The 57,671-nt window shown below is 44.8% G+C and carries 56 protein-coding genes, 1 pseudogene and 3 riboswitches (1 of these 60 running past the window's edge); of the genes and pseudogenes, 19 read left to right on the plus strand and 38 right to left on the minus strand.

The features are described from left to right. Positions 1-93: 93 nt before the first annotated feature. A complete protein-coding gene (locus tag NST22_RS20320) occupies positions 94-600 on the minus strand; it encodes a YbhB/YbcL family Raf kinase inhibitor-like protein (protein WP_009968379.1) in 507 nt (168 codons plus the stop codon). Between the two features lie 129 nt (positions 601-729). Here NST22_RS20320 and NST22_RS20325 point away from each other — a divergent pair, with 129 nt between their 5' ends. The 10 genes from NST22_RS20325 to NST22_RS20370 all read left to right on the plus strand — a co-directional run bounded on the left by NST22_RS20325 (position 730) and on the right by NST22_RS20370 (position 9,498). Continuing rightward, a complete protein-coding gene (locus NST22_RS20325; protein ID WP_003242654.1) occupies positions 730-1,605 on the plus strand; it encodes a LysR family transcriptional regulator in 876 nt (291 codons plus the stop codon). A gap of 77 nt (positions 1,606-1,682) precedes the next feature. Continuing rightward, a complete protein-coding gene (locus NST22_RS20330; protein WP_003243313.1) occupies positions 1,683-2,156 on the plus strand; it encodes a DUF1453 family protein in 474 nt (157 codons plus the stop codon). A 17-nt stretch (positions 2,157-2,173) separates the two neighbouring features. Further along, a complete protein-coding gene (yxjM, locus tag NST22_RS20335) occupies positions 2,174-3,394 on the plus strand; it encodes a two-component system sensor histidine kinase YxjM (protein ID WP_003244524.1) in 1,221 nt (406 codons plus the stop codon). Continuing rightward, entirely contained in the window at positions 3,381-4,037 is a 657-nt protein-coding gene (gene yxjL / locus NST22_RS20340; RefSeq protein ID WP_003243101.1) for a two-component system response regulator YxJL, read from the plus strand. Before yxjM ends, yxjL begins: the two co-directional genes overlap by 14 nt. A 49-nt stretch (positions 4,038-4,086) precedes the next feature. Next, the gene (gene pepT, locus NST22_RS20345; RefSeq protein WP_003244314.1) at positions 4,087-5,319 is read left to right on the plus strand and encodes a peptidase T; all 1,233 of its coding nucleotides are present in this window, start codon (positions 4,087-4,089) and stop codon (positions 5,317-5,319) included. 104 nt (positions 5,320-5,423) lie between these two features. Next, entirely contained in the window at positions 5,424-5,552 is a 129-nt protein-coding gene (locus NST22_RS20350; protein WP_003243341.1) for a hypothetical protein, read from the plus strand. A 288-nt stretch (positions 5,553-5,840) separates the two neighbouring features. Beyond that, the gene (locus NST22_RS20355) at positions 5,841-6,104 is read left to right on the plus strand and encodes a hypothetical protein (RefSeq protein ID WP_010886640.1); all 264 of its coding nucleotides are present in this window, start codon (positions 5,841-5,843) and stop codon (positions 6,102-6,104) included. A 128-nt stretch (positions 6,105-6,232) separates the two neighbouring features. Further along, positions 6,233-6,721, plus strand: coding sequence for an LURP-one-related/scramblase family protein (locus tag NST22_RS20360; RefSeq protein WP_003242923.1), 489 nt, complete (start codon positions 6,233-6,235; stop codon positions 6,719-6,721). Between the two features lie 65 nt (positions 6,722-6,786). Then, positions 6,787-6,893: riboswitch (SAM riboswitch) on the plus strand. Positions 6,894-6,975: 82 nt separating this feature from the next. Then, the gene (locus tag NST22_RS20365; protein WP_003244296.1) at positions 6,976-8,109 is read left to right on the plus strand and encodes a 5-methyltetrahydropteroyltriglutamate--homocysteine S-methyltransferase; all 1,134 of its coding nucleotides are present in this window, start codon (positions 6,976-6,978) and stop codon (positions 8,107-8,109) included. 68 nt (positions 8,110-8,177) lie between these two features. Further along, a riboswitch (SAM riboswitch) is annotated at positions 8,178-8,284 on the plus strand. Between the two features lie 77 nt (positions 8,285-8,361). Beyond that, positions 8,362-9,498, plus strand: a complete 1,137-nt coding sequence (locus NST22_RS20370) for a 5-methyltetrahydropteroyltriglutamate--homocysteine S-methyltransferase (RefSeq protein WP_003244221.1) — start codon at positions 8,362-8,364, stop codon at positions 9,496-9,498. Positions 9,499-9,550: 52 nt separating this feature from the next. On the opposite strand, the gene NST22_RS20375 is transcribed toward NST22_RS20370, so the two are convergent. The 5 genes from NST22_RS20375 to NST22_RS20395 form a co-directional block, all read right to left on the minus strand. Next, positions 9,551-10,324 (minus strand): 3-hydroxybutyrate dehydrogenase, encoded by a 774-nt coding sequence (locus tag NST22_RS20375; RefSeq protein ID WP_003244042.1) that lies wholly within the window; start codon positions 10,322-10,324, stop codon positions 9,551-9,553. Positions 10,325-10,340: 16 nt separating this feature from the next. Further along, entirely contained in the window at positions 10,341-10,991 is a 651-nt protein-coding gene (locus tag NST22_RS20380; protein WP_003243049.1) for a succinyl-CoA--3-ketoacid CoA transferase subunit B, read from the minus strand. After that, positions 10,988-11,704 carry a succinyl-CoA--3-ketoacid CoA transferase subunit A gene (locus NST22_RS20385; protein ID WP_003244373.1) on the minus strand — a complete coding sequence of 239 codons (717 nt, stop codon included), beginning with the start codon at positions 11,702-11,704 and terminating at the stop codon, positions 10,988-10,990. The genes NST22_RS20380 and NST22_RS20385 overlap by 4 nt, the downstream gene beginning before the upstream one ends. Before the next feature lie 23 nt (positions 11,705-11,727). Continuing rightward, positions 11,728-13,146: a GntP family permease gene (locus tag NST22_RS20390; RefSeq protein WP_003243205.1), complete on the minus strand. Its 1,419-nt coding sequence runs from the start codon at positions 13,144-13,146 to the stop codon at positions 11,728-11,730. Positions 13,147-13,299: 153 nt separating this feature from the next. Further along, positions 13,300-14,148 (minus strand): methyltransferase domain-containing protein, encoded by an 849-nt coding sequence (locus NST22_RS20395; protein WP_003243947.1) that lies wholly within the window; start codon positions 14,146-14,148, stop codon positions 13,300-13,302. A gap of 386 nt (positions 14,149-14,534) precedes the next feature. Beyond that, positions 14,535-14,636: riboswitch (purine riboswitch) on the plus strand. 127 nt (positions 14,637-14,763) lie between these two features. Between NST22_RS20395 and NST22_RS20400 the strand changes: the two genes are divergently transcribed. Next, on the plus strand, positions 14,764-15,957 hold the full coding sequence (locus NST22_RS20400) for a NupC/NupG family nucleoside CNT transporter (protein ID WP_003227216.1): 1,194 nt from the start codon (positions 14,764-14,766) through the stop codon (positions 15,955-15,957). Between the two features lie 41 nt (positions 15,958-15,998). Here the strand turns inward: NST22_RS20400 and NST22_RS20405 are convergent, their stop codons facing one another. The 5 genes and pseudogenes from NST22_RS20405 to NST22_RS20425 form a co-directional block, all read right to left on the minus strand. After that, entirely contained in the window at positions 15,999-16,247 is a 249-nt protein-coding gene (locus tag NST22_RS20405; RefSeq protein WP_009968386.1) for an RsiV family protein, read from the minus strand. Positions 16,248-16,301: 54 nt separating this feature from the next. Beyond that, positions 16,302-16,403 (minus strand): annotated as a pseudogene (locus NST22_RS20410) (DUF3298/DUF4163 domain-containing protein); the annotation flags it as partial. A 24-nt stretch (positions 16,404-16,427) separates the two neighbouring features. Continuing rightward, the gene (locus tag NST22_RS20415; protein WP_003243694.1) at positions 16,428-16,670 is read right to left on the minus strand and encodes a hypothetical protein; all 243 of its coding nucleotides are present in this window, start codon (positions 16,668-16,670) and stop codon (positions 16,428-16,430) included. Between the two features lie 144 nt (positions 16,671-16,814). Then, positions 16,815-17,105 (minus strand): hypothetical protein, encoded by a 291-nt coding sequence (locus tag NST22_RS20420; protein ID WP_003242704.1) that lies wholly within the window; start codon positions 17,103-17,105, stop codon positions 16,815-16,817. A 49-nt stretch (positions 17,106-17,154) separates the two neighbouring features. Next, positions 17,155-19,215, minus strand: a complete 2,061-nt coding sequence (locus NST22_RS20425; protein WP_003243331.1) for a catalase — start codon at positions 19,213-19,215, stop codon at positions 17,155-17,157. A gap of 200 nt (positions 19,216-19,415) precedes the next feature. On the opposite strand from NST22_RS20425, the gene citH reads away from it, so the two are divergent. Next, positions 19,416-20,696, plus strand: a complete 1,281-nt coding sequence (citH, locus tag NST22_RS20430; protein WP_003227205.1) for a citrate transporter CitH — start codon at positions 19,416-19,418, stop codon at positions 20,694-20,696. Positions 20,697-20,853: 157 nt separating this feature from the next. On the opposite strand, the gene bglS is transcribed toward citH, so the two are convergent. The 3 genes from bglS to NST22_RS20445 all read right to left on the minus strand — a co-directional run bounded on the left by bglS (position 20,854) and on the right by NST22_RS20445 (position 23,487). Continuing rightward, positions 20,854-21,582: a beta-glucanase gene (gene bglS / locus NST22_RS20435; RefSeq protein WP_003244531.1), complete on the minus strand. Its 729-nt coding sequence runs from the start codon at positions 21,580-21,582 to the stop codon at positions 20,854-20,856. A 295-nt stretch (positions 21,583-21,877) separates the two neighbouring features. Continuing rightward, entirely contained in the window at positions 21,878-22,711 is an 834-nt protein-coding gene (licT, locus tag NST22_RS20440) for a transcriptional antiterminator LicT (protein ID WP_003242598.1), read from the minus strand. Between the two features lie 95 nt (positions 22,712-22,806). Beyond that, positions 22,807-23,487 carry a hypothetical protein gene (locus NST22_RS20445; RefSeq protein WP_010886641.1) on the minus strand — a complete coding sequence of 227 codons (681 nt, stop codon included), beginning with the start codon at positions 23,485-23,487 and terminating at the stop codon, positions 22,807-22,809. Between the two features lie 206 nt (positions 23,488-23,693). Here NST22_RS20445 and NST22_RS20450 point away from each other — a divergent pair, with 206 nt between their 5' ends. Further along, positions 23,694-24,980 (plus strand): MFS transporter, encoded by a 1,287-nt coding sequence (locus tag NST22_RS20450; RefSeq protein ID WP_009968391.1) that lies wholly within the window; start codon positions 23,694-23,696, stop codon positions 24,978-24,980. An 18-nt stretch (positions 24,981-24,998) separates the two neighbouring features. Here NST22_RS20450 and dbpA read toward each other — a convergent pair whose 3' ends face one another. The 24 genes from dbpA to NST22_RS20570 all read right to left on the minus strand — a co-directional run bounded on the left by dbpA (position 24,999) and on the right by NST22_RS20570 (position 50,185). Beyond that, complete coding sequence (dbpA, locus tag NST22_RS20455) at positions 24,999-26,438, minus strand: ATP-dependent RNA helicase DbpA (protein ID WP_003243023.1); 1,440 nt, start codon at positions 26,436-26,438, stop codon at positions 24,999-25,001. Between the two features lie 81 nt (positions 26,439-26,519). Further along, positions 26,520-27,668: a GDSL-type esterase/lipase family protein gene (locus tag NST22_RS20460; protein ID WP_003242617.1), complete on the minus strand. Its 1,149-nt coding sequence runs from the start codon at positions 27,666-27,668 to the stop codon at positions 26,520-26,522. Between the two features lie 348 nt (positions 27,669-28,016). Then, a complete protein-coding gene (locus tag NST22_RS20465; protein ID WP_003227186.1) occupies positions 28,017-28,148 on the minus strand; it encodes a hypothetical protein in 132 nt (43 codons plus the stop codon). Positions 28,149-28,159: 11 nt separating this feature from the next. Next, positions 28,160-28,621 carry a hypothetical protein gene (locus NST22_RS20470; RefSeq protein ID WP_003243382.1) on the minus strand — a complete coding sequence of 154 codons (462 nt, stop codon included), beginning with the start codon at positions 28,619-28,621 and terminating at the stop codon, positions 28,160-28,162. 15 nt (positions 28,622-28,636) lie between these two features. Next, entirely contained in the window at positions 28,637-28,933 is a 297-nt protein-coding gene (locus NST22_RS20475; protein WP_003227182.1) for a YxiJ family protein, read from the minus strand. A 27-nt stretch (positions 28,934-28,960) separates the two neighbouring features. Then, on the minus strand, positions 28,961-29,449 hold the full coding sequence (locus NST22_RS20480; protein ID WP_010886642.1) for a DUF2716 domain-containing protein: 489 nt from the start codon (positions 29,447-29,449) through the stop codon (positions 28,961-28,963). Positions 29,450-29,466: 17 nt separating this feature from the next. Continuing rightward, positions 29,467-29,919, minus strand: a complete 453-nt coding sequence (locus tag NST22_RS20485) for a hypothetical protein (RefSeq protein ID WP_003227178.1) — start codon at positions 29,917-29,919, stop codon at positions 29,467-29,469. Between the two features lie 69 nt (positions 29,920-29,988). Further along, positions 29,989-30,318, minus strand: a complete 330-nt coding sequence (locus NST22_RS20490; protein WP_003227176.1) for a hypothetical protein — start codon at positions 30,316-30,318, stop codon at positions 29,989-29,991. A gap of 122 nt (positions 30,319-30,440) precedes the next feature. Continuing rightward, the gene (locus NST22_RS20495) at positions 30,441-30,857 is read right to left on the minus strand and encodes a hypothetical protein (protein WP_003227174.1); all 417 of its coding nucleotides are present in this window, start codon (positions 30,855-30,857) and stop codon (positions 30,441-30,443) included. Positions 30,858-30,907: 50 nt separating this feature from the next. Next, positions 30,908-31,276: a hypothetical protein gene (locus tag NST22_RS20500; protein ID WP_009968394.1), complete on the minus strand. Its 369-nt coding sequence runs from the start codon at positions 31,274-31,276 to the stop codon at positions 30,908-30,910. Next, positions 31,270-31,740 (minus strand): hypothetical protein, encoded by a 471-nt coding sequence (locus tag NST22_RS20505; RefSeq protein ID WP_003243092.1) that lies wholly within the window; start codon positions 31,738-31,740, stop codon positions 31,270-31,272. Before NST22_RS20505 ends, NST22_RS20500 begins: the two co-directional genes overlap by 7 nt. A 325-nt stretch (positions 31,741-32,065) precedes the next feature. Further along, positions 32,066-32,494, minus strand: a complete 429-nt coding sequence (wapI, locus tag NST22_RS20510; protein WP_003227169.1) for an immunity protein WapI — start codon at positions 32,492-32,494, stop codon at positions 32,066-32,068. A gap of 61 nt (positions 32,495-32,555) precedes the next feature. After that, positions 32,556-39,560, minus strand: coding sequence for a tRNA nuclease WapA (gene wapA / locus NST22_RS20515; protein ID WP_003243665.1), 7,005 nt, complete (start codon positions 39,558-39,560; stop codon positions 32,556-32,558). A gap of 161 nt (positions 39,561-39,721) precedes the next feature. After that, complete coding sequence (locus tag NST22_RS20520) at positions 39,722-40,657, minus strand: DMT family transporter (RefSeq protein WP_003227165.1); 936 nt, start codon at positions 40,655-40,657, stop codon at positions 39,722-39,724. Positions 40,658-40,808: 151 nt separating this feature from the next. Further along, positions 40,809-41,255 (minus strand): universal stress protein, encoded by a 447-nt coding sequence (locus tag NST22_RS20525; RefSeq protein WP_003227162.1) that lies wholly within the window; start codon positions 41,253-41,255, stop codon positions 40,809-40,811. Positions 41,256-41,357: 102 nt separating this feature from the next. Next, positions 41,358-42,767, minus strand: a complete 1,410-nt coding sequence (gene bglH, locus NST22_RS20530) for an aryl-phospho-beta-d-glucosidase (RefSeq protein ID WP_026009858.1) — start codon at positions 42,765-42,767, stop codon at positions 41,358-41,360. A gap of 22 nt (positions 42,768-42,789) precedes the next feature. Further along, the gene (bglP, locus tag NST22_RS20535; RefSeq protein WP_003242943.1) at positions 42,790-44,619 is read right to left on the minus strand and encodes a PTS beta-glucoside transporter subunit IIABC; all 1,830 of its coding nucleotides are present in this window, start codon (positions 44,617-44,619) and stop codon (positions 42,790-42,792) included. 382 nt (positions 44,620-45,001) lie between these two features. Continuing rightward, positions 45,002-45,310 carry a contact-dependent growth inhibition system immunity protein gene (locus NST22_RS20540; protein ID WP_003242733.1) on the minus strand — a complete coding sequence of 103 codons (309 nt, stop codon included), beginning with the start codon at positions 45,308-45,310 and terminating at the stop codon, positions 45,002-45,004. Positions 45,311-45,355: 45 nt separating this feature from the next. Next, complete coding sequence (gene yxxD, locus NST22_RS20545) at positions 45,356-45,799, minus strand: type II toxin-antitoxin system antitoxin YxxD (protein WP_003244256.1); 444 nt, start codon at positions 45,797-45,799, stop codon at positions 45,356-45,358. Next, entirely contained in the window at positions 45,796-47,505 is a 1,710-nt protein-coding gene (gene yxiD / locus NST22_RS20550) for an LXG family T7SS effector ribonuclease toxin YxiD (protein WP_003244234.1), read from the minus strand. The genes yxxD and yxiD overlap by 4 nt, the downstream gene beginning before the upstream one ends. Positions 47,506-47,524: 19 nt before the next feature. Then, complete coding sequence (locus NST22_RS20555; protein WP_003244193.1) at positions 47,525-47,794, minus strand: YwqI/YxiC family protein; 270 nt, start codon at positions 47,792-47,794, stop codon at positions 47,525-47,527. An 11-nt stretch (positions 47,795-47,805) separates the two neighbouring features. After that, the gene (locus NST22_RS20560; protein ID WP_009968400.1) at positions 47,806-48,171 is read right to left on the minus strand and encodes a DUF5082 family protein; all 366 of its coding nucleotides are present in this window, start codon (positions 48,169-48,171) and stop codon (positions 47,806-47,808) included. A 306-nt stretch (positions 48,172-48,477) separates the two neighbouring features. Beyond that, positions 48,478-49,887, minus strand: a complete 1,410-nt coding sequence (gene abnB, locus NST22_RS20565) for an arabinan endo-1,5-alpha-L-arabinosidase AbnB (RefSeq protein ID WP_003244268.1) — start codon at positions 49,885-49,887, stop codon at positions 48,478-48,480. Positions 49,888-50,020: 133 nt separating this feature from the next. Further along, positions 50,021-50,185 carry a hypothetical protein gene (locus NST22_RS20570; RefSeq protein WP_009969160.1) on the minus strand — a complete coding sequence of 55 codons (165 nt, stop codon included), beginning with the start codon at positions 50,183-50,185 and terminating at the stop codon, positions 50,021-50,023. Positions 50,186-50,502: 317 nt separating this feature from the next. On the opposite strand from NST22_RS20570, the gene hutP reads away from it, so the two are divergent. From hutP to NST22_RS20600, 6 genes are all read left to right on the plus strand, one after another. Further along, positions 50,503-50,949, plus strand: a complete 447-nt coding sequence (hutP, locus tag NST22_RS20575; protein WP_003243875.1) for a hut operon transcriptional regulator HutP — start codon at positions 50,503-50,505, stop codon at positions 50,947-50,949. Between the two features lie 112 nt (positions 50,950-51,061). Then, a complete protein-coding gene (gene hutH / locus NST22_RS20580; RefSeq protein ID WP_003243255.1) occupies positions 51,062-52,588 on the plus strand; it encodes a histidine ammonia-lyase in 1,527 nt (508 codons plus the stop codon). Further along, a complete protein-coding gene (hutU, locus tag NST22_RS20585; protein ID WP_003243634.1) occupies positions 52,585-54,243 on the plus strand; it encodes a urocanate hydratase in 1,659 nt (552 codons plus the stop codon). Before hutH ends, hutU begins: the two co-directional genes overlap by 4 nt. A gap of 12 nt (positions 54,244-54,255) precedes the next feature. Continuing rightward, on the plus strand, positions 54,256-55,521 hold the full coding sequence (gene hutI / locus NST22_RS20590) for an imidazolonepropionase (RefSeq protein ID WP_003244327.1): 1,266 nt from the start codon (positions 54,256-54,258) through the stop codon (positions 55,519-55,521). Further along, positions 55,514-56,473 (plus strand): formimidoylglutamase, encoded by a 960-nt coding sequence (hutG, locus tag NST22_RS20595; RefSeq protein WP_003227136.1) that lies wholly within the window; start codon positions 55,514-55,516, stop codon positions 56,471-56,473. Before hutI ends, hutG begins: the two co-directional genes overlap by 8 nt. Positions 56,474-56,548: 75 nt before the next feature. Then, positions 56,549-57,671, plus strand: the 5' portion of a protein-coding gene (locus tag NST22_RS20600; protein WP_019712856.1) for an amino acid permease. 305 nt of this gene lie beyond the right edge of the window; only the first 1,123 of its 1,428 coding nucleotides appear in the window; it begins with the start codon at positions 56,549-56,551; the stop codon falls past the right edge of the window.

A 57,671-nucleotide genomic window follows, 5' to 3' on the forward strand; every position in this document is an offset into this window, starting at 1 on the left:
TGACCTGTTTTCATTATATAGTGTTTAGAACCGGTCCACATCCATTTTTAAGAAGTTTAATCGTTTATTAATAGTTTTTTCATATTTTTTAGCTTAAACCCTTGCCAGCAATTCGATAGAGGTTTCAGCAAGAATGTGCTCTTTCATTTCTTGATAGAGCTCATTCAAGTAAAAGCCCGGCTGAAGATTCAGCTCAGCATCTAAAGCATAGACCGTCAATGTATACGCATGATCCTTGTCAGGCGGTGTCGGCCCGCAATACTGGTGAATCACCTTTGGATCGTTGCTTCCCGCAAGCGGTGAAGCAAAGCTGTTTTGCCCTTGTATCATCAAGTCCTGTCTTTCCTCACTCGCATGTTCAGGAAGCTCTCCGATGTAAGCCGGAATATTAGCCGCTGTCCAGTGAATCCAGCTGAATCCGCATACGGGAATGGCGTCATGATCGATGAAAGTAAGTGCGAGCGTCTTTGCTCCGGACGGGATGTCATCAAAATGAATTGGAAAGGATACAAATGGGTTTCCTTCTCTCTTATATTTTTCATCCGCGTATTTTGAATACTTGTCATGTAAATATGGATTTGCTTCTACGTATATGTTCATATGAATCCCTCTCTCTATTTTCTCGTTCTATAGGTATACTAAACGAATCGATGTATAATCAGTGATAAACAAATACGCATGTAAACGTAACAATTTGTTATGGATAACTTGCAGTGAAGGAGATATTTCATGGATTTAAAATGGCTGCAAACCTTTATTGCCGCAGCGGAATCAGAGAGCTTCAGGGAGGCGGCTGAGCATCTGTATCTCACACAGCCTGCCGTTTCTCAGCATATGAGGAAATTGGAAGATGAACTGGACATGAGGTTGTTTTTGCATAGCGGAAGACGAGTCGTACTGACTGACGAAGGCAGGCTCTTTTTGCCTTATGCCAAAGAAATGATCCATGTTTACCAAGCTGGAAAGCAGAAAGTCAGTCAATGGAAACAGGGGTACAGCCGATCACTCACGCTGGCCGTACACCCCTACATTGCGTCCTATATCTTGCCTCGCTTTCTGCCAGCCTATATCCAAAAACATCCGCATGTCGAGCTTTCAACTCATGTGGCTGGATCTGACGCTATTAAACAAGCGGTGGAACACAATGAAGCTGATATTGGTTTGTCGCGGAAAGACCCGAACACCAACACTCTTTATTATCAGCATATATGCGAAGGTACGCTTTGTCTGGCGGCTCCTTTCCAAGAAAGCAGACCGGATGCTGCATCCGTCTTAACCCGCTATCGGCTGCTAACGCATGATCATCCGTCATATGGGGATGCCTTTTTAGATAACATCCGATCACATTACCCGTATCTTCAAATGATGGCTGTCGGGCAGACGGATACGGCTGTCCACATGATGAAAGCGGGAATGGGGGCATCTTTCCTCCCTACCTACATTATCAAACAGGAAGAAGCCGAAAAAAAGCTGATGGCTGTCAGCACGCCTGCACATCTAGAATTGCCTGCGTCCCAAACGTTTATGATGTGGAAAAGAAACAGCGAAGACATTCAGCATTTTCACGCCATGTTACATGACTTTATGCAGCGCGAACAAGTATAGAGCTGAAAAATCAATCTGCCGGTTGACGTTTTTCTTTCCTATTTTCGCTATGCTTAATGCAGAAAGGATTTGATGACATGGCGATGAGCCCTTATATTTTTATTGTATTGATTCTTATTATTTTATCGATGTATCGAGAAAGAACGGTAAAGCCCGGGAAGTTGCTGATCATTCCACTGTTGCTCTTATGGGGCGTATCTGCATCGTTTCAGCCGGCGTATTTTCATTCCGTATTACATGTGGCGATCAGCGGCATTTTATTACTGATCGGGCTGGCCTGCGGGTTTGGCATTGGGAAGATGGTAAATGTACGGATTCACCCGGAAACCGGAAAGGTCACTTCACGCGGCTCACTTGGGAGTGTTATCCTCATTCTAGTGATACTTTCTTTGCGCATGGCCGCGAGAACATGGCTGCCTGAGAGCAACGAGATGTTTATTGCCATTATTCATTCTATGTTCTTCGTTCCCCTCGGCACCATCACAGCCCGCAACATCATGCTTTACAAAGCATACAGACGACTGACCGCTGGCAAAGTATCCATTCAATAACCGAAAGAAGGACCAGCATGAACGGACAAACTCCGGCTCGGCACTACTACAAGAAGCTTGTGCCGAGCCTTATTCTCATTTTGAATTGCATACAATTTTTATCTCATCCAACTAAGGCTGATCCCATTTTGTTAGCATTTGTATTTGCGGTATACTTAGCATTCATTTGGATCATTCCCTATGTGGCATCCACTGCTGTTAGTTTGAGCATATTCATCGGACTCTGGCTCCTGACCGATTTCTTTTGGGCTGTTTCCGGCCAAGAGCAGGGTGCCGCCTATTTTTTGATTGTATTTTTAATGATATATGCCGCCTTTAGACTCCCTTCACGGCTATCCTTGATCTTCACAGCATGTTTAATTGGAGGCAACATATTACTCCTATCCTCACAAGGGGGAAGCTTGAATACCATCATCAGCAACATCTCGATCATGCTCGGTCTGTACGTCCTCTTCTCCTCCATGCGTTTCAGACGAGAAGCGAGAAGGGAGGCTGAACGGAATCATGCTGAATTGGCAAAAATGCATGTGCAGCTGGAGCATGCTCATAAAGAACTCCAGAAAGCGCATGCAGAGCTGCAGGAGGCTTCTGTTCTTTCATTAAGGTACGCGGTCCTTGAGGAACGTACAAGAATTGCCCGCGACATTCATGACAGCATCGGTCACGAGCTGACTTCTGTGATTGTTCAGCTTCAATCCCTTCCCTATATCCTTAAAAGCAGCAAGGAGGATTCAGAAAAAGTCATTCAAAATGTACTGAGTGTCGCCAGGGAGTGTCTTCAAGAAGTGCGGTCTGTTGTTCACCAAATGGGCCGTAGTGAATCGATGGTGGGGCTTACCGCTTTGCGGGGGCTCATTCATCAAGTGGAGGAACGGAGCGGCTTGCACGTTTCTTTAGATACTGCCGGACTGTCAGAAGAGTCTTGGCCTCCAAACGTGAGCGAAACGATCTACCGCATCTTGCAGGAAGCGCTGACCAATATCATTCGTCACGCTGACGCTTCTCATGCGGCGGCCGTCATTTCTAATGACAAGTCCCATCTCTATGTCACAATCACCGACGACGGACAATTCACCGGCAGCCTTACTTATGGATTTGGCCTGACAGGAATGAAAGAGCGCGCAGAAAAAGCAGGCGGTTCCCTTACTTTCAGTGCCGTACAGCCGAGCGGCCTGAAAATTGAGCTGTCATTGCCGCTCATGACAACGAATAAGGAGCAAAAAGATGAACAAAGATAAAATACGCGTAGCGCTTGCCGATGATCAGCCGCTTGTGCGTGAAGGCTTCCGCTACGTCATCAACGCACAGACGGATATGACGGTTTCTGGCGAGGCCGGCGACGGTCACGATATTATAGCACTCGCAAAACAAACAAAACCCGATGTCATCCTCATGGATGTCCAGATGCCGCGTTGCTCAGGCATCGAAGCGGCGAAAGACATTATGTCCGCACTTCCAAATACAAAGATAGTCATTTTAACCACCTTTGACACGGAAGAATACGTATTTGAAGGCATCCGTGCGGGCGCAGTCGGCTATCTGCTGAAGGATACACTTCCTGAGGAGTTGATAGATGCGATTCGCGCTGCGGCCAGAGGCGAGGCGATTTTCCGTACAGTCACAGCTGCTAAAATCATCAGTGAGACATTTCGGGCGAAACAGCAAACTCATGCCGAAGAACTGGCAGAGCCGTTCACCAAAAGAGAGCTTGAGGTTCTTCAGCAAATGGCCTACGGACTGAGAAATGAGGATATTGCTGAAAAGCTTTTCGTCAGTGAAAGCACTGTGAAAACCCACGTGCACCGCATCCTGCAAAAATGCAATGCCCAAGACCGGACACAGGCAGTCGTTTTTGCCATTCGAAACGGTATTGTGCAATAGAAATCTCTCATCCCGCCATGCTAAAATAAGACAAAGGAGATGATTGGAAATGAAAGAAGAAATCATTGAACGGTTTACTACATATGTAAAAGTCGATACACAGTCCGATGAATCCGTTGACACTTGTCCTTCCACACCCGGCCAATTGACATTAGGAAACATGCTAGTTGATGAATTGAAGTCCATCGGCATGCAGGATGCAGCCATTGATGAAAACGGCTATGTCATGGCAACTCTTCCCTCCAATACTGAAAAAGACGTGCCGACAATCGGCTTTCTCGCTCACGTCGACACCGCTACAGACTTTACCGGCAAAAATGTGAATCCGCAAATCATCGAAAGCTATGATGGAAAAGACATCGTTCTTAACGAACAGCTGCAGGTCACCCTGTCACCTGATCAATTCCCTGAGCTGTCCGGCTATAAGGGCCATACACTCATCACCACAGACGGCACCACCCTTCTCGGCGCAGACAATAAGGCCGGTATCGCTGAAATCATGACAGCCATGGATTACCTCATCAAACACCCTGAAATCAAGCACGGCACAATCAGAGTCGCCTTTACGCCTGATGAAGAAATCGGAAGAGGGCCGCACAAATTTGATGTGAAACGGTTCAATGCATCCTTTGCCTACACGGTTGACGGCGGGCCGCTCGGCGAGCTTGAATATGAAAGCTTCAATGCCGCTGCCGCAAAAATTACGATTAAAGGCAACAACGTACATCCCGGAACAGCTAAAGGAAAAATGATCAACTCTGCGAAAATCGCGATGAAGCTGAACAGCCTGCTGCCGGCAGACGAAGCGCCTGAATATACGGAAGGTTATGAAGGCTTCTACCACCTGCTGTCGATTCAAGGAGACGTAGAGGAAACAAAGCTCCACTACATTATCAGAGACTTTGACAAAGAGAATTTCCAAAACAGAAAAGAAACAATGAAGCGTGCCGTTGAAGAACTTCAAAACGAATACGGGCAAGACCGGATTCTGCTGGATATGAACGACCAATACTACAACATGAGAGAGAAAATTGAACCTGTCATCGAAATCGTCAACATTGCCAAGCAAGCGATGGAAAACCTCGGCATCGAACCGAAGATTTCCCCCATCCGCGGCGGAACCGACGGATCACAGCTGTCCTACATGGGGCTTCCGACGCCAAACATCTTTACAGGCGGGGAAAACTTCCACGGCAAATTTGAATACATCTCAGTTGACAACATGGTCAAAGCCGTAAATGTCATCGTTGAGATTGCAAAGCAGTTTGAAGCGCAAGCATAACGCCAAAAGCCAGTCCAAAAAAGGACTGGCTTTTTTGTGTGAAAATGAAACATTTTAAACACGTCCTCCGTAAAACAAGTATCAACAAATGAGGAGGAAAAACAATGACAAAACATGCAATCGCTGCCAAGAGTCTCTTGAAAAAATGGATCATTTCCAGGCCGCTTAACATGAAAAAGAAATCCAGCCCATTTCAAAAAATCAGAAAAATGTTCAAACGCTTCTTCAAATAAAACATCAAATCCCCTAAATACAATCCGTATTCACCCGTACCGCCCAAATGCTCCGTAATTTGGGTTTTTTGTGTTCAATTCCGCAAAATAGGGTATAAACCAAACAAGCAAGAAAACAGCACCCAAAAACAGGTAATTCGAATTACGTAAACTTAGGTTAAAAGTTATATAAAGGAATTTATTTTATCGTCGATAGTAACTATAGAACCAATCATCAACAAGAGCAAACAGCGTAATTCAAGACTATTTTCAGGTCATCAGGTAATACTGTTTTAGAGGGACAGTTTCTTGTTATTTATTGATTTAGAATTTTTTGAATACTTTTTGGCATTTTATCCGTACAATAGAGAGTACCAAAACTTTTTTTGGGAGGTATGTAATATGATCCTATTTATTATCATCGCATTATGCGGCTATCTTCTTTTTTCTTTCAGCAAGGACAATCGCCGCAAACCGCAAAAGACAAGCCCTCTGCCAGCAGCCGCACCTCATCACAACAACCTAATCGACCTTGACGCCATCCGCCAAAAACGCCGGATGCATCTTTCCTAATTCTATATTTCAAACGAAAAGGCTGCTGAATCACGCAGCCTTTTAAAATTGTTTTGATTTAGAGCCTGAAACCTTTTCGCCACCTATCCGTAATTTCATACAAGGCAAACCCAAAGGAGACTTCAGCAATGATCGAGTTATTTATGAAACAAAAAATGTTCTCATTTAAAGATGCATTTCACATTTATGACCGGGATGAACAAGAAACATTCAAGGTGGAGGGGCGTTTTTTCTCGTTAGGAGACTCATTACAAATGACAGACTCATCTGGGAAAACGCTCGTTTCCATAGAACAAAAACTAATGTCTTTATTGCCGCGCTATGAGATTTCAATTGGCGGGAAAACAGTTTGTGAGGTAACGAAGAAAGTAACGTTTTCCAAACCGAAATTTGTGATTTCCGGGCTTAACTGGGAAATAGATGGTGATTTATGGAGGGATGAATTCCAACTGACGGACGGGGAAAATGTCCGGATGTCAGTGAGCAAAAAGTGGCTCAGTTGGGGTGATTCCTATCACTTGCAGATTGCATACGAGGAAGATGTTCTGATTTGCACTGCCATCGCTATCGTGCTTGATATGGTTTTATATAACGATGAAGATGAAAGTATTTTCTAAAAAGCATTGACAATTGATCCAAAAGTAATAATATTAAGATAATTGAAATCTGAATATGAAGTTGTACCTTATCAAGAGAGGTGGAGGGACTGGCCCTATGATACCCGGCAACCGCTGTTTCAAACAGAATGGTGCTAAATCCTTAAGAACATTGCGTTCTTGCAGATGAGGCGGAGATTTGATCGTTCAAGCTCTTCCTTACACAAAGGAAGAGCTTTTTACATGCTTAATATTTCAGAAAAGAGGCGAATAACATGGCTCAACAAACGAATGTTGCAGGACAAAAAACAGAAAAACAACGCAAAGCACCTTTCCGCGCCGATCATGTCGGCAGCTTGCTTCGTTCCGTTCCGGTAAAGGAAGCCCGGCAAAAAAAAGCGGCTGGTGAGATGACAGCGGAACAGCTTCGTGATATCGAAAATCAAGAGATCACCCGCATCGTGGAAAAACAAAAAGAAATCGGTCTCGATGTGGTAACAGACGGGGAATTCCGGCGTTCCTGGTGGCATTATGACTTCCTGGAAGGGCTTGACGGTGTGGAACCGTTCATCCCGGCTGAGGGGATTCAGTTCCATAACACAAAAACGAAAGCGCGCAGCATCAAAGTGACGGGAAAACTCGATTTTACGAGCCACCCAGCGCTCGGTGATTATCAATTTTTACATGAGATTGCCGGTAACGCGACGCCAAAATTGACCATTCCCAGTCCAAATATGCTGTTTTTTGGCGAAAAGGCGGATAAAGGGATTTATGACGATCAAGAGGAATACTTTCATGATATGGCCCAAGCGTACAAAAAAGCAATCAAAGCCTTCTATGATGCTGGCTGCCGTTATCTCCAGCTTGATGATACGTCATGGTCTCTCTTCTTTGAGGACAAAGGCAGAGAGGTTGTCCGGGCGCTCGGCGGTGATCCAGAAACATTGCCAGCCATATTTGCCAAAACAATTAACGATGCCGTCGCAGACCGGCCTGACGATTTAACGATCACAATGCACATTTGCCGCGGCAACTTCCGCTCAACCTGGGCGGCATCAGGAGGGTACGACGCTGTAGCGGAAACGATTTTGGACGGCTTAAACCTTGACGGCCTTTTCTTGGAATACGATGATGACCGCTCCGGAAACTTTGATCCGCTCCGTTTTGTGAAGCGCAAGGATCTGCAAATTGTGCTCGGCTTGATCACATCGAAATACGGCGAGCTTGAAAATCCTGAGGATGTGAAACGCCGTATCAATGAAGCCGCGCGTTTTGTCAGCTTGGACCAGCTATGCCTGAGCCCGCAGTGCGGTTTCGCCTCTACAGAAGAAGGCAACCTTCTGACAGAGGAGCAGCAATGGGCAAAGCTGCGCCATGTCATCGACATTGCCAACGATGTGTGGAGATAATCTATCATTGACAGAAATAGAAAATGTGTGAATAATAGATACTATCAGAAAATTTAATAAAAAGGTTTTCCTTATCAAGAGAGGTGGAGGGACTGGCCCTGCGATACCCGGCAACCGCTGTTTAACAGAATGGTGCTAAATCCTTTAGAGCAATGATTGCTCTTGAAGATAAGGTTGAGATTGTCACGCAAGCTCTTCCTTATCCAAAGGAAGAGCTTTTTTATATTTGAATGGAAAGAAGGAATGGACAACATGTCACAACAAACAACACCCGCAGAACAAAAATCACTTCAAAGAAAAAAACCGCCGTTTCGCGCGGATCAAGTCGGAAGCCTGCTAAGATCTGAGCCCGTCAAAAAAGCGCGGCTGCAAAAAGCGGCCGGCGAAATGACCGCTGAGCAGCTTCGCCAAATTGAAAACGACGAAATCATCCGCATTGTGGAAAAACAGAAGGAAACCGGCCTGAACGTCGTGACAGACGGTGAATTCCGCAGAGCATGGTGGCACTTTGATTTCCTGGAAAACTTAGATGGCGTTGAGCCGTTTACTCCTGAGCAAGGCATTCAATTCCATAACGTACAGACAAAAGCACGCGGCATTAAAGTCACAGGCGATATCGACTTTTCAACTCACCCAATGCTTGAAGATTACTCATTTCTCCATAGCATTGCCGGTGACGCGACGCCAAAGATGACGATTCCAAGTCCGAATATGCTGTTTTTCCGCGGAAAACTGGAAAAGGATGAATACAAAAACGATTATCAACTTTTCCAGCACGATGTATCCAAAGCATATAAAAAAGCGATTCAAGCGTTTTATGACAGAGGCTGCCGCTACCTCCAGCTTGATGATACAGCGTGGGCCGTTTTCTTATCAGAAAAAGGCTTAAAACAAATCGAAGCGTTCGGAACAACGCCTGACGAGCTTCGCCAGCTGTTTGCGAAATCCATTAACGACGCGATTGCAGACCGCCCGGATGACTTGACGGTAACCATGCATATTTGCCGCGGCAACTTCCAGTCCACTTGGACAGCGGAAGGCGGCTATGACGCAGCAGCCGAAACCATTTTTGACGGCTTGAATCTTGACGGACTTTTCTTAGAGTATGATGATTCACGCTCAGGCGGATTTGAGCCGCTCCGTTACGTAAAACGGTCTGATCTTCAGCTTGTTCTTGGCTTAGTGACATCTAAATTCGGTGAGCTTGAAAATCCGGATGACGTGAAACGCCGTATCGAAGAAGCGTCCCGTTATGTAAGCTTAGACCAGCTTTGCCTCAGCCCTCAATGCGGATTCGCTTCAACTGAGGAAGGCAACAAGCTGACTGAAGAACAGCAATGGGCGAAGCTCCGCCATGTGGTTGAGATCGCTAATGATGTTTGGAAATAAGCAAAGAAAAAAACACACTTGATTCCCTAGCGGAGCAAGTGTGTTTTTTATGTCATTGTGCGGTGTAGCCCCCATCAAGGACGACAGCCTGCCCAGTGACGCCCTTCGCCTTCTCGCTTGCCAAAAACACGGCATAATCCGCAATTTCCTTGACGGAAAGCAGTCGCTTTTGCGGCACAAGCGGAAAAATGACTTGTTCAAGTACAGAGTCGTAAGGGACATTTCTAGTTTTCGATAGATCGCTAAGCTGATTGCGTACAAGCTGGGTATCGACATAACCCGGACAGAGCGCATTGACTGTTATGCCGTGGGGCGCGCCTTCCAGCGCCCCTACTTTTGTGAGTCCAATGACGCCGTGCTTGGCGCTATTATAAGCGGATTTCCCTGCAAAGCCCACTAATCCATTAACAGACGCAATATTAATGATTCTGCCAAACTGCTGTTTTTTCATGATCGGAAAAACATGCTTCATTGCAATAAAGGGAGCCGTCAGCATGACCTTGATCAGCTGTTCAAAGGTGTCTGTCGGAAACTCTTCAATCGGAGCGACGTGCTGAATACCGGCATTGTTCACCAGAATATCCAAGCGGCCGTATTGTTTTTGGATGACGTTCACCGTATCAGCAACTTGCGCTTCCTTTGTCACATCATACGGAATGGCCGCCGCGTCAAAGCCTTCTTCTGCAAGCTTGGAGGCTGCTTTTTCACATGCTTCCGGACGGAGGTCTGAAACGATGACGCTGGCACCTTCCCGGGCGAATTCTCTTGCGATTTCGAATCCGATTCCGCCGGCAGCCCCTGTCACCAAAGCGACTTGTTTTCTCATGTCAAACACCTTCCCATTAAGAATTGAGTACAGACTGGCTTACAGCGAAATCAGCTTCTGTTTTTTCATAAACCTCTTCAATTGTGACACCATCCTGAAGCTCCGTCAGTGTCATGCGGCCGTTCACAAAATCAAATACAGCCAAATCCGTAATCAGCCTGTGTACGACTTTCTGGCCTGTCAGCGGAAGGGAGCATGTTTTTTTCACCTTTGATTCACCATGCTTATTGACGTGCTCCATGATGACAACGATTCGTTTCGCCCCGTTGACGAGATCCATGGCGCCGCCCATCCCTTTTACCATTTTGCCCGGGATCATCCAATTGGCCAAATCCCCCTGCTCCGAAACCTCCATTCCGCCGAGAATAGCTAAATCGATATGCCCGCCTCTTATCATCGCGAATGACTCAGCGCTGTCAAAATAAGAGGCGCCTGTCACTTCAGTGATCGTTTCCTTTCCCGCATTGATCAAATCCGCGTCTTCCGTTCCTTCCAGAGGATAGGGGCCAATTCCGAGCAAGCCGTTTTCCGACTGAAGCATGACGTGAACGCCATCGGGTATCTCATTTGCGACAAGCGTCGGCATTCCAATCCCGAGATTCACATTCATGCCGTCCTTGATTTCTTGTACAGCCCGTTTGACCATTCGTTTTCTCGCTTCCTTCACTTGGCCTCACCCTTTCCCGATGCTTGCTGAACTGTTCGTTTTTCAATCCGTTTTTCTTGGCTCGCGCCAAGCACGACATGCTGTACGTAAATTCCCGGCGTATGGATGTGATCTGGATCGAGCTCTCCTGCTTCCACGATTTCTTCCGCCTCGGCAATCGTGATCTTGCCTGCCATGGCGGCAATGGGATTGAAATTTCTCGCCGTTTTCCTAAAAATCAAATTGCCCATGGTGTCCGCTTTCCACGCTTTGACGATCGCCACATCGCCGGTAATGCCTCGCTCCAGCACATAAGTCCGGCCGCCGAATGTTTTATGTTCTTTTCCCTCGGCTATGGAGGTGCCGACGCCTGTCGCCGTATAAAATCCCGGTATGCCTGCACCGCCTGCACGAATTCTCTCAGCGAGCGTTCCTTGGGGAACAAGCTCTACCTCAAGCTCTCCGCTTAAAAACTGCCGCTCAAAAATTTTATTTTCACCGACATAGGAAGCGATCATTTTCTTGATTTGCTTGTTAGCCAGAAGCAAACCAAGCCCCCAGTCATCGACTCCGCAGTTATTGCTGACAACGGTTAAATCCTTTACTCCCTGATCTCTTATAGACAAAATGAGCTGTTCAGGGATGCCGCACAGCCCAAACCCTCCCGCGATCAGCGTATCCCCATCATGAATCAGTTTCGCAGCTTCCTTGCTTGATGACAGCACTTTTCCCATATTGATGCCCCTTTCGTTTTCTTCTACACTAGACCAGTCAGGCTGTAAATCGCGATCACAGCAAATACGGCAGCCGTTTTAATGAGCGTGATCGCAAAAATATCGCGATAGGATTGCCGGTGGGTCAAACCCGTCACGGCCAGAAGCGTGATAACGGCGCCATTATGCGGCAGTGTATCCATCCCGCCTGATGCCATTGAAATGACCCGATGCATCACCTCTGGCGGAATATTGTAAGCCTGAATCGCCTGTAAGTATTGTTCTGACATCGCGCTTAACGCAATGCCCATTCCTCCCGAAGCCGAGCCGGTGATTCCCGCCAGCGCAGTTGTCGTAACGGCGCCATTTACAAGCGGATCGGTAAAAGTATGTGAAATTCCGCTGCTCAGCTTATGAAACCCCGGCAGCGCGGCGATAATGCCGCCGAACCCGTACTCAGCACCCGTATTCATAGATGCCAGCAAGGCGCCGCCAATTCCTTCATTCAGCCCTTCCTTCAATTGGGCAAACACACTTCTCCAATCAAATAATATCGTTGTGATGATGCCAATCACTAAAGCAATCTCCACCGACCAAATAGCAGCCGCTGAAGAAATATCAAGCCTGCCGAACTCCTTTAATCCTATGGAAGAAAAATCAAATCCATTCGGATACCACTTTGGCAGGTAAATGGTGAAATATTTATTCACTGCACCGACGAGAATAAGCGGGACAAAGGCAAGCGCGTGCCGAATCGGGCTTTTGTCCGGTTCAGCCGCGGACTCAATCGATTCAGGAGCAGGAGCATTCTGCGAATCAAAACCGCCATAGCCTTCGCCAGATGCCTGCGCTTTCTTCCGCCTTGATTCCAAATAGAGCATCCCAGCTGCCAGCACAATCACTGCGCCCATCAAACCCAGCCAAGGGGCGGCATAAATGTCTGTTTTGAAAAACGACGTCGGGATGACATTTTGGATTTGCGGCGTTCCCGGAAGTGCGTCCATCGTAAACGTAAAAGCTCCTAAAGCAATCGTACCCGGGATGAGGCGTTTTGGTATGTTTGCTTCTTGGAACATGTTTTTCGCAAAAGGATATACAGCAAATACGACAACAAACAGGCTGACACCGCTGTACGTCAAGACAGCACCCATCAGCACAATGGCAAGTATCGCTCTTTTTGCCCCGACAAGCCGGACAATTGTTTTCGCGATTGATGCCGCAAGCCCGGCCATTTCAACGACCTTTCCAAAAATAGCACCGAGCAAAAACACTGGGAAATACAGCTTAATAAAACCCGCCATCTTCTCCATAAAAATTGATGAAAAAAAAGGAAGCACATGGCTTGGATCTGTCAGCAGCACCGCGAATAACGCGCAAATCGGCGCAAACAATATGACAGAAAATCCCCGATACGCCGTAAACATCAGCAAACCTAACGCCAATAGAATGATGATCAGTTCCACACACACATCCCCCGTTTCCGCGAACTAGAAAGCGTTTACAAAAACCTGTCCGCATCGGCTGTTTCCGTCCCCTTTCCATATGTACGAGAAGCGTGGGCCAACTATTCCGATTAAAAAAGGAAAGCTCCTTTTTTCGGAGCTTTCCTCTACCATTCATTTCATTCCTATTAGGATATCAACATCAACCGTAATATCGGCTGATTTCATCTCTTTCAGCAGGCTGACTCGATCTTTCGGCGCCGACCAGGCAAGCGGCGTCATCTTGAGAAGCCAGTGGATCGCCTGCTGGTCAAGCGTTTTAACATAGCGCAGCCTGACAGGACGGCTGTGTGCTGCATTTGCTGTAAAACGCTCAACTGCTGCCGTATTGGAATACGTGCGCCTTGGTGAATCAGTATATAAAAATTGCCTTAATTCTATTAAATAGTCGCTTCGCGGCACTACTTTTATGAGCATGCCATCATTCTTCAGCAGTCTATGAAACTCTGCATAATTGGACGGCGAAAAAATAGACAGAACAACATCAAATTGGCGATCATGAAAAGGAGCACGCGCCACATCGGCAACCGCCCACATCAGATCTTTGAATGCCTTAGAAGCTTTTAAGATCCCGTCCTTCGAAAGATCTATGCCGGTTCCTATCGCTGCTTTCCCTGCATAATCAAACCCGCAAAGCGCATTCAAATGAGAACCCTCACCGCAACCGCTGTCCAAGATGGTGAATGCCTCATGACCAGATTTGGGATGACTGATGAGCTCTGCAATCGCATCATGGAGCGGGTCAAAAAAACCACATTCTCCAATCAGCCTGCTCCTCGCTTCAAAAAGCTCGGCACCGTAACTGGTTTTGACCGGCTTCGTCAGAAAGTTCACGTAGCCGTGCCGAGATAGATCAAATGTATGTCCTCGTTCTGTACAAATCAAGCTTTTCCCTGATGCCGCATCCATAGAAGAATCGCAGAGCGGGCATCGAAACATGCTGAAATCAACTGTTCGCTTCATGATAAAAAACACCCCATTCATTCATTTTTAGATAAATGAAAAAGGCATAGACAAATAAACCTAGGCCTATCTCAAAAATTGGCCAGGTCTGGCAGTTTGTCTACACCTGTCATTATCTATAACGAATGAATTGGATAATCATGAAAAAAACTCCCTTTCTGCTGTATGGGTTTCCCCGTTTCCATCATACAACAAATATCCAGGAGCTGGAACCTTATAGTGAAGAAAAATCAGTACTGACATGCTGGTATCCCGCCAACATCATATCAGCATAGCAATCCAGCATGTTTTTCCTTTATTTTCTCATTTTAGAATATAAATTTTATTATTGTGAAAATAGTTAAAAAGGTTGATTTTCAAAAAGTGAAAGGATAAAATACTGCTATCATCTTAGAAAAAGACATTCTTGTATATGATCAGTAATATGGTCTGATTGTTTCTACCTAGTAACCGTAAAAAACTAGACTACAAGAAAGTTTGAATAAATTTGAACGAGTTGAAAAGGACAAGTTCTTTTCTGTTTGCTCTTATTTTTCACACTTTCTGCACTTCCAGAATTTGTGAAGGATAAGAGCTTTTTTTGTTTCCATAATAACCCTCATAGGAGTTGCTATCATGTACTTTTTACTAAACCTTGTCGGTCTCATTGTGATTATGGCAGTTGTATTCCTATGTTCTCCGCAGAAAAAGAAAATCAAGTGGCGCCCGATCATTACGTTAATTGTTCTGGAATTGCTGATTACTTGGTTTATGCTGGGAACAAAAGTCGGAAGCTGGGCCATCGGTAAAATCGGTGATTTCTTCACTTGGCTGATTGCTTGCGCCAGTGACGGTATCGCGTTTGCCTTTCCGTCAGTGATGGCGAATGAAACAGTAGACTTTTTCTTTAGTGCGCTTCTTCCAATTATCTTTATCGTCACATTCTTTGATATTTTAACGTATTTCGGCATTTTGCCTTGGCTGATTGATAAAATCGGATGGGTGATTTCAAAGGCTTCCCGCTTGCCGAAATTAGAAAGCTTTTTCTCTATTCAAATGATGTTCCTTGGAAATACCGAAGCACTTGCGGTCATCCGCCAGCAGCTTACGGTTTTAAGCAACAACCGCCTGCTCACATTCGGTTTAATGAGCATGAGCAGCATCAGCGGCTCCATTATCGGATCTTATCTTTCAATGGTGCCTGCGACATACGTGTTTACAGCCATTCCTTTGAACTGCTTAAACGCGCTGATTATCGCAAACCTGCTGAATCCTGTTCACGTGCCGGAGGATGAAGATATCATCTATACACCGCCTAAAGAAGAGAAGAAAGACTTTTTCTCTACGATTTCTAACAGTATGCTTGTCGGCATGAACATGGTTATCGTTATTTTGGCAATGGTGATCGGATATGTCGCATTAACGTCAGCAGTTAATGGCATTCTTGGCGTTTTCGTACATGGCCTGACCATCCAGACAATTTTTGCTTATCTGTTCAGTCCGTTCGCATTCCTGCTTGGACTGCCAGTGCACGATGCGATGTATGTTGCTCAGCTGATGGGCATGAAATTAGCAACGAACGAGTTTGTTGCGATGCTTGACTTGAAAAACAATCTCAAATCCCTTCCGCCTCACACCGTTGCGGTGGCGACGACATTCCTGACGTCCTTTGCAAACTTCAGTACTGTCGGCATGATTTACGGCACGTACAATTCGATCCTTGACGGAGAAAAGTCAACGGTCATCGGGAGAAACGTGTGGAAACTGCTCGTCAGCGGAATTGCGGTATCTTTATTAAGTGCTGCGATTGTCGGCCTGTTTGTGTGGTAGAAACATTGAGCCATATCCCTTTTCGGATATGGCTCTTTTCATTATTGATAAATAGAGGCTGGCACCTGCACATCCCGGATTCCCGCTGCATAAGGCCCCAAGTCATACTGGCCGAAGACGATGGCGATCCCGTTTGCCGTAAAGTAAAACATTGTGTCTCTGTTTAGGGTTATATCCTCTTTCTTTACATCAGAGAAAAACAGCACATCGTGTTTTTTGATATAGCTATATAGGTAATCTCTCGTTTTGCTGACTTTTGTTTTGGTGTTCAGAATCTGATCCAGCGTCACCCGCTTTTGTGCTTTCAAGTCATAGTTGAAGGACTGGACAGACGTTAGACCGTGGGCGCCCCCTGAATAGATATAATTGAGTGTTTGAATGCTGAGCTTGCCTGCCGCATTGTATTTGACGCTGAAGGATGTTTGATATTCCCGTTTTAAAGCCCTGCTGTTCGCCTGCTTTTTTGTTTTTCAGGTATTCCTGATACGATTGTTCATGTAGGCTTTCAGCTCTTGATTGATTTTCTTTTCAAACGCGGCATTCCCGACGTGATGCACTTGTGGATACGTTAACTCCTTGATCTTTTTGTACGTATGGGTGCTGACAGTCGGTGTTTTCGCTTGAACTGCTTTTAAAGATGGGGCCGCATATGCAAATACAGAAAAAAGCAAGACTGCAATGCCCGCGGCTTTCAGCATGTTATTCCATTTCATACAATCTACTCCTTTGATGTCGTTGTTTATCATTCCCTTATTTAAGCAATACACACTTTTATAGACTGATTAAATCGAAAGAAGTTTCTAGGTCTAACAGCATGATTTTTCCAATAAAAAAAGAGACACAGGATGTCTCTTTTTTTACTGTTTGCGCCCAGAAATCGCTTCATGAAGGGCTTGTGCCAAATCTGTATTTCCGAACATCTCTAATACCGCAATGACAGTCTGGTCCGGAATGTGCTCTGCTTCGTGTTTTGGCACGACCAGATCGTCCATGGTTTTTTTCAAGCTTTCATTCAGCTTTTGCTGCGGATACGCTTTGGCGTACAGCTCCATCGGATCAAGATCATGGTTCACGCACCACTGGGCAAACACCAAAATCATCATATTTTCATCGCGTTCGTAAGCTTCAGTGAGCTGTTTTTCGTTCATTTGTCATGCTCCTTATGAAAAGTATCTTCCTTAAAGATACAGGAGCCGATCAAATTCGTCTATCCCAATGGCGATGAGCAGCAACCGCATCGATAAATGCCTTGCTGAAAGCGGTGTAGTCAGGTTCATCTTTAGCCGTTACGATGCCTAGCCCCTCTGTTGTCCCGACAGAGGATTGAAGAAGGTCAATTCCTTCATTTGCCGCACCGATCGCCTTGTAGTGATTGTAAGCTTCTCTGATAAACGCCATCGCTTGTTTGTTGTCTTTTAACTCCAGTCCTCCTGCGGCATAGACGGCATCATACAGAACAGAATCAACCGTCAGGAACGTGCCGCTGGCCTCAAGCTGCTGTCCGCTGCCGCTTGTCATATACCCCAGATTTTGACTGATGATATCCACTGTGATTCCTTCTTGCTTTAAGGCTTCCAGTACTGTTTGCAGCTCTTTTTCATGAAATCCGTTTCCGGCGAGTACAGCGACTTTTCTTGTTGACGCGGTTTTCACTGTACGGGCTTGGCTTAACGCAGGCGAAGTAAGAATTTCTTTAGATGCTTTACGCTTCGCGGGCGCCGCCACGCCTACTCCTTTGGCGATTTCTTCTGCTAAATCTGCATCGACATTGCTGAAGACATCAACGACCTGCCGCTGTACGTCTTTGCTTTTGACCTTCCCGACCTCGAAGCAGAAAGCAGAAATGATGTGCTGTTTCTCCACAGGAGACATGCTGTTCCAGAAAAGCTTCGCCTGTGAGTAATAATCGTTGAAGCTGTCGCTTCGCTGGCGGATTTTTTTGCCCTCGACTTTTTCCTGATAGTGGACGTAGCCGCCTTCTTCAGCTGTCGCAGGCGACGGATCATTGTTTTGCAGTGAGTTTTTATGATAAGCGACAGGTCCCTTATTGATCGTCATCCGGTGATAGCCGTCGTATTGGTTGTTATGGAATGGACAGACCGGCCGGTTAATCGGAATCTCATGGAAGTTCGGGCCGCCAAGACGGATGAGCTGTGTATCCGTATAAGAGAAAAGCCGCCCCTGCAATAGCGGGTCATTGGTAAAATCGATGCCCGGCACGACATTTCCCGGGTGGAATGCGACTTGTTCTGTTTCCGCAAACACATTATCCTGATTGCGGTTCAGCGTCATTTTTCCAATGATCTTCACCGGCACAAGCTCTTCCGGCCACAGCTTAGTTGGGTCAAGAATATCAAAATCAAACTTGAATTCATCTTCCTCATCAATCATCTGCACGCCGAGCTCGTATTCAACCTTGCCGCCGTTTTCAATTGTTTCCCACAGGTCACGGCGGTGGAAATCTGGATCTTTCCCGGCAATTTTTTGCGCTTCATCCCATACGAGAGAATGCACGCCGAGCACCGGCTTCCAGTGAAATTTCACGAAACGTGCCTTTCCTTGTTCATTGACAAAACGGAACGTGTGAACGCCGAAGCCTTCCATCATTCTGTAGCTGCGCGGGATGCCTCTGTCAGACATCGTCCACATCACCATGTGGGCAGACTCAGGGTTATTGGCGACAAAATCCCAAAATGTATCGTGAGCAGTCGCAGCCTGAGGCATTTCATTGTGTGGCTCAGGCTTAAACGCGTGAACCAAATCCGGAAATTTGATTGCGTCCTGAATGAAAAACACCGGAATGTTATTTCCCACAAGGTCATAGTTTCCTTCTTCAGTATAAAATTTTGTCGCAAAGCCTCTGGCATCCCGCACCGTGTCTGCGGAGCCTTTAGAACCCGCAACCGTAGAAAAACGGACAAATACCGGTGTCTTCACCGAAGGGTCCTGAAGAAATTTGGCCCGTGTGTATTCCGTCATTGGTTCGTAAACCTGAAAAAAGCCATGCACGCCAAATCCGCGCGCATGCACAACGCGCTCCGGAATCCTCTCATGGTCAAAGTGCGTCATTTTCTCCCGGAAATGAAAATCCTCCATCAGCGTCGGGCCGCGAACCCCGGCTTTTAACGAGTGCTCATCCTCTGACACTCGCAAGCCTTGGTTTGTCGTCATTTTCTTCCCGCTGTTATCGGTCCTGTACTGCTCAAGCTGCTCGTCCTTTGAGTGTTCATTTACACGTTTGTTTTGGTCATCACTCATGTCTGCTCCCCCTTTTTAAAACGAAACATTCTACAGCACATTTACCCGTGGCGTTCTTCATATAAACTGCTAATCCGCTCATTAGGATTTTTGGTCTACATATAAATATGCGGTCATACACATTTGAAATAAGCCTTCTTCACAGAAAGAAAGGATGGAAGCGCTTACCAAAAAAGCTGTTGAATAGGGGAGGTCATATCATGCTTGCCATACTCGGTTTTGTGATGATGATTGTCTTTATGTACCTTATTATGTCTAACCGGCTTTCCGCTCTTATTGCTTTGATTGTCGTTCCTATTGTGTTTGCCCTGATCAGCGGATTTGGCAAAGATCTCGGCGAGATGATGATTCAGGGCGTTACAGACCTCGCCCCTACCGGTATCATGCTGTTATTCGCCATCCTGTATTTCGGCATTATGATTGACTCAGGCCTGTTTGATCCTCTCATTGCCAAAATCTTATCGTTTGTCAAAGGAGATCCGTTAAAAATCGCCGTAGGCACAGCGGTTCTGACCATGACCATTTCGCTGGACGGAGATGGGACAACAACCTATATGATTACCATTGCAGCGATGCTGCCTCTCTACAAACGGCTCGGCATGAACCGTTTGGTGTTAGCGGGAATAGCGATGCTTGGTTCGGGGGTTATGAATATTATCCCGTGGGGCGGGCCGACTGCGAGGGTTTTGGCTTCCTTAAAATTGGACACGTCAGAGGTCTTTACACCGCTGATTCCCGCTATGATCGCCGGCATTCTCTGGGTGATCGCCGTTGCTTATATCCTCGGAAAGAAAGAGCGGAAGCGGCTCGGCGTCATTTCGATTGATCACGCACCGTCTTCCGACCCGGAGGCCGCACCGCTCAAGCGTCCCGCTCTTCAATGGTTTAACCTGCTGCTGACTGTCGCTCTGATGGCCGCACTGATCACCAGCCTGCTGCCGCTCCCTGTTCTTTTTATGACTGCGTTCGCCGTTGCCTTGATGGTTAACTATCCAAATGTCAAAGAGCAGCAGAAACGAATCTCGGCGCATGCGGGTAATGCGTTAAACGTTGTCTCAATGGTGTTTGCTGCGGGCATATTCACAGGCATTCTCTCCGGCACAAAAATGGTGGATGCCATGGCGCATTCTCTCGTTTCACTCATCCCTGATGCCATGGGCCCGCACCTGCCGTTGATCACTGCGATCGTCAGCATGCCCTTCACCTTTTTCATGTCGAATGACGCCTTTTACTTCGGTGTCCTTCCCATCATCGCCGAAGCCGCTTCCGCTTACGGAATAGACGCCGCTGAAATCGGGAGGGCCTCCTTGCTGGGGCAGCCTGTGCATCTGCTCAGCCCGCTTGTGCCTTCCACCTATCTATTGGTAGGAATGGCAGGCGTCAGCTTTGGCGACCATCAAAAATTCACTATTAAATGGGCCGTGGGAACAACGATTGTGATGACCATTGCGGCGCTTTTGATTGGGATTATTTCTTTCTAAATGTATGAGCTTGATCGTAGCATTGAGTGAGTACGTGATTTACAGAGGGGAGAAGATCAAATAGGATATTATGAGTGAATAGAAGATTCATGCCAACAACTTCTCATTACAATCATAAGAGCCTGCTATATTGCAGCAGGCTCTTTCACATTTGGCATTATTTTTTTGTATAGCGCACCCAGTCATAATGAGCGTATAGCGGATTTACACCATTGTAGGAGCCAAGCCATTCATCGACACCCGTGCCATTCCACAAGTTCATCATGATCTTTCCAGGTGTTGTCGGAATTTGGTTTGTTGCAGTATGTTTTAATTGCCCGTCGACATACCATTTAATAGAGTTTGGCTGCCAATCGAATGCATACGTATGATAGGCATTGGCTGCATCAAACCCGAGATCAACAATCTTCTCATGGTTTCCTGCACCATTTGTATAATAGTTAAATTGAACCTTCGTTGTGTCTTTTCCTAAAAATTCGATATCAATCTCATCCCAAGGAGTTCCATCTGTTGGACCTGTGTAAGTGAAGAACGATGAAACGATCCCTGTGTTTTTAGCTGGTTTCATTCTGACTTCATAAAGTCCATAGCCATATGTTTGAACAGAACGGTTTTCCCCGCAGTCAAACTTGTTATAAGCTGGGCTTGTTAGCGCTAAACGCATTTCACCCAATGACGTCATTGATACGTTATTAGCCCGCCACGTGCAGTTGAACATATTTCCATTCGAATAACCATCTGCTTTTTGCCAAAAACCGGAGTTATAGCCGTTAAAAGGGTCAAAAAACGATCCACCTGTTTGAGCTGAGGCAGTAGCAGTGACTGCAAACAAACTCATAAACAATCCAGTGACAAGAAGCAGCAACACTCGTTTCAGATAAGGCATATTGGCATTCCCCTTTCATTGAAAGCGTTTTCTATGTTGATCTTACATGATTCTTTTAAAAGGGAACATCGGTCAAAATAATGATAATATCGAATCTTACTAACTTGAATCCTGTAACTATCATCATCTTCCCTCTGAAAAAAATAAAAACCTAAATTACCATCAGCACAGACAGAGATGATCCGCACTCATTGCAATTTAGGTTTTGCCTGCTTTATCAGTAACAATCCTACCATTTTCATATGTGAATGTAAGAAAAAGTGAACACAAGGAAACACAAATGTCAGCGCTCTCATTATGCTTGTTTAACTACCCTTTCTATGTGAATGGTTAAATACAGCAGCTCGTCACTTGTGAGCTTGTGCTCATACTCCCGCTCAATGTAGGTTTGGATTTTCTTCGTGCATTCATACGCGCGATGATACTTTTCTTTCACTGTATCCAGCAAAAAATCGTCCTGGCTTTCCATGTGAGTGCCGTTAAATAGACGCTGCGCGAAAAACTTTAAGTGGGTGACGAACCGATAATAGTGAAGCGATTCTTCGTTGAATTCAATCTTAAAATGGTATTTTACAATACTCAAAATCTCTTGCATGACTTTTGTAATGTTGATAATATTGGGCATCTCTTCATTCAGCTCGGCATTTACAATATGCAGAGCAATAAAGCCTGCTTCATCCTCTGGCAGAGACACACCAGTCTTGTTTTTTACCATAACCAACGCTTCTTTGCCGATCGCAAATTCGTCTTTGTAGAGCCGTTTTGTTTCCCACAGCAAGGCGTTTTTGATATCAAGCCCTTTCTGGTTGCGCTGGATGGCAAAGTTAATATGGTCGGTCAGCGACACATAGATGCTGTCGTTGAGCTTTTTGCCGAGCTGTAATTTTGCGTAGCTGATAATCTCTTCGGATACTTCCATACACTCGATCGGTATATCATACAAAAGGGTTTTGAACTTTTCTGATACATCCTTGTTATCGAGCGTGAACACTTTCTCAATGCGGGCTTCATCGACATCATCGCCGGACTTTTTCTGAAACGCGAGCCCCCTGCCCATGACGACCAATTCTTTCCCCTGTTCATTGACCACGCTGATCACATTATTGTTGATCACCTTCGCAATTTTCATGGCATGTCCCTCCAAATCTACTAAGAACAGACTATATCTTGATTGTACATTCTTTTTGTACTAGGTCAATATCATCAGGGAAAGACGGAAGCTGGTCAGTACAATTCACTCCGTACCTGCTGCCCGGGCTGTTTTTGAAGCAGCGCCTCCAGATGGCGTTCAAATGATGCCTTGTCAGCTTTCTGCTTTTTGACAATGCTGTTCATGATTTTAATGCTTTCAGCACTGTATTGTGTATATTGTTTTTTCAGCTGATCCAGCTGCTGTCTTGTCTTCTTCGCGTTTTTCGGTGTGACTTGGTTGATGAGTTTGATCATACTGTCTGCGGTCTCAAAAAAACCGGCTCTATTTTCTGTCAGCTGCTGAATTTCGATGCGGCTCATATCTTGATTACGCGTTTTTTGAAGCAAGGCAACCGCCTCGCTGTTTTGTTTTTTGAGCGATTTGTTCTCAAGCTTAATCGATTCGAGATTCTCCTTCGCAATGTCTGCTTCTTCTTCAGTCATGCTGATTCGCACGAAGTATTCTGGATTGCCGATTCCATAATCAAATGCTTCGCTCACTTGTATCATGGAACTGAACACAATGGCCAGCTGCCTGTCGCTTGCGAGGGCTTGGAAATCCTGCTTTTTCTTACTGCTCATCGGTTTGGCTGCGGTTTGTTTTACTGTCTTTTGATCACAGTCTGCGAACATCTGAGCCTCACCTTCACTTTCGCATGCGCTCATCACAAGAACTGTGACCAGCAGGCTTATACACAAGCCTATTCGCCTCATGCTCTGTCTCCTCTCTGCTGAATCCCTTCTGGAAAATACCATAAAATATAGTTAAATGGTACCAGATGCACCTAACCCCAGCAATAAATCAAAAGTATGATTTGAAGCGAAAAAACATAAATATTTTGTAAAAATTGACGTGCATTCCATTCTTTTCAGGCCCATTTCTCGTACAATAGAAGTATCGTTACCGGAGAGGGGCTCTGATGATGAAACGTTTTACGAAACAAGAAAACAGCTGGGTGTTATATGACTGGGCAAATTCAGCTTACTCAATTGTCGTGACCACCGCGGTATTTCCGTTATTTTATAAATCAGCAGCTGCGGAAAGCGGTGTCAGCGCCGCTCAATCGACTGCCTATCTGGGCTATACCATTGCGATTTCAACGTTTATTCTTGCGATGCTCGGCCCTATTTTAGGCACAATCGCCGACTATGAAGGGTGCAAGAAAAAGTTCTTCGGTTTCTTTGTGTCAGCCGGTGTCGCCAGCACCGCGATGCTCGCCTTTATCCCTAGTGAACATTGGCTGCTATTGTTGCTGTTTTATACGGTATCGGCTATCGGTTTTTCCGGCGCCAATGTGTTTTATGATGCCTTTCTCGTGGACGTCACGCCTGAGAAGCGGATGAATCTCGTCTCGGCACGGGGTTTTGGCTTAGGATACATTGGAAGCACGATTCCATTTATCATCAGTATTGCTGTCATCCTGCTCGCACAAGCAGAGACTATTCCAGTGTCTGTATCGGCCGCAAGCCAGCTGTCCTTCTTCATAACGGCTGCCTGGTGGGGGCTGTTCACCATCCCAATGATTAAACATGTCCATCAACGCTATTACATCAAAAAAGAACCTCATATTGTCATCAACAGCTTTAAGCGGCTCGGCCAAACGATGAAACGGATCAGGCAATACCGGGCACTTTTCCTCTTCTTGCTCGCTTATTTCTTTTATATCGACGGAGTCGGCACGATTATTACGATGTCGACATCCTATGGATCAGATTTAGGGATCGGCTCCTCAAGCCTTCTGATCATCCTATTTGTCACCCAGGTAGTCGCCGCGCCGTTTTCGATTATATACGGAAAACTGGCAGAACGCTTCACGGGGAAGACCATGCTGTACGTCGGGATCGTCATTTATATGATCGTCTGCGTGTATGCCTATTTTATGGAGACAACGCTTGATTTCTGGATACTGGCTATGCTTGTCGCCACCTCGCAAGGCGGTATTCAAGCCCTAAGCCGTTCCTATTTCGCCAAGCTTGTGCCAAAGCGCCACGCCAATGAATTCTTTGGCTTCTACAACATTTTTGGAAAATTCGCCTCAATTATGGGGCCGCTGCTCATTGCCGTTACCGCCCAGCTGACCGGTAAATCCTCGACTGCGGTGTTCAGCCTGATCATTTTGTTTGTGATTGGTATTGTGATTCTTGCCTTTGTTCCCGAGGAAACCAGCACAGATGTCAGCCAGCAGCAAAATGACCTGCCCCTTTAACTGGGAGCAGGTCATTCATCATTTATTCGCTTTATTCACCTTCAGCTGTTTCCCTTTGACGGTTGTGTTCTTCATCACTTTGAGAACATGAGGGCCTTTACCATTTAAAATCTCAACGTATGAGGCGTTATCCATGATCGTGATGATGCCGATGTCGTCAGCTGACACACCGTCAATTTTGGCAATCGTTCCTACAAAATCAACGGCTCTGATTTTCTTTTTCTTTCCGCCGTTAAAATACAGCTTCATAATGTCTTTATTCAGCTCTTCGCTTTTGTCCTTTTTGCTTTCCGGACGGTCATTCAGTTTAGCTAGAAATTCTGGTTTCTTCCTTGCCACTTCCTCTTGAGAAGGTGCTTCTATTTTTTGGATTTCAAATCCGATATATTCTTCAATGTCGGCTAAAAACCGTTTTTCGAAGGCCGTGACAAACGAAATGGCCTTTCCTTTGTTCCCTGCGCGTCCCGTTCGGCCCGTGCGGTGGACATAGCTTTCTTTTTCAAGCGGCAGATCATAGTTGATGACAAGGGAGATATTTTCAATATCAATCCCGCGCGCGGCGACATCCGTCGCCACTAAGTAACGGTACTCGCCACGTTTAAATTCATTCATGACGTCGAATCGGTCTTCCTGAATCATTCCGCCGTGAATTTTATCGCATGGATATCCCAAGTCATCCAATTCATCGGTCAGCTGATTGACGTGCTCCTTCGTTCGGCAGAAAATGATGCAGCTGTCGGGATTCTCCGTCATCAGCACATCTTTCAGCAATGAAAACTTATTCTCTTCTCTTACTTGAATCACCGCATGTTCAATATTTCTTGTGGTTAGGCCGGCCGCTTTGACCTCGATATGCTCGGGGTTTTGCATATATTGACGGCTCAGCTTCTCGATATCCTGCGGAAGCGTCGCTGAAAACAGCATCGTCGTACGCTCAGTCGGCAGATGCTTGATAATCGCCTCCACCTGCTCAATGAAGCCCATATTCAGCATCTCATCCGCTTCATCAATGACCAAATAAGAGAGACGATCCAACGGCAGCGTGCCTTTTTCGATATGATCCAGAACACGTCCCGGCGTGCCGACAACAATGTGGCTTTTTTGCTTAAGCTCAGCTTTTTGTTTATCAAAGGAGGATTTTCCAAATACGGCTGTCGCTTTGATCCGTTTAAATCGTCCGATGTTCGTGATATCTTCCTTTACTTGCACCGCAAGCTCACGGGTCGGTGTTAAAATAAGCGCCTGCGGCTTGTTTTCATCCCAATTCGCCAGCTCACAGAGAGGAATCCCGAACGAAGCCGTTTTCCCGCTTCCTGTCTGTGATTTGACGACAAGATCCTTTCGTTCAAGGGCAGCGGGGATCACACTCTGCTGCACCTTGGTCGGTTCTGTATATCCCAGTCCTTCCAATGCTCGTAAAATGTCATGACTGATTTGATAGTTTTTAAAATGACTCATGTATAAACTCCTGTCTCTTGCAGATGTTCTCATTATACTCTAATTGACCAAGGCATATGTGTTTTGTCGAAAAATGATGTATTAAAAGCCAGCGATTCCCTGGCGTTTTAGCTCCTGAACAGCCAATCGCGCCAGTGCGTCGGCCCCCGCGCGATTCGGGTGCAGCGTATCTCCATCCATATAAAGCCCGAGTGTTCTTTCCGGACCGATCGATGTAAAGTATGCCGAGCTGAGGACATTTAAGTCAATGAGATATGTTTTTTCCTCTTCGGCCAAAGCTAAAATAGAGGCCCTGTACCATCTGTTTACAGACGAATGGATGCCTTCAGAAGTAAAATCGGTTGCCCGGCCCTGAGGCGTTGATAGGATGACGTCCGCTCCTTTCGCTTTTACCTGACGAATCATATCACGCATCACCTCTTTAAACTCCGCTTCAGATTCTTTATGCTTCGGATTTGTGTCATTAATGCCAAGCTGCAACATAAAATAATCTCCGGGTTTAATATACTTCAGAATCGCCTCAAGCTGTCCATCATTTCTGAACCCTCTCGCGATCTGCCCGCCAGACGCCATGTTTCTCACTTGAAAGGTGTGTTTATCGATATAGTGAGGCAGCATCTGCCCCCAGCCCGCCTGCTTGCTGCTGTTGAGCGGATAATAATTGCACACCGTCGAGTCGCCGCCGACATAAATGGTTCGATTCGTTACCGGCTGATCAGACAATTTCTTTATTTTCAAGGCGCTGAGCGTAAAAGCGGTGCCTGCCTTTCCCTCTGTCACCAGCAGATTCAGCTGCCCGTCGGTGACGGGAATTTGGAACGTATCCTCCGCGCCATCCCCTGTCATATTGATGACCTGAAACACGCCCTCCGCTGCCACACTGGCCCTTGCCGTATTGCCAAGCGTCACCTTCACCTCATAAAGGCCATTCGGGAGATCAACATTAAACGTGTTATTGCTTTTCGTCCCATACGCTAAAAACTGAACCGCATCACTCTTCACACCAGCCCCGGATGCCGCCACATCCCTCATATTCTCCGGTGTTTGAAAACCGTAGCCCTTTGACCGGTCATACCGATCAGACGCCCTGACACCAATATAACCAGGCTCCATCGAACCGCTTCCAAAGTCAAACTGATACACCTTCGGCTCCGCCGCCTTCACATTCTCAATCCCGCCAAAACACAGCATCAGCATCATCACAAAAACCGCTGCCATCCATTTTTTCATCAAGACTCCCCCTCTATGAAAACGAATACATTAATGCATACTCGGTGATTGTTTCTTTATGATGACTGAATTAAGAAAAAAATTGCGTTGAGGAATAAAAATGAGGGGAGAGTCTCAAGAAGGGGAAAATCAGTGTGACTTCTTGTCACACTTGATCACATCCCAACCTCCGCAATAGAAGCTTATTTGGTTTTCTTCGTCATACACATAATAACGGAGTCTTTCCCATTGATCGTCAGTCGGTACAATCTCCAATGCAACCGAATCGATGGATTCAAGGTCATCCAGCTTTGATGCACTAATGTTTTCAAACCGCAATTGAATGTCACAGGTTTGAGCAGATCGTTTTCATTCAAACACAGGAATATGAATATAACGATCATCTTCTTTCATATAGAAAGAAAACTCGTTTAATGTAAATGGACCTGTATCCTCATCAGAAAGATGCTGTTTCAATTTCTCGTATTGTGTGATATTCAAATGAATTCCCTCTATTTATATGATTCACCGCCAATCATATAAATGTCCACAGCATCGTATTCAAACCATATGATCCGTTCGCCTGAGTCCGTTAGGCATTGGAGCTTCCCTTCTGAAAAATAGCTTTTATCCGGTTGAGGATCAGTGATCAGAAAAACATCATCATTGATGGAAGCTAGCAGAAAGAGAAAATCTGCAATATCCCGGTCTGCTTCCTGTAATATGGATTGGAAATGGAATTCCCTTTTGGCCAGCTTCGTCACCTTGTAAGCATGACCTTCAAAATACTCGGACAGGTCTTCTATAAATGAACCAGTCGTTATTACCTGTATCATGATTCGATCGTAGGCAAGCCCTGCCCAAAAACGATAAAACGACTCTGCATCTTCAAGTTCGCATGCCATAACGGTTTGGTCAGGCTTAAGCTCGATCATGTCCAAATTGCCAATACTGCTTATAGAGGTTATTTCCATAAAATCTTCCCCTTATCAGTTGGATAGCGCAACGCAAATCTCTTGTCTGACTTGTTCATACAAGAGAATGTGATGATACAGATCCTTATCGTTTTTGATCATATCCGGAAGTATGTCAGGATACAGCTCAAAAAAGCTTTTCTCCAACGAACGCCGCTGATGCCGGGGTATCCTTTTATTCGCCAGCACATAATCCAAACTGCCAGCAACAAGCATAAAAAACTCATAGATTTCCGCTTCAAAGCCGTACAATTCATCAGGGTACTGCTTTTCTTCAAGCTCTCGCTGTCTTTTTCTCAGTTTTTGAAGCACGTTGATCCTCTCCCTTCCGCAATAATCTCATTTATTTCGAAACAGAATAGGCGGATCATTATCTATCGCCTCCAACAGCTCTTCACCAAACACAGTGATTGCACATTTCCACGGGTCTCCCAAAAGTCCCCAGGAGAAGTCCTGATGAAAAAAGAAATAATAGTCTCCATTTGGAAATACGGGAACAGGCCATTCGCCAAATTCATCCTTAGGCATTGCCTGATGAGGACTAAAGGTATATCCGTCATGCTGCCAATCTAGTGCGTACATTACATCGTTCTTTCCAGTACCTAATTGAAATGCTTTTAAAATAGAAGTCTCTAAATCACTTAGCACTCCGCTCACATCATTATGACCAGCTTTACTGCTCATCGCGCTTGAGATATCAAACACTCGATATGGATCAGGCGGGATGATGTGATGACATCTGCTTCCGGGCTTCCATTTTATGATCTTGTTCACTTCTGACCAGATGCGGTCTTGTTTTGTCTGACTTAAAGCGCGCCAATTCATCATAATCTCATCCCTACACCTTATTGGATATCCTGCTTATAAACACCAGAAGAGGCCACTGCGTAAACAGCGTAACTTGTCAGTTTCAGCTGTTGAACATCTAGGCCTTCACCGTTCGAATCACAGCATGTTATCTCTTCCATCTCTTGACTCACATCGGCAGAAATCAAATAAAGAGACGACTTAAGGTCTGCACTGTAACAATTGAACGTCCCAACCAAAAAACCTTCTTCGGATATCGCGAGCTGATCAAATGCTTCTGAGTCCGGCTCTTTATCCGACAGAATCCACACCCGTCTCACGACCGTTTCATCAAATGCGGCAATGACTGCATCTCCGTAATACAGCATATAAATCAAGCCGTTTTTTTCTGCAAGTCCATAACAATCATCTACAGCAGGCGCATCCATTTCTTCAAGCTTTCTATCAATGTGTATTTCCTTCTGCTGACCATCTAACGTAAAACACCACACACTATGGCCGTTGGGATTCTCATCATGATAAATCCCTTCATCACATAAACCGACCCAAAGCTGTTGTTTCTAATCCAAAAGACAGCAGGAAACCCCTGAAGGCAAGTGAAAAACACTTTTCACCCTTCCCTCTTCTGAAAAAACCTTTACCTTCGGCTCGTACGATTCGTAATAAACGAAGACATAGCCATCTGCACATTGTTGAAAGAGCAGAATATCACTGTATGAAATCTGCTCTTTCACTCTAAAATCCCGAACATCACCGGAAGGATCATAGATTGTAATGGTGATACCACCTTTCAACCCTTTTCCAATGTAGACACGCCCCTGTGGATCAGCATGGAAAAAACAATCTTGGGTGTTCTCGTTGATGATTTTATTCAATTTTAATTTTTTCATTGGTTATGCTCCTAGGTTCGAAATGAAATGATAAGAATAAACCATTTATTAGCTATTAGTAACGGACAACCTAGTTTCATTAATCGTTTTGGGATAAATCTACTTTCCAATTCAGCCTTAAATCATTTAGTGTTTAATTGGTATGCATAAAACGATTGATCATCAAAGCGAACTGTTTCAGCTTCTATAGCAATCAGCATTCTGTTCATGTCAATAAGAAAGTTAGCATTTGATTGATACTCCGGAATTATAGAATTTGATAGATTCCCGATTCCTTCTGGATGATAACTCATCTCAAATACTTGCCAATTGTATTCTTCCGGATCTATTTTTTCCAATCTCATGTCGCCAACATCTGCACTATAATAAGCGGATGCCACATTTTGAAATGAAATTTTATGCGTATATTCACCTTCATCTTCAAAAACCTTAATATCAAGTGAGAGTTCTTTTTTAAACACATTAAAATCTAAATGAAGGACACTGCACCCCTTATCTATATAATCAACCCATTCATTAATCGTTTGATACATTGTCATCCCCTGCCTCTTTTTAAACAATAACGCCTTGCCACCAAGCAGAAAACAAATTACTCCGTATATTGTTTGATCCAATCATTTAAATCATCTGTTGAATGCAAATAAGTTTCTGATGAATCTTTCAAATCAATCCCACTTAGAAGGATTAACATATCCCAGACTCTATCGTCTTCTACTTCGGGGTCATCCGCATAAACATAAGTTCCAGCCCAATCCGACACTTCTTCTCTTGTTGTTTGTCCATTTAAGACACTTTTGATTTTATTTATGCATTCTATTAGATTTGTCTCGCTCAATTTGATCACCACGTATTCAAGTACTAAATGATTTTTTATTAGTATGCAAAGCACCGTACTGATATTTAGATATTGAAGCTTTTTCCGTAAAAGATATGTTCCAAAAGGTTTCCAATCTACCAATAAACAAGCTCACATCCGTATTCCGTGTGCAATATACATAAACCAAACTGGCACTTAGGCTCAACCAAAATAAAACTATGATTGAGAATCCCTTCATCGAACTCAATACACTCCAATAAGCAGTCAAGGTGCTCGAGACATTTTCCAAAAGAACAAACTAACGCACCAATTTCGCTGCTGTATTGATGAAACAGCAGAACGTCCCGGTCATCGTAAGCAACATATGACTGAGATATTTTCCAGATCAGCTGTTTCGCTTCCGTTTTTTCGAGGGCATCAACCTCACGGGTGTTGGCTGGTATTGAATTTGATAAAACCAGCTCAAGCAATTGCCTGCTTTGCGCCAGATCAGCAAAACGATAAGTGAAGCCTCTTTCTGCACAAGGGACTAGTTTTTCTTTGATTTCGCTCATCAATAAACGTCTTTTATTCTCGGCGAGTTTTTCGATCAATCTTTTTTGCATGAGCCGCATTCCCTCCGCTGTCAATTTCTCAACTTCTTTTAAATTGATTCATCATTCTCTTGTTTTCGTTGTCGTTCATGTTTAGATTTGTTCTAAAAAAGCTTGTATCGCTTATCGATACAAGCTTTATCTTCAACTGCTTAAAACTCACCCAGTGGGCTTTTCACAAAACGCTGGGAACCTTTTTGGCAAATCCTCTTCATCCCAATCAATTCTATATTTTTAGATTCTTTTGTCATACAAATAAGAGAGGATGGTAACATCTCTTATTTAATGTTCCATCAATAAATGCCCCATTTTTATCCAATGCAGAAATTATTTATAATTAAGGAAGTTTAGAAGGATTTTTTGTATTTTCAAGATTTAATTTTAAAGCGGTCACAAAAGACTCTAGCTTTTCTTCATTACAATTAATTTCGAACAAGTTGGAGTTCGACTTACTTTCTTTATAATCATCAAATATAATTTTAATCTTAATTCTGTAATTTCCGTTTTCTTGATCAATACTAAGAAATAAGAATGGTTCAATAGTCTCTAAACTGATACTGTCTTGATTTCCTTTTATCATAGTTTCGATCCCAGATATCAACACCTTATATTCACTTTCTAATAAAACAGCAGAAAAATCGCGAACGACGGCTTTCTTATTTTCCAACAATTCAAATACAGATAAAATAAATGGATCATCGTCCAACTCTTGATACCTTCTCGGTGTTAATTCAAGTTCTATACAATCATCTTTTATTTTGGCCATATTTCCTCCTCATTTAAAGTTTAAGTGAGGGTAGTTGTCATCCCCCCCTCGCTTAACCTTATTAACGCCTTCTCTTAGATTTATTTCCTTTTCCGTGTGTATGGAATACGTGTTTAGAACCCTTAGCTCTTGAACTTCCATAAGCTGTGATTACTTTACCCCTTTTATTTAAAACAACTGTAGCTTTTTTTCCAACATATTTCGTTGCCCCATTAGGTTGTTTTATTACTTTTTTAGGGCTTCGCACAGCATTCAGTTTGGCCCTTAAATTGACTCCACGGCCTCCATTTCTTCCTATAGATTGATTAAGTCCATGTCTTGTATGACCTGTGATTTTAACTGCCTTCTTCGTAAACTTATAGGCGCGACTAGCACCCTTAAATATCTTCCCAGGACCAAAATTAGAAGCAGCTGCCCAAGCAGCACCTTTCCATCCTTTACCTGATTTATATGCCTTATATCCATCATAGGCTGCAAATCCGGCATTTACCACAAGCCATACCCAATGCCCGTCCGGATCAACATTCATCACTGGGTTATTATTTCCATAAGCATACCCATTCTGATCCAATGAATCTCCGTCGCTGCCCGGGTCTGGGTCGAGCGATAGGAACACGCCGTTTCTTGGCTCGTAGTAGCGGGCCATGAGATAGTACAGGCCGGTTTCTTCGTCGTATTGGTAGCCTGCGTAGCGGTAGCGATTGTCTTTTACTTCGTCGCTTGCTTCGGTTTTTGTTGGATTTCCCCATGCGTCGTATTGATACTTGGCAACGGTTTTTCCAGTGCTGTCTGAGATCGCGATGATGTCGCCGTGAGCGTTGTAGTGATAGAAATATTTCTTACCATTTTCTGTGTAGGATAACAGCTGGCCGCTGTCTCCGTACGTGTATGATTTTGTGACGTTGTTGTCCGCGTCTGTTTCATACAAGACGTTCAAGCTGTCTCCGTCGTAGAAGTAGTTCGTGACTTTTCCGTTGACGGTTTTTTGGATTCTGTTTCCTTTTTCGTCATACTTATATGTTGCGAATGGCTTGTCTTCGCCTTTTTTGGTAACGGCGGTCAGGTTATCTTCTGCATCCCACGTATATGTGAATTTGCCGTCGGATGTGCGGTTGCCGTTTTTATCGTAAGAGATGCTTTCATCATTGACTTTTGTCAGCTGGTTCATGATGTTGAAGGAAGCGTTCACCGTTTTGCTTGAGCCGTCTTTTATAGTTGTAACGGTTTTCCGGTTTCCGAATCCATCATATGTGTATTCAATAACAGTACCGTCTTCATGGGTTTCTTTGACAAGCTGATTCAGCTTCCCATACTCATATTGCACCTTGCCGCTTGCTGAGCTGTTTATCGTTGTGCGGTTGCCGTTGGCATCATATTCATAGCTTTCCGTCAGAATGTCTCCGCCGTTTTTGTCACCGATATGCAGCGAGCTTACAAGGTTTCTTTCGTCATATGAAAAACTTGTTCCGCCGCCGTTGCCCGTAATAAAGGTTTGGACGTTTCCATTTTCATCATAATCAAATGAATATGAGGATGTACTGTCTTTCATCTCAATCATTTGATCCAGCTTGTTATACGTAAATTGATTCGTTCCTTTTTGGTCCCCATGAATCCACGAGAAGGTTTTCAGCTTATCGGAGTCACTAGGATATGTCCAAGTTTGGCTGCCGCCGCGGTCTGTCAGTTCGGTTAAACGGTTTTTGTTGTCAAATGTCCGTTTCTTTGTGGTGTTCTGCTCTTTATTGACGACCGACGTTTCATTTCCATTTTTGTCATACGTGAAAATGTACTTTTCTGTACCGTTATACGACTTTGATTTCACCCGGTCTGTTCCATCATAAGAAAGAGACACTTCGTTGCCATTTGGTGAAATGGTTTTGGTCAGGTTGCTGTTGGCATCATATTCGCTTGCTAACACATTGCCGAGAGGGTCAGTTGTTTTGACAAGCTTGCCCATGACATCATATTCGAATTTATAGGTTTGATCTGCTCCTGCCCGGATGGTTTTGCTTACCTCATTGCCTTCCTTATCATAGCTGTGAAGGATAGACGTGCCGTTAGAGAGCGTCATGTTTGTCAATTGGTCTGCCTGATCATACGTATAGGTTGTTTTTTCACCTTTTGCATCTGTTTCAGACGTTTTCTTACCAGTTTCATCGTAATCAGTTGAAGTGGCGTAACCTAGTTCGTCCTCTTCCTTGGTCACATAGTTGCCATTACTGTCATACGTGCTTTTAGTCAGAAGGCTTCCTTCAATCAAACGGATATCATCAAACCAGACTGTGCCTGTCGCACTCTTTTGGAACAGAATACTGATATCGACTTTATTGATCGGCTTTGTTTTAGGGATGACGACAGCTGCTCGGTTCCATTCCTGTGTTCCAGAAGGGAATTTCGCATTGTAGATGCCTGTGCTGCCGTCAGCGTAAGTGACATTCGCCTGCAGAGAATAGTCTTTTTCATCTGTAAATTTGACGCTGCTTGCTTTCGACATTCCTGTCAGTGTGAGATAAACCGGTTTGTCATTTGCGCTTTGCCCTAAGACAACGGTTTGTTTTGTTACTGATCCGGCTTGGGACGCACTGGTCCGGGCAGCTTTTAATGATACATCATCATTAAAGCCTTCTTCAGAATCAACGGATGCTCCGCTTACATTCCAGTTTTCCGTTGCTGATGTGAAGCTGCTGTTTTGAACTGGGTTATAGCTTGATGATACTTCGCCTTTTTCCAGCTGGACTTCATCAAACCATGCTTTTCCTTTGCCATCTTTATCTTTATGATCGACTTCCATATACACAACAGCTTTGCCTGCATTCGCTGGAGTCGTAAAAGTGATTTGCCGTTTTGTCCAGTCATTTTTTCCGGCTAATGCACTGTATTCATTGTGAATCCATTGAATTCGTTTTTGATCTTTGTCTCGCAAATCAATGTTAAAATAGGCTCTTGATTTCGCAAGATCTGTTTTGATTTTCCCGCTTAATGTATAGGTTGTATTCGGCTCCAGCTCAACTGTTTGTGTTGCTGACGAATACCCATGATCTGTTCCGGCAGACGTTGATTGGCTCAAGACCTCCAATGCCTTTGATCCGGAAAGAACTCCGCTTTTATCGGCGATGACTGAAATTTTGCCGCTGTCTTTAGAGGCAGTCAGATTCCAGCCGGATTTTTGAGCTTCAAAGCTTCCATCTTTCAAAATATTAGTTGAAGCTGATAAATCTTTGCTCGATTGAATCTGGTTTCCATATTTATCATAAACAGCTGCTGACGATGATTTTCCGCTCTGATCGGTTTCGGATACAGCATCCAGTCCGTCATAAGCAATATCCGTGACATTGCCCTCGGTATCCTTCATCTTTGTGACATCGTTGTTTTTGTTGTATTCGTATGTCTCAGTTCCATATGCATCTTTAACCGACGTAACGTTGCCATCTTTGTCATATTGATAGCTTTCCGTTGCTTTTCCGGTGCCGACGTCATTTGGATCTACATCTTCTACAACATTGTTGCCTTCATACTTTGTATTCGTTGTAATTTTTAACCCTTCCGCATCATCAATGACCTGAATCGGATTTCCCGCTTCATTATAGCCATACTGTACTTTCCGGCCATTTGGCTGTGTCATGAGAAGCGTCTTTTTATCAGCATCATAGCTGTAGACATATGTTTCTTTTTTAGCGTTGATCGCTTTTTCGAGACGGTGACCGCTATACTGATATTCGGTAAAGACAGGCTTTGCTTCGGTACTGTTAGCTGAATATTGTTTGACAAGGCGCCCTTCACTATCGTAGTCATAGCTTGTGACAGTCCCGTCTGTATCTGTAACCTTCTTCAGCAAATCATTCTCATATGAGTAGGTGACTTTCTTATTCTTAGGTCCTGTGATGGACGTCACATGGCCGTTTTCATCATAGGTAAATGTAAGCTTGCGGCCTGATGCATCTGTAATGGCGGTCAGTTGATTTTTGTCATTGTAAGTATAGACAGTTGCATTGTTATGGCCATCCACTACCTTTTGGAGTTTGCCGCCTTTTTTATTGAAATAAGCGTTGGTTTGATCCTTTGTTTTTAATATGAACTGATCAGCTGTTTCTGTTAATTCAAGATATACACCGGTCGGCGGCTGATACGTGCCATCGGCTTTTTTCGTGAATCGATGTGTCGTAGCGTCTTCATCGATATACATTGCCCCGCCATCCGTTGAGATGACAGATGTTTCTGCATCAGCATACCAGCCTTGTCCAAATAAGTGATCAGAGCTGTCAAGACTGTTGTAGGTTCTCGATAAGCCAAGTCCCGGACCGCGTCCATCAATTGACAAATCTTCTTCATTCACAATGACATTGCCTGTCGCACCATTTAACTGGCCGCTTGGGATATCAATGATAGACCAGTACTCTTCTGTACCTAGGAATTCTGCGCCTTCATGGAACGTTGGGTTAAAGGGCGCCGTTGGAATCGTTTCACCATTCGCATCATAGGCGACAAGCGTGAAAGAATAATTCTTCTTCCCTTTGTAATTCCCATTTGCATTGTTATAGACAGGTGATGGATCGAGGGCTAATTCCCCGCCTTTTCCATCTGTATGAAGCTTATAGCTTCCGGCTTTGATTTCCTCAGAAGTCGGCCAGATGTTTTTATTTTGGGTTGTCCAATGATCAGCATCACCAACATCAAAGGACTGATATTCTTTACCGTTGTAAATGTTAACTTTATAGCCCTTCGCATTTTGAACCTTTTCCCATATCAAATTCACATAACCCGTTTGACTCGATTTTGTATTTGTATACAAATAGCCAGTTACATTCTTTGGCCTAGCGATATCAGGAAGTGCCGGGGTAGCAGCCGGGGATGCAATGGCTTCGCCGTCTTTGTTGTATGCGATAATTTTAAACGAGTAATTTCTTTTGGCTCCATCTCCCCCGGCGTTTTTATAGGTTGGTCCGGGATTGATCGGCAGCTCTGCTCCGCTTCCGTCCTTTAGGTGAAGAGCATATTTTCCCGCCTTGATTTCTGCACTTGTCGGCCAGATCTTTTTCCCTTTTGTGGTCCAAGACGTCTGATTTCCGAGATCAAGTGTCTCAAAGCCTTTCCCATTGAACACCTGAACCTTATAGCCGGTTGCACCGGATACAGCTTTCCAAGAAAGGTCGAAGTATCCTGTGGCATTCCCATTATTGTAGCCCTTTGCTGACGGTGCTTGTGCTTTTCCTACATTAGGGATAACGGGCTTTGCCGGTGCGGACATCGCTCCTTCACCTTGGTCAAATATCGCACTGACGCCAATCCAATAGTTTTTGCTTGTAGCATAGCTTCCGCCGGAATTCTTATAGACCGGGGATGGATCTAATGCCAATTCAGCTCCATCCTTGCCGTCCAGATGCAGTTTATATCTCTTGGAGGCAATTTCTGCGCTCGTAGGCCAGATTTTTTTACCTTTTGTGCTCCACGACGTGACGTTGCCTGCAGAAATCGCTTGATATTCCTTACCATTGTAAATCCATACCTTATATCCTTTTGCGCCTTCAACCTTTTTCCAGCTGATATCGAAATAACCAGTGGAATCGCCGTTGTGATAGGCTTTGATTGTAGGTGTGTTTCCCTTTGGAATGGTATACGTCACTTCAATATATGGTTTATTGGCGGAGTTCGCTGAAGAAATTAGTTTTTTCCAATATTCCTTGCCGTTTCCGTTTGTATGAAGCTTAAATCCATAGTTGGCCCCGCCGGAGTTCCATGACTTTACAGCAGCGGTCACATCATAACTCGCCCACTGTCCTTTATGGACGTCGGCTTTTCCGATATTTTTAGATGCCGGTTTGGTGTTCCATGTCACTTTTGCATTATCATAATTGCTGTTGACCGTATCCAGCCAAAGGCCGGTTGCCTTTGTTCCATAATAGGAATGGGCTACGTATGTTTTTAATGTAGCTTTAGTGACAGTCATATTTTGAATTGGCTTTAGGTTGTTAAATTTCATGAACGCATAGTTTGTGCCTGTTGTTTTGTCATAATAGCCCGTTTTCAGTACATAGGCCTTTAAATTAGCATCCCATTTTTGTGAGGAGGCCGAATAGTTCGTCGTCGGGTAGGCACTCATGACAAACGTATCCGATGAAACAGATAAAGAAGTTGACGGGTCGATAGATACTGGATATACGCGTTCTGGGTCTTTCAGCCAGTTCTCGTCTGCCGTAAGATGAAGCAAATACCCTTCTTCATTCTTTTCCAGCTTATAGCTGACTTTGTCTGACCGTTCAACCTCGCCGGAAAGCTCATCTAGTTTTGAATCCGTCATAAAAGGCTTAGGCACAGAAAAAACAACTTTTCCTTTTTCATCAGAAAAATCAATGGATCCATCCTCTTGTTCTTTAGCCTGCAAATCGGTTTTTAACTGAAATGTAAATGTGTTGTATCCATTATACTGATGAAGGACTAAATCTTCTTTTATGTTTTCATTGAATGTGAAAGTCTGAAGATCAATATTCGGAAACACATCCGGATACACAATCTCATTACTGTCAGTCTTATAATCTGCTGAGGTATCTTTCGGAGTAAGTGAAGTTTTATTCGGGCCTTTCGCTTCTGCTAGTGAATATGTAACCTTATGGTCATTATGCTCAAAAGTCGCATAAAGCCCGTTCTTCATTTGCTTTTGAAAATCTGAATTCAAAATAGCGTTCTCTGTCTCGACTTGTTTGCTTGTCGACTCTTTTAACTCAGGAGAAATGTCTTCCCAGTCGGCATCCGGTGTTTCCTTTGTATGAATAGGATCAAGGTATACTTCCTGTTTATAGACACCGTCACCTTCATAATAGAGTTTTGTATTTTCTGTTCTTTCAGAGGTGATCTCACCCTCTTTGTTTATATCTTTTGGATCAAAAGGTACAGCTTCCTCAGTTTGTTCTTTCTGAAGAGTTTCTTCTGGATCATCGGCAGCAATACGGTTTCCATTCTCTTCTTCTGTAGATTTTGCTAGTACATCGGCTGGCACTAATGAAATCATTAAAGCCAACACTAAAAATGCTGCAATGAACCTTTTAAAGTTTCGCCTCTTTCTTTTTTTCATTTCCTCTCTCCTTTTGTAATAAAAGTAATATTTACTCAATAATCTTAACTAGACTGAAATATCATTACAATATTTTTCTAGAAAATTTATCTTATTTTAAGGATTAGCGAGAGTCAATTGACCTAAAACAAAAAAAGGCCGCATAGGCCTTTTTACATTTTTTATTGTATTTGTTCAATATCCGTACCCTCAGCTGTCACATTCGCCTTCCCCTGCCTCCTGACAAGCGTCAAGGCCATGCCCGCAAAGATCATTACGATGCCAAGCGTTTGATAGAGGTCAGGGCGGAAGCCTGTGAAGACGGTATCGAGCACGATCGCGACAGCGGGGTCGAGAAATACAATGATTGAAATAAATTTCGTTGATAAAAATCGTAAACTGTCAAAAAACAGCAAATATACAATACCCGTATGGATGATGCCGGTAGATACCACCATAATCCAGTTTCCCTGAGATAGGTCCGCAAAAGCGCCAAAGTGAATAAACGGAATCAGGATGATAACCCCTAAACCTGTCTGCAAGAAGGTGGTCGTGTAAGGACTGAGATTGTGAATGCCTTTTCCCAATAAAGTGGTGAACGCATAAAACAGTGCGGCGAGAACTGCCCATATGATCCCTGATCCCATCAGCTGTGTCAATGATGTGCTGCCGTTAATCCCGGAAATCAGCGCAGTCCCAAGAAAGCAGATGATAATGGAGCTGACGGAGATCACATTTAATTTCTCTCTGTAGAAGAAGCTCCCCAGAAGAAGAACAAGCACCGGCGCTAGATGATAAACAGAGATGGCAATTGTAACGGACGTTTCTTCAAAAGACTTAAATAAGAACACCCAGTTGAATACAAGAAAGAAACCGCACGCCAATGTTTGCAGCACGTCTCTCTTGCTCCATTTTTCAGTTTTATACTGGCCGGACGCCAGCCAGCAAAAGCCTAAAAACAGCGTCGCGCAAAGGCAGCGGACAAAGACCAATTCAAATGACGGCAGATTGGTATGCTCTGAGAAAAAGCCGATGGAGCCGAAAATCACCATAGAGATGACCATTTTGATTACGGCTGTTGATTTTTGTTTTGACGATATGGAAGGATCCTGTTGCATCAAACGTATTCTACCTCCAATACTGCATAGCATAAACTGTTTTTTGTGAATTCAGAAATCTACACATAGAATTCCTCTTTTTTACATGTAGATATTATAACACTTCTATTCTAAATAAAAAAAAGCGCCCAAGGGCGCTTTTTTTACAAATCTATCGAACAATCAAAACCGGGCATGTTGATAATTGAGACACTTTATGGCTGACGCTTCCAAGCATCATTTCTTTCAGGCCGCTGATCCCCCGGCTGCCAACTACAATCAGGCTGACGCCTTTCTCTTTTGCGTGATTTAGTATCTCATGCGCCGGCTCGCCATTCGCGTAAATGGTTTCAGCTTGAACGCCTTTTTCGGCTGCTTTTTCTTTTGCATTTTCAAGGATTTTCAGGCCCTCTTTTTTAACCTCGTTCCTGATTTCATCAATAAAGTGTTCAGGCACATAGACAATTCCCGTCAGAGAAGAAGTCGTGACGACGGCTTCTCTCCCCACATGAAGAATGCTTAGTTCCGCTTGCTGCTCTTTTGCCAAATGCACTGCGGCATCAAGCGCTTTTGCACTCATGTCTGATCCGTCAATCGCAACTAACATTTTGTTAAACATGCTCTTCCCGCCTTTCGGACTGTGGGTGGTTCATCTTTCTCTTTTATTGTCAGCCTGCATTTCGTTATTGTCAATTGAAGCGCATGAGTTTTCAAAAATTTGTCAGATACTCTCTCCGTTTGTGGCGATGACCTGCTGATACCAGTTGAAGCTTTTTTTCTTGATGCGGTTAAATGTTCCATTTCCTTCATTGTCCCTGTCCACATAAATGAAACCGTAGCGTTTTTTCATTTCCGCAGTAGATGCGCTGACAAGGTCAATTGGCCCCCATGATGTGTATCCGATTAATTCAACGCCGTCCGCAATGGCTTCGCGCGCTTCAATTAAATGATCACGCAGATAGTTGATTCTGTAATCGTCCTGAATCGTGCCGTCCTCTTCAACCTTGTCTACAGCGCCAAGGCCGTTTTCAACAATGAACAGCGGCTTCTGATAACGGTCGTATAAGGTGTTGAGCGTGATGCGTAAGCCTTTCGGATCAATTTGCCAGCCCCATTCTGATGATTTGAGGTAAGGGTTTTTGACTCCGCCCAGCAGGTTGCCCCCTGATTTTGCAAGCTCTTCCGGATCTGTGCTCGCCGCCATCGACATGTAGTAGCTGAATCCAATATAATCCACCGTATGTTCTTTCAAGAGCTCTTCATCGCCTTCAGCCATTTCAATTTCAATATTGTTTTCTGCCAGATAGCGTTTCATATATCCCGGGTATGCGCCTCTTGCCTGAACATCTGAGAAGAAAAGTGTTTTGCGCTCATTCTCCATTGCCGCGAAGACATCCTCCGGCTTAGAAGTCATCGGATAGGTTGTCGTTGCCGCTATCATACAGCCGATTTTCGAATCAGGAATGATGTCGTGACCCGCTTTGACAGCAAGAGCACTGGCCACAAATTGGTGGTGTGCCGCCTGGTACATCGCGTTTAATTTGTTTTCTCCTTCTTCAAAAACAAGACCGCCTCCGGTAAATGGCGCATGGAGCACTACGTTAATTTCATTAAACGTCATCCAATACTTCACTTTGTGTTGATAGCGTTTGAAAACCGTTTTGGCATAGCGTTCATAAAACTCTATGACTTTGCGATTCTTCCAGCCGCCATAATTTTTCACTAAACCGAGCGGCATCTCATAATGAGAGATGGTTACGACAGGCTCAATATGATGCTTTAACAGCTCATCAAACAGATCATCATAAAATCTGAGGCCTTCTTCATTGGGCTCCTCTTCATCGCCATTCGGAAAAATTCTCGTCCACGCAATCGATGTGCGGAACGCCTTAAATCCCATTTCTGCAAATAAGGCGATATCCTCTTTATAACGATGATAAAAGTCAATCCCGTTGTGATACAGATTCAAGGAAGTCATTGATTCATCAAATGGAGACATGATCCCGTTCGGCGATACGTCAGCTGTCGAAAGCCCCTTACCACCCTCGTTATAAGCACCCTCCACTTGGTTGGCAGCAACTGCGCCGCCCCATAAAAATCCTTCTGGAAATCGTTTTTCATTTGAACTCATATTGATCACCCCATTAGTTTTTTCAAGATAAAGCAAGCAGCGCTTCTTTTGGCTGCACTTTACCGATCTCTTTCACCGGCGAAAACGAATATTGGTCTGTGTTGGTCACAATCACCGGGGTAATGACGTCATATCCCGCGGCTTTGATTTGCTCCAGATCAAAGGACACGAGCGGATCTCCCGGTGCGACCTTGTCGCCTTCTTTGATGTGAGCCGTGAACCATTGTCCCTCCAGCTTTACCGTGTCCAATCCAATGTGTATGAGTATTTCAGCTCCCTGATCACTCGTAATGCCAATTGCGTGTTTTGTTTTAAAAATGGTGGTAACGCTTCCACGAACAGGCGAAACAACTTCTCCTTCTTCAGGCTCAATGGCAAATCCTTTTCCCATGACCCCAGCAGAAAACACTCCGTCTTTGACTTCACTTAAGGCTTTCACTTCTCCCTTAATCGGGCTGTGAATGATCTCTCTGCTGCCTTCATGCACTGCCGGCTGCTGGCTGCCGTCAGAAGGCACATCCTCGAATCCAAGCAAATACGCAGCTGCTGTTCCCGCCGCAAACGCAATCACAAGGCCGATCATCGCGTAAATAAACGTTGGGCCGATAAAGACAGGGATGCTCGGCAGACCTGCATTCCCCCCGACGATATAGGAAGCAACACCCGTCATGCCGTAAAACGCGCCACCGGCTGCACCGCCAATCAAAGCGGCCGCAAACGGCTTTTTCAATCGCATATTCACGCCGTACATCGCAGGTTCTGTGATCCCCATCAGCGCCGTGATGCTTGTGGTAAGCGCGAGTGATTTAAATTTTTTGTTTCTAGAGCGAAGGAAGACGGCAAATGATGCTCCCGCCTGCCCCATATTCGCCAAAAACATAGCCGGCAGTAAATAATCGTGGCCGTTTTGAGCGATGTTGTTGATCATGATCGGCACAAAGGCATAGTGCATGCCCGTCATAATGATTAAAGAGAATGTACCCGCCAGCAAAATCATTGCCACAAGCCCTGCATGATCAAACAAATAATTGACCCCAGAAGACAAGTATTCTCCTAAAATAGCGCCAAGCGGACCGACTGTAATCAATGTCAGCGGCACGACAATCAATAGCGTGAATGTCGGAACCACAATCAATTTGAGAGATGCGTGTGTAAAACGGTCAATCCATTTTTCCACGTATGAAGCAATCCAAATCGACAGCAAAATCGGGATGACCGTTGACGAATAAGTGGCAGCGGTTACAGGAAGCCCGATAAAGGAAATCGGTTTCCCCGCACCGAGCAGGGCTGTCAAATCCGGATGCAGGATCGCCGCCGCAATGGCAGCCGCTACGTACGGATTGCTTCCGAATTTTCTCGCCGCACTCATCGCTAGCAGGAGCGGCAGGAAGTAGAACGCACCGTCACCGACAGCCGTCAAAATGACATGAACCTGGCTCTTCTCCGCCATCCAGCCAAACGTGACTGCCAGCGCCACAAGTCCTTTGATCATCCCCGCTCCCGCAATCGCAGGCAGAATAGGGGTAAACACCCCAGAAATCACATCAAAGACCGCACTCAGCACATTCTTTTTCTGAGAGGATGAACCAGCGCTCTTTTCATCACTGAGATTGCTGTGCCGCACAATCGCCTGATACACCTTCGGCACATCGTTTCCGATAATGATTTGAAACTGCTCGCCGCTGATATTGGTGCCCATCACTCCAGGCAGCTGCTCCAGCTGACTGCGATCCGCCTTCGCGTTGTCATGAAGATTAAAACGCAGCCTCGTCATGCAGTGGATCACGCGCTGAACGTTTTCTTCACCGCCTACGAGTTGTAATATGTCCTTCGATAATTTATCATAATCCATGTGTATACCTCCTTTTTATGGGGGGACTGCTGGATGAAAGGTGGCCGCCTTTCACCAGCTTTTTTTGTATCAAATGCTGCATCACCTCCTAAAAGAGAATAAAAAAACCTAAATGACACAGATTGCGAGAGTCTCCTCCTGCACCTGCACCATTTAGGTTTTGCCTGCTTTCGCAGTAACAATCCTGACGGGTCGTTTTATTTGTTTGTAGGTATACTTTAGCACTAGATTCGTGAGATGTCAACGCTTTCATTTTTGGTGTTGACTATCGTTTCTAGAACAAAAGTAATCATAAAGATTTGAACTTAGTATTAACTTCAATAAAAAATTATTGTAATTAAAAACCTTGAAAGGCATTTTTTCCAATCAAGGTTATGAATCGTTACCGTTTAAATTTTTTTAAAGACTTCTTTATCTGTACTATTACATTCTTTAGCCAATCTATTGGTTCTAAATTAAACGCAGGAAGATACACGCCATCTGCGCAAGATTGAATGTAATCGTTTTTCTTATTGTCTGAATGCTCACTTTCAATAAAATCCGTTAAAAAGACAATAGCATCCTCCAAATATTCCTTACTTTCCTCTATTAATAACTCTTGTATAGCGTCATCAGGAGTTTCAATATCTTGATGGAATGTTCCAGCTAAAAACTGAAAAACAGGGTCCTTCTGTTTATTGATCAATAACATGTCATCTTGCTCCTTTAAGGGAGAGGTAACGGGATAATGTTAAAATCATTCATCATCTAATAAATCAAGATAATACTGATCATTCTCTTCTATTTTTCTTAAGAACTCGGTAAGAGAAGTTGCAATTTGAATATCATAATAGTAAATCGGATTTTTATTATTATCATTTAATTCAATTGACATTAATGCCGATTCACTACCTTCAAAAAATATTAATTTATCATTCTCAAACTCATCATATATTTCTATGTCAGGATAAAATTCAAAGTCATTTATCCTCAATCGAAAGTCTCTTACAGAATATGGATCCAAAATGCGATTAGTATTAAACTCTGATCCTTTAATAAACCCATAGCCAACTTCTAAATAAAAATTCACTAATTCACTAGGTAATTTTAAGTTTAAATTTTTTTCAACCTCTTCAATCTCACTTTGATTCACTGGATAAAAATCATTTTCTTTGTTTGATTTTATAAAATTATAACTCATTTTTTTTTGCCTCCTTTAAATAATTCATTTGCTGGTGAGCCTGTACCATGAATCCCAGCTTGATGCTCGTTAGGAAATTTTGCTGGATGCATATTCCACCATTCATGTTCTCCGCCAAAAGTATTTTCAATTATATGGTGAGCATCATACTTATCCCCTTTTTTTCTAATAATTTTACCTGTTTTTTCAGATACAACATTTTCCTTATAAACAGGCCATTTTTGTCCAGTGTTTTCTTCCCATTCTTTTATAACTTTATTTTTTACTTTATCAAATTTAGTCCTGTGTTTTGCAGTCTCTATTGGTGACATTTTTTTATATTCTTTATTTCTTAATGCTTCCTTTAATTTATCTATTTGATTTTTAGGTAATTCTCTACCTGTGCGTTGTTCTATATCTCTAGCATACTTTTTTATTAAATCAGAATTAATTTTATTAGCAGATCCACTTACATCATTCGCAATTTTCCCTTTATCCTTAGCAACGTTTTTAACTTCCGAAGCCTTCTTAGCCTTTTTCCCATTATTAATAAGTTTATTAATATCTATTAACTTTTCTAACTTAGCTATTTTGGCAAATGGTACTGAGTTTATGGAGGCAACAACACGGTCTTTCCCTGTGACTTTTTCGCCTGATACCGGATCTCTGCCCGTGGCTGCTTTAAATAGATCATACACGCCGGTAAGTTCTACAGCCGTCTCTAAAATTTTCACATATCCATTCTCATCCACTTTAATGTCCGAAAGCGAGACGACAGGTTCAAGCTTCATGTCATTACCAGATATGTATACATTGTAAAGTGTATCATTATAAACGACTTGCTTAACCTCTGCATTTGAGAAATCAGTTTTTATATGTTCTCTATGTTCACTCGTATTATACACTTTACCATTGATAACGATGATATTTTTACTTACCTTTTTAGAATCACCCGTTTTGACAACTGAATCCACTTTAGACTTTTCATTCTCGGCTAATTTCTTCAGCATCATCTCCATCGGTGAATCATCCGCCTGCTTCATTTGCGGGTTAATCGCGCCGAAGATTTGGTTGATGTTTTCTTCTTCCTGTGATTTCAGGATGGAGCCGCTTTTGTAGCCTGTGATTTCAATTTTCGGGCCGGTGTACATGGTTTCGAGCTGATCAATGTATTTTTTCATCGTTTGAAAATCTGATTTTGCGGCTTCTAGTGCTTGGGTTTGCTGGCCGTCAAATTGAAAGAGCTTATTCAGGGTGTCTGAAATCAGCCGCTCAGCCTGTTCTGTTTCCATCCGAAAAAAGGAATCATTGACTGTCGGCAGGCTGACGATGTGATCTATGGCTGATGTCTGGCGATTGACTGCGTCAGTGAGCTGCTCTGTCACTTCTCGTGCATGCTTGACCCCATGTCTCGCATCGTGTGAGAGAAAAGCCTCTGCGATCATGCCGTGGGAGTTAGATTCTACAGAGGAAATCGCATGCTGTGTTTGTTTCAGCACTTTTTTGTATTCGTCGATAAATATGCCAAAGAAAAGGAGAAAAGGCTTGTGGCACTCCTCGTAAAAGGTCCGGATGGCATCTCCGCCTTTTCCTTTCAGCGCATCCTTCATGCCTGCCAGATGCTCAACGCTTTTTTCCAGCTTCTCCAGCTGTTGTTTTTGCTTGTCCAGTTTCTCAATCGTATGCTGAATGCCCTCGTGAAGAGCGTGGACATCTAATGTTTTCAATCCCTTGTCCTCCCGCGCTTTATTTCATGGAAGATGATATGTTTTCGTCCGTTTCCTTCATGGCGTTTACCGCGCTTTCCGTTTGTGCGATATGCTTGGCCAGAACAGACGCATATGCTTCAGTGAGCTCTTTGATGTCCTTATTTAATTGCTCGATGGACTTCACAACATTCAAATGGTTTCTGCCTGAGAGATGACCGGGCAATGAGGACTTGAGTTCAGCTGAATTCTTGAGCTGAGAAAGCCCTTGCTTCACTGTGTCATACACCATTTTAATTTCCTGTGCCATTTGTGCTCACCTCACTTTTTATGTTTTTCCTTCTCTATTTCATGCTCTATCCTCGTGATTTGGCGTCTTATAGAATACACATCGCCCTCTAATGAGTGGATTTTTCCTTCTATGCTTTCGATGATTCCGCTGACTTGATCGCTTTTGATTTGCTGATATGCTTTGTTCATTCCTTCACGAATATCTTCAAACCGCTCAGCATGTGTTCCTCTCCATGCCTCCCGGTTAAGATGAGGCCGGTGAATGAGATGCTGGGCCTCAGAGAAATCGTGTTTGATTTGCCTAATTTCGTGCAGCACTCGTTTTAATTGATGGATCTGTTCCTGCTTTTCATGTAAGTCGGCTTTTACCGAATGTAACAACATTTCACTATGCATGCCGCAACACCTCGTGTTTCTATCAAACTGTGTAAATTCTTTACAATACAGACTATTTTCATATTACATGATGGGTCATATTGGATAAATAGGTAAAAAGGATTGTCTTGAGAGGTATAGAACTGGTTCTAAATTGCTAAAAATACGATCTCATCACCCTATGAAAGGAGAAAACAATCATAGTAGGGACTTTTTATTTAAGCCTTTAATCTCTCCTCCAGTTCTAATTTTTCCTCCCACTTAACTGTTTCTTATAGTCAATAAAGCTCATAAAAAAACACCTTCCCTCGAAGGCGCTTCTCCATCTTATTTAGATCCCCATACAGCCTCACCGCTGGTATTCAGCACACTAAACGTCATGACGTTCTTCTCTCTCACCGAATCCCACTGGCGTAAAAATACCCCGTTATACTTCTTGCCTGCTAACGTGATGTCGGCGGTGTTTTTTCCGGTTTTCCTCCATGTTCCGGTCATTTCCCCGGAAATGGTGTGGTTTTTGTTGAGCTGGATGTTGATGGTTTGTTTGATGTCGGCTGAGATGTCTTTTCCGTGCTGGATAAGTTTGTATGTTCCTGTGATGTCTTTTTGTTTTACTTCTTTCAATGTTTCGCCCGCATAACGATATGGTGCTGCTACCGGCCAGCCGTCTTTGTTCATGAACAATTGGTGGACTCTGACTTCGTGTTCTTCACCCCTGCCCGGGAAGCGGGTGTGGAAGATTAAATAGGAACGCCCGGTTTTTTCATCATAGTATGCGGAGTTGTGGCCTGGTGAGACGTACCCGGTGCCTTTTTCATTTTCTGTTTCAAAAGTGTAGCTGCCCATGAGTTTGACGCCGTATGGTTCGATGGAACGGTCGTCGAAGAATGTGCCTCCCTTGCCGCGGACGTCGAGCATTGGATTGCCTTCTGCATCATAGTAAGGGCCGTCCGGTTTCTTGGAGCGGGCCACACGGATGTTGTAGCCGCCTGTTGCATCGAGACCGCCATATGATAGGTATAAGTAGTAGTATTGGGTGTCTGGATTGTAGAGAACATACGGGCCTTCGATTCTGCTGTGGTTGCCGCCGAGCAGTTTTTTCCCATATCCCTGTCCAGGAAGCGGGAAGCCCGTTTTCGGATTCATTTCAAGTATGAAAATGCCGCCTGAGTATGATCCGTACACCATCCACAGCTTGCCGTCTTTATCAAAGAAGGTATGCGGGTCGACGACATTCGGATGTTTGGTTGCATCATACGGTGTTCCATCGCTGCTTGTGCCTTCCATTCCTGATTTCAAAAAGATGCCTTTGTTTTTGTATGGGCCTTCGATGTTGTCAGCAACGGCAACACCCATGGCGGATCTTGGCGAATCGCCGCGGCAGGCGTTGTAGTACATGTAGTATTTGCCGTCCGCCAGCTGCGTGACGTCAGCCGCCCAAAGAGTATCGGATTGCGCCCATTCGAAGGTTTCTTTTAATTCTTCATAGACATTCGGGATAAGTGGGTTGTCATTGCTTACGCTGGTGGTCAGCTGCTGCCATTGCATGAGGTCATTCGATTTAGCTGAAGCGAGATGAGATCCAAAAACATAAAAAGTGCCGTTTGTTTCAATGATGGAAGGGTCATGGACGCTGACTTCTTTAAATATAGGTTTTTGTGCATAGACGGAGTTTGGGAGGGTGAAGGCCATGATAAGAGCTGCAAGAAAACATACACGGAACAATCGGTTGAACATCTAAACAATTCGCCTCTCTTTTTTATTAAATTTTAAACGCTTACATTTCTCTATGAAGATACCCCGGCCTATTAAAACAGCCGAATGTTTTCATATTCATCCAGATAGGTGATTTCTCACTTCACTTACATAGTCAGACTGATGTCTGTCTGTTTTGCGCAGAACTTGTTGCTTGCATATCCTCTCCTTCATAGTTCAACTCTTTTGCTGTTTCTCCTTCTTGCATCACGTCTGTTTTTCTTTCGCGTACATGTAATAACTGCTTTGTCAGGTTTTGCATCAACTGTGATACAGCCATTTCGTTGTCGGCGTTTTTTAAGATGATGCCTGATTGCCCGTCAACACCAGAGTCATTCGGCTGGCTCTTTATAAAACGCCTTGCGAAAAATACGACTTAGTAAACGCATATTGAGAGTTAGACAGCGGCGCTTGCCTCCTTGTCTGGATATCGTGTGCAATCGCTGAAAAAACCTGTTCTGCTTTCTGCGTCACGCTATTACAATAGCAATCTAACTTGTTAAAGACTATAAAAAACCTTTTGACTTCTGCTGCTGAACCAATTAATATAATACTCAGTTAATAGTTATCAGAATTTTTAGGAATTGAGTGATTCATATGACACTGCATAAAGAGCGTCGGATCGGCCGGCTGTCTGTTCTCCTGCTGCTGAATGAGGCGGAAGAAAGTACGCAGGTTGAGGAGCTGGAGCGAGACGGATGGAAGGTCTGTCTTGGCAAGGTAGGATCAATGGACGCACATAAAGTAGTAGCCGCAATTGAAACCGCTTCCAAAAAGAGCGGTGTCATTCAATCTGAGGGTTATCGGGAGTCACATGCGCTTTATCATGCGACGATGGAGGCTTTGCATGGCGTGACCAGAGGTGAAATGCTGCTGGGATCGCTGCTTCGGACGGTGGGATTGAGGTTTGCCGTTTTGAGGGGAAATCCTTATGAAAGTGAAGCGGAAGGCGATTGGATCGCTGTCTCGCTTTACGGAACAATCGGGGCGCCGATTAAAGGTCTTGAGCATGAAACATTCGGCGTTGGAATTAATCACATATGAAACAGCCCATAGATCTTAGACGATAGGGGGCTATGCGTGAAAACAGAAGTTCACAGCATAGCTCCTTTTTGTATGGGCGCTTTACCAAAGTAAAGAAAAAGGAGTTGGGCTTATGGTGACTTTAGACGGTTCTTCATTGACAACAGCCGACGTCGCTCGTGTGCTGTTTGATTTTGAGGAGGCAGCGGCTTCTGAGGAAAGTATGGAGCGCGTGAAAAAAAGCAGAGCAGCAGTGGAACGGATTGTACGCGACGAAAAGACAATCTACGGCATCAACACCGGATTTGGCAAATTCAGCGATGTCCTGATTCAGAAAGAAGACTCGGCGGCGCTGCAGCTGAATTTAATCCTTTCTCATGCCTGCGGAGTCGGCGACCCTTTTCCTGAGTGTGTTTCCAGGGCAATGCTGCTTTTGCGCGCCAATGCGCTGTTAAAAGGCTTTTCCGGTGTACGCGCTGAGCTGATCGAGCAGTTGCTTGCTTTTTTAAATAAACGCGTCCATCCTGTCATCCCTCAGCAAGGATCACTTGGCGCAAGCGGAGATCTGGCGCCGCTTTCCCACTTGGCGCTTGCGCTGATCGGACAAGGAGAAGTCTTTTTTGAGGGGGAAAGAATGCCGGCAATGACAGGCTTGAAAAAAGCAGGTATTCAACCGGTAACGCTGACATCCAAGGAAGGGCTTGCCTTGATTAACGGGACTCAGGCCATGACTGCAATGGGGGTGGTCGCCTACATCGAAGCTGAGAAACTAGCCTATCAAACAGAACGAATTGCCAGCTTAACGATTGAGGGGTTGCAGGGAATTATCGATGCATTTGACGAGGATATTCACTTAGCCCGCGGCTATCAGGAGCAGATCGATGTCGCAGAACGAATTCGCTTTTATCTATCTGACAGCGGCCTGACAACCTCCCAGGGAGAACTGCGGGTACAGGATGCCTATTCATTGCGCTGTATTCCGCAAGTACACGGTGCGACTTGGCAGACACTAGGATATGTCAAAGAAAAATTAGAGATTGAAATGAACGCAGCTACAGACAATCCACTCATTTTCAATGACGGTGACAAAGTGATTTCCGGCGGAAACTTTCACGGACAGCCAATCGCCTTTGCCATGGATTTTCTGAAAATCGCAATATCAGAGCTTGCGAATATCGCAGAGCGTAGGATCGAACGACTTGTGAATCCGCAGCTGAATGACCTGCCGCCGTTCCTGAGCCCTCATCCCGGTCTGCAATCCGGTGCAATGATCATGCAGTACGCCGCGGCCTCACTCGTTTCTGAAAATAAAACACTGGCCCATCCTGCAAGTGTGGATTCCATTCCGTCATCCGCCAACCAAGAGGACCATGTCAGCATGGGAACCATCGCCGCTCGGCATGCTTATCAGGTGATCGCAAATACAAGGAGAGTCATTGCGATCGAAGCCATTTGCGCATTGCAGGCTGTTGAATACAGAGGCATAGAACATGCAGCGTCCTATACGAAACAGCTTTTTCAAGAAATGAGAAAAGTCGTGCCGTCCATTCAGCAGGACCGTGTTTTTTCCTATGACATTGAACGCTTGACTGACTGGCTGAAGAAAGAATCTTTAATACCTGATCATCAGAATAAAGAACTAAGGGGGATGAACATATGACTGATGTAAAAAAATCAATCCGTGCCAACAGAGGAACAGAGCTTGAATGCTTAGGATGGGAGCAAGAGGCAGTGCTTCGGATGCTTCGAAACAACCTTGATCCAGAAGTCGCCGAGAAGCCGGAGGACCTCATCGTATATGGCGGGATTGGCAAAGCCGCACGGGATTGGGACGCTTTTCACGCCATTGAGCATTCCTTGAAAACATTAAAAAATGATGAAACATTGCTCGTGCAATCCGGAAAGCCCGTTGGCATGTTCCGTACACACCCGCAGGCCCCTCGCGTGCTCCTAGCAAATTCTGTTCTTGTTCCGAAGTGGGCAGACTGGGAGCATTTCCACGAACTTGAGAAAAAAGGGTTAATGATGTACGGACAGATGACGGCTGGCAGCTGGATTTACATTGGCTCACAAGGCATATTGCAAGGAACCTATGAAACCTTCGCTGAGCTGGCGCGACAGCACTTCGGGGGCAGCTTAAAAGGAACGTTGACGCTGACAGCGGGTCTCGGCGGAATGGGAGGCGCCCAGCCGCTGTCAGTCACGATGAATGAAGGCGTCGTGATTGCCGTCGAGGTTGACGAGAAACGCATCGACAAGCGGATCGAAACAAAATACTGCGATCGAAAAACAGCATCGATTGAGGAAGCCTTAGCTTGGGCTGAAGAGGCAAAGCTGGCAGGAAAACCTTTGTCCATTGCACTTCTCGGAAACGCAGCTGAGGTGCATCACACACTTTTGAACCGAGGCGTCAAAATTGATATTGTGACAGATCAGACATCTGCCCATGACCCTTTAATCGGTTATGTTCCCGAGGGCTATTCCCTTGATGAAGCTGACCGTTTGCGTCAAGACACTCCAGAGCTTTACGTGCGCCTTGCGAAGCAAAGCATGAAAAAACATGTCGAAGCCATGCTGGCCTTTCAGCAAAAGGGCTCTATTGTATTTGACTACGGCAACAATATCCGGCAAGTCGCAAAGGATGAAGGGCTGGAGAATGCCTTCGATTTTCCGGGGTTTGTCCCTGCCTACATCCGCCCCTTATTCTGTGAAGGAAAAGGGCCGTTCCGCTGGGCGGCGCTTTCCGGAGATCCGGCAGATATTTACCGTACGGATGCGTTATTAAAAGAGCTGTTCCCGACAAATAAAGCCCTTCACCGCTGGATTGATATGGCACAGGAAAAAGTCACCTTCCAAGGCTTGCCGTCCCGTATCTGCTGGCTTGGATATGGAGAACGAAAAAAGATGGGCCTCGCCATTAACGAGCTGGTTAGAACCGGGGAGCTAAAAGCGCCTGTCGTTATTGGGAGAGATCATTTGGACTGCGGGTCTGTCGCCTCTCCAAACCGGGAAACAGAAGCGATGAAGGATGGAAGTGACGCTGTCGGTGATTGGGCTGTGCTAAATGCGCTTGTCAACACGGCGGCGGGTGCAAGCTGGGTTTCCTTCCACCATGGCGGCGGCGTCGGAATGGGCTATTCCCTTCATGCCGGCATGGTTGCAGTGGCCGATGGAAGTGAGCTGGCTGACGAGCGGCTCGCGCGGGTCTTAACGAGCGACCCAGGAATGGGCATTATCCGTCATGCGGATGCGGGTTATGAACGTGCCGTTGAAGTAGCGAAGGAACAGGACATTATCGTGCCGATGCAAAAATAAAGGAGTGATGACATGCCAAAGCAAATTGATACGATTCTCATCAACATCGGTCAGCTTTTGACGATGGAAAGCAGCGGTCCGCGGGCAGGCAAAAGCATGCAGGATCTTCATGTGATCGAAGACGCTGTTGTCGGCATCCATGAACAGAAAATTGTGTTCGCCGGACAAAAAGGGGCTGAAGCCGGTTACGAGGCAGACGAAATCATTGACTGTTCGGGACGCCTTGTAACGCCTGGCCTCGTTGATCCGCACACCCATCTTGTATTTGGCGGATCTCGTGAAAAGGAGATGAACCTTAAGCTTCAGGGCATTTCATATTTGGATATTCTGGCGCAGGGCGGCGGGATTCTGTCTACAGTCAAGGATACCAGGGCGGCTTCAGAAGAAGAGCTGCTGCAAAAAGCCCATTTTCATCTGCAAAGAATGCTGTCCTACGGCACAACCACAGCAGAAGTGAAAAGCGGCTACGGCTTGGAAAAAGAGACAGAGCTCAAACAGTTGCGTGTCGCAAAGAAACTGCATGAAAGCCAGCCTGTTGACCTTGTTTCCACATTTATGGGAGCCCATGCGATTCCTCCCGAATATCAAAACGATCCAGATGATTTTCTGGATCAAATGCTTTCCCTTTTGCCGGAAATCAAAGAGCAGGAGCTCGCCAGCTTTGCTGATATTTTTACAGAAACAGGCGTTTTTACAGTCAGCCAATCCCGCCGTTATTTACAAAAAGCAGCTGAGGCAGGCTTCGGATTAAAAATACACGCAGATGAAATCGATCCGCTTGGAGGTGCTGAATTAGCAGGTAAGCTAAAGGCCGTCTCAGCCGACCATTTGGTAGGTACATCGGACGAAGGCATAAAGAAATTGGCTGAGGCAGGAACGATCGCCGTCCTCTTGCCGGGCACGACATTTTATCTTGGCAAAAGCACATACGCCAGGGCAAGAGCTATGATTGATGAAGGTGTATGTGTCAGCTTGGCAACGGATTTTAATCCTGGCAGCTCGCCGACTGAAAATATCCAGCTGATTATGTCCATTGCCGCGCTTCATCTGAAAATGACTGCAGAAGAAATATGGCACGCGGTCACAGTCAATGCCGCATATGCCATAGGAAAAGGAGAAGAAGCCGGTCAGCTCAAAGCTGGCCGCTCAGCTGATCTTGTCATTTGGCAAGCCCCGAACTATATGTATATTCCGTATCACTACGGGGTCAATCATGTACATCAAGTCATGAAAAATGGAACAATTGTTGTCAACAGGGAGGGAGCCATTCTTGGATAAGTACCCTTTTCTCAGAGAGGCCGGATCTTCGTTTAAAGACCGGGATGTCACAAAAATGAGCGACCTGATCGCAACATGGGACGGCCAGGACATTAAGGGACCGGCGTTGATAGGTGTCCCCCTATCAAAATCCTCCATCAGTCATTCAGGCGCTTCCTTTGCACCCGGAACAATACGCCAGGCTCTGAAACATTCATCAGCCTATTCTGCTGAGCTTGGAGAGCACGTCGTATCAGAGCTTCTATATGACCTGGGGGATATCGATATTCATGTCACTGATATCGTAAAGTCACATCATCACATTTTCCAAACCATGCACGCTCTGCTTTCGGATCATCCGGATTGGGTGCCGCTCATACTTGGGGGAGATAACTCTATCAGCTACTCCACAATAAAAGCGATAGCACAAACAAAAGGAACGACAGCGGTGATTCAATTTGATGCCCATCACGATGTTCGCAATACGGAGGACGGGGGGCCGACAAACGGCACCCCCTTCCGCCGCCTTTTGGATGAAGAGATCATTGAAGGTCAACATTTGATCCAGCTGGGTATCAGAGAATTCAGCAACAGCCAGGCCTATGAAGCATATGCAAAAAAACATAGCGTGAACATTCACACGATGGACATGATCCGCGAAAAAGGACTAATCCCAACGATAAAAGAGATTTTGCCTGTTGTTCAAGATAGAACAGATTTCATTTTTATATCTGTTGACATGGATGTCTTAGACCAGTCCCATGCACCCGGCTGTCCAGCGATTGGCCCGGGCGGCCTCTATACAGACGAATTGCTTGAAGCAGTCAAGTACATCGCACAACAGCCCAATATTGCCGGGATTGAAATTGTTGAAGTCGATCCTACCCTCGATTTTCGAGATATGACAAGCAGAGCTGCAGCTCATGTTCTGTTACACGCATTAAAAGGAATGAAACTCTCCCCATTCAAGTGATCTTCTGGCAGGTTGTATTTTGGGTATAAGAAACTCATCTGCCTAAGGAATGGCAGCTAAAAGGAGGGCGAGACAGTGAATCTTCAGGAGAACAGCAGCCAACAGCTAAAACGCACAATGAAAAGCAGGCACCTATTTATGATCTCATTGGGAGGCGTCATAGGCACAGGACTTTTCCTCAGTACGGGCTATACGCTACATCAAGCCGGACCCGGCGGTACGATACTCGCTTATGTAATCGGCGGGTTGATGATGTACCTCGTCATGCAATGTCTCGGCGAATTGTCGGTTGCCATGCCGGTGACCGGCTCTTTTCAAAAATATGCTACAACATTTATCGGTCCATCTACCGGTTTTATGGTCGGCATCATGTACTGGATCAATTGGGTGGTGACGGTAGGCTCTGAGTTTACCGCATCCGGTATTCTCATGCAGCGCTGGTTCCCTGACAGCAGTGTATGGATGTGGAGTGCGATTTTTGCAGCCCTTCTTTTTATATGCAACGCATTTTCAGTTAAGTTATTTGCGGAAACTGAATTTTGGTTTTCCAGCGTAAAGATTGTCACCATTATTTTATTTATCATTTTAGGAGGAGCCGCCATGTTTGGCCTGATCTCTTTAAACGGAACGGCGGATGCTCCTATGTTGTCAAACTTCACAGATCATGGCGGGTTGTTTCCAAATGGCTTTCTCGCCGTTTTTATCGCGATGATATCTGTGAGCTTCGCCTTTTCCGGTACAGAGTTAATCGGCGTTACAGCAGGAGAATCAGCAAATCCTCAAAAGGATATACCGCGATCCATCCGTAATGTCGCATGGAGAACCGTGATTTTTTTCATTGGCGCTGTCTTCATATTATCCGGGTTGATTTCGTGGAAGGACGCAGGCGTGATTGAAAGCCCGTTTGTCGCCGTATTTGCGGAGATCGGAATCCCTTACGCTGCTGATATTATGAATTTCGTGATATTAACAGCCTTGCTGTCTGTCGCCAACTCAGGCTTATATGCTTCGACCCGTATGATGTGGTCGTTAGCAAATGAAAACATGATCAGTTCCCGTTTTAAGAAAGTGACCTCTAAAGGCATTCCTTTAAATGCCTTAATGATCAGTATGGCTGTATCTTGCTTATCTCTCGTTTCCAGTATCGTGGCCCCTGGAACTGTCTATGTGGTGATGGTCGCAATTGCTGGATTTGCAG

Source organism: Bacillus sp. PS237 (assembly GCF_037963345.1).
GTDB lineage: Bacteria > Bacillota > Bacilli > Bacillales > Bacillaceae > Bacillus > Bacillus subtilis.

Excerpts from the sequence above, each read along its gene's own strand:
- NST22_RS20320 (WP_009968379.1), bottom strand. The coding sequence starts at position 600 with ATGAACATATACGTAGAAGCAAATCCATATTTACATGACAAGTATTCA.
- NST22_RS20325 (WP_003242654.1), top strand. The coding sequence starts at position 730 with ATGGATTTAAAATGGCTGCAAACCTTTATTGCCGCAGCGGAATCAGAG.
- NST22_RS20330 (WP_003243313.1), top strand. The coding sequence starts at position 1,683 with ATGGCGATGAGCCCTTATATTTTTATTGTATTGATTCTTATTATTTTA.
- yxjM (WP_003244524.1), top strand. The coding sequence starts at position 2,174 with ATGAACGGACAAACTCCGGCTCGGCACTACTACAAGAAGCTTGTGCCG.
- yxjL (WP_003243101.1), top strand. The coding sequence starts at position 3,381 with ATGAACAAAGATAAAATACGCGTAGCGCTTGCCGATGATCAGCCGCTT.
- pepT (WP_003244314.1), top strand. The coding sequence starts at position 4,087 with ATGAAAGAAGAAATCATTGAACGGTTTACTACATATGTAAAAGTCGAT.
- NST22_RS20350 (WP_003243341.1), top strand. The coding sequence starts at position 5,424 with ATGACAAAACATGCAATCGCTGCCAAGAGTCTCTTGAAAAAATGGATC.
- NST22_RS20360 (WP_003242923.1), top strand. The coding sequence starts at position 6,233 with ATGATCGAGTTATTTATGAAACAAAAAATGTTCTCATTTAAAGATGCA.
- NST22_RS20365 (WP_003244296.1), top strand. The coding sequence starts at position 6,976 with ATGGCTCAACAAACGAATGTTGCAGGACAAAAAACAGAAAAACAACGC.
- NST22_RS20370 (WP_003244221.1), top strand. The coding sequence starts at position 8,362 with ATGTCACAACAAACAACACCCGCAGAACAAAAATCACTTCAAAGAAAA.
- NST22_RS20375 (WP_003244042.1), bottom strand. The coding sequence starts at position 10,324 with ATGAGAAAACAAGTCGCTTTGGTGACAGGGGCTGCCGGCGGAATCGGA.
- NST22_RS20385 (WP_003244373.1), bottom strand. The coding sequence starts at position 11,704 with ATGGGAAAAGTGCTGTCATCAAGCAAGGAAGCTGCGAAACTGATTCAT.
- NST22_RS20395 (WP_003243947.1), bottom strand. The coding sequence starts at position 14,148 with ATGAAGCGAACAGTTGATTTCAGCATGTTTCGATGCCCGCTCTGCGAT.
- NST22_RS20400 (WP_003227216.1), top strand. The coding sequence starts at position 14,764 with ATGTACTTTTTACTAAACCTTGTCGGTCTCATTGTGATTATGGCAGTT.
- NST22_RS20415 (WP_003243694.1), bottom strand. The coding sequence starts at position 16,670 with ATGAAATGGAATAACATGCTGAAAGCCGCGGGCATTGCAGTCTTGCTT.
- NST22_RS20420 (WP_003242704.1), bottom strand. The coding sequence starts at position 17,105 with ATGAACGAAAAACAGCTCACTGAAGCTTACGAACGCGATGAAAATATG.
- NST22_RS20425 (WP_003243331.1), bottom strand. The coding sequence starts at position 19,215 with ATGAGTGATGACCAAAACAAACGTGTAAATGAACACTCAAAGGACGAG.
- citH (WP_003227205.1), top strand. The coding sequence starts at position 19,416 with ATGCTTGCCATACTCGGTTTTGTGATGATGATTGTCTTTATGTACCTT.
- bglS (WP_003244531.1), bottom strand. The coding sequence starts at position 21,582 with ATGCCTTATCTGAAACGAGTGTTGCTGCTTCTTGTCACTGGATTGTTT.
- licT (WP_003242598.1), bottom strand. The coding sequence starts at position 22,711 with ATGAAAATTGCGAAGGTGATCAACAATAATGTGATCAGCGTGGTCAAT.
- NST22_RS20445 (WP_010886641.1), bottom strand. The coding sequence starts at position 23,487 with ATGAGGCGAATAGGCTTGTGTATAAGCCTGCTGGTCACAGTTCTTGTG.
- NST22_RS20450 (WP_009968391.1), top strand. The coding sequence starts at position 23,694 with ATGATGAAACGTTTTACGAAACAAGAAAACAGCTGGGTGTTATATGAC.
- dbpA (WP_003243023.1), bottom strand. The coding sequence starts at position 26,438 with ATGAGTCATTTTAAAAACTATCAAATCAGTCATGACATTTTACGAGCA.
- NST22_RS20460 (WP_003242617.1), bottom strand. The coding sequence starts at position 27,668 with ATGAAAAAATGGATGGCAGCGGTTTTTGTGATGATGCTGATGCTGTGT.
- NST22_RS20470 (WP_003243382.1), bottom strand. The coding sequence starts at position 28,621 with ATGGAAATAACCTCTATAAGCAGTATTGGCAATTTGGACATGATCGAG.
- NST22_RS20480 (WP_010886642.1), bottom strand. The coding sequence starts at position 29,449 with ATGATGAATTGGCGCGCTTTAAGTCAGACAAAACAAGACCGCATCTGG.
- NST22_RS20490 (WP_003227176.1), bottom strand. The coding sequence starts at position 30,318 with ATGAAAAAATTAAAATTGAATAAAATCATCAACGAGAACACCCAAGAT.
- NST22_RS20495 (WP_003227174.1), bottom strand. The coding sequence starts at position 30,857 with ATGACAATGTATCAAACGATTAATGAATGGGTTGATTATATAGATAAG.
- NST22_RS20505 (WP_003243092.1), bottom strand. The coding sequence starts at position 31,740 with ATGCAAAAAAGATTGATCGAAAAACTCGCCGAGAATAAAAGACGTTTA.
- wapI (WP_003227169.1), bottom strand. The coding sequence starts at position 32,494 with ATGGCCAAAATAAAAGATGATTGTATAGAACTTGAATTAACACCGAGA.
- wapA (WP_003243665.1), bottom strand. The coding sequence starts at position 39,560 with ATGAAAAAAAGAAAGAGGCGAAACTTTAAAAGGTTCATTGCAGCATTT.
- NST22_RS20520 (WP_003227165.1), bottom strand. The coding sequence starts at position 40,657 with ATGCAACAGGATCCTTCCATATCGTCAAAACAAAAATCAACAGCCGTA.
- NST22_RS20525 (WP_003227162.1), bottom strand. The coding sequence starts at position 41,255 with ATGTTTAACAAAATGTTAGTTGCGATTGACGGATCAGACATGAGTGCA.
- bglH (WP_026009858.1), bottom strand. The coding sequence starts at position 42,767 with ATGAGTTCAAATGAAAAACGATTTCCAGAAGGATTTTTATGGGGCGGC.
- bglP (WP_003242943.1), bottom strand. The coding sequence starts at position 44,619 with ATGGATTATGATAAATTATCGAAGGACATATTACAACTCGTAGGCGGT.
- NST22_RS20540 (WP_003242733.1), bottom strand. The coding sequence starts at position 45,310 with ATGTTATTGATCAATAAACAGAAGGACCCTGTTTTTCAGTTTTTAGCT.
- yxxD (WP_003244256.1), bottom strand. The coding sequence starts at position 45,799 with ATGAGTTATAATTTTATAAAATCAAACAAAGAAAATGATTTTTATCCA.
- NST22_RS20555 (WP_003244193.1), bottom strand. The coding sequence starts at position 47,794 with ATGGCACAGGAAATTAAAATGGTGTATGACACAGTGAAGCAAGGGCTT.
- NST22_RS20560 (WP_009968400.1), bottom strand. The coding sequence starts at position 48,171 with ATGCATAGTGAAATGTTGTTACATTCGGTAAAAGCCGACTTACATGAA.
- abnB (WP_003244268.1), bottom strand. The coding sequence starts at position 49,887 with ATGTTCAACCGATTGTTCCGTGTATGTTTTCTTGCAGCTCTTATCATG.
- NST22_RS20570 (WP_009969160.1), bottom strand. The coding sequence starts at position 50,185 with ATGGCTGTATCACAGTTGATGCAAAACCTGACAAAGCAGTTATTACAT.
- hutP (WP_003243875.1), top strand. The coding sequence starts at position 50,503 with ATGACACTGCATAAAGAGCGTCGGATCGGCCGGCTGTCTGTTCTCCTG.
- hutH (WP_003243255.1), top strand. The coding sequence starts at position 51,062 with ATGGTGACTTTAGACGGTTCTTCATTGACAACAGCCGACGTCGCTCGT.
- hutU (WP_003243634.1), top strand. The coding sequence starts at position 52,585 with ATGACTGATGTAAAAAAATCAATCCGTGCCAACAGAGGAACAGAGCTT.
- hutI (WP_003244327.1), top strand. The coding sequence starts at position 54,256 with ATGCCAAAGCAAATTGATACGATTCTCATCAACATCGGTCAGCTTTTG.